Origin of the sequence: Streptomyces sp. WMMB 322 (genome assembly GCF_900090145.1) — a bacterium.
Lineage (GTDB): Bacteria > Actinomycetota > Actinomycetes > Streptomycetales > Streptomycetaceae > Streptomyces.
This window is the reverse complement of sequence record NZ_FMHI01000021.1, coordinates 58884-116554: the sequence shown is the minus strand read 5'-3', so window position 1 is coordinate 116554 and position 57671 is coordinate 58884. Positions and strand designations below refer to the sequence as shown.

The 57671-nt window shown below is 71.0% G+C and carries 43 protein-coding genes and 1 pseudogene (2 of these 44 cut by a window edge); 26 read left to right on the top strand and 18 right to left on the bottom strand.

What is annotated here, in order from left to right; translation table 11 throughout:
• Window positions 1–111 carry the 5' portion of a site-2 protease family protein gene (locus H180DRAFT_RS25880; RefSeq protein WP_055488563.1) on the bottom strand. Its footprint begins 693 nt before the window's first position, so 111 of the gene's 804 nt are visible here — the first part of the coding sequence; the start codon lies at window positions 109–111; its stop codon lies beyond the left edge, outside the window.
• 379 nt (window positions 112–490) lie between these two features.
• Window positions 491–1369 carry a 3-methyl-2-oxobutanoate hydroxymethyltransferase gene (gene panB / locus H180DRAFT_RS25875; RefSeq protein ID WP_055488562.1) on the bottom strand — a complete coding sequence of 293 codons (879 nt, stop codon included), beginning with the start codon at window positions 1367–1369 and terminating at the stop codon, window positions 491–493.
• Between the two features lie 277 nt (window positions 1370–1646).
• Between panB and H180DRAFT_RS25870 the strand changes: the two genes are divergently transcribed.
• The 4 genes from H180DRAFT_RS25870 to H180DRAFT_RS25855 all read left to right on the top strand — a co-directional run bounded on the left by H180DRAFT_RS25870 (window position 1647) and on the right by H180DRAFT_RS25855 (window position 6935).
• Window positions 1647–3242 (top strand): MFS transporter, encoded by a 1596-nt coding sequence (locus H180DRAFT_RS25870; RefSeq protein ID WP_055488561.1) that lies wholly within the window; start codon window positions 1647–1649, stop codon window positions 3240–3242.
• Between the two features lie 195 nt (window positions 3243–3437).
• A complete protein-coding gene (locus tag H180DRAFT_RS25865) occupies window positions 3438–4058 on the top strand; it encodes a TetR/AcrR family transcriptional regulator (protein WP_055488560.1) in 621 nt (206 codons plus the stop codon).
• Window positions 4059–4339: 281 nt separating this feature from the next.
• Window positions 4340–5380, top strand: coding sequence for an endonuclease/exonuclease/phosphatase family protein (locus H180DRAFT_RS25860; protein WP_055488559.1), 1041 nt, complete (start codon window positions 4340–4342; stop codon window positions 5378–5380).
• 331 nt (window positions 5381–5711) lie between these two features.
• Window positions 5712–6935: an MFS transporter gene (locus tag H180DRAFT_RS25855; protein ID WP_055488558.1), complete on the top strand. Its 1224-nt coding sequence runs from the start codon at window positions 5712–5714 to the stop codon at window positions 6933–6935.
• 203 nt (window positions 6936–7138) lie between these two features.
• Here H180DRAFT_RS25855 and H180DRAFT_RS25850 read toward each other — a convergent pair whose 3' ends face one another.
• Complete coding sequence (locus tag H180DRAFT_RS25850; RefSeq protein ID WP_055488601.1) at window positions 7139–8908, bottom strand: NAD+ synthase; 1770 nt, start codon at window positions 8906–8908, stop codon at window positions 7139–7141.
• Window positions 8909–9171: 263 nt separating this feature from the next.
• Between H180DRAFT_RS25850 and H180DRAFT_RS25845 the strand changes: the two genes are divergently transcribed.
• The 3 genes from H180DRAFT_RS25845 to H180DRAFT_RS25835 all read left to right on the top strand — a co-directional run bounded on the left by H180DRAFT_RS25845 (window position 9172) and on the right by H180DRAFT_RS25835 (window position 15635).
• On the top strand, window positions 9172–10236 hold the full coding sequence (locus H180DRAFT_RS25845; protein WP_055488557.1) for a helix-turn-helix domain-containing protein: 1065 nt from the start codon (window positions 9172–9174) through the stop codon (window positions 10234–10236).
• A 912-nt stretch (window positions 10237–11148) separates the two neighbouring features.
• Window positions 11149–12510, top strand: a complete 1362-nt coding sequence (locus H180DRAFT_RS25840; protein ID WP_055488556.1) for a glutamine synthetase family protein — start codon at window positions 11149–11151, stop codon at window positions 12508–12510.
• A 119-nt stretch (window positions 12511–12629) separates the two neighbouring features.
• Window positions 12630–15635 carry a bifunctional [glutamine synthetase] adenylyltransferase/[glutamine synthetase]-adenylyl-L-tyrosine phosphorylase gene (locus tag H180DRAFT_RS25835; RefSeq protein ID WP_055488600.1) on the top strand — a complete coding sequence of 1002 codons (3006 nt, stop codon included), beginning with the start codon at window positions 12630–12632 and terminating at the stop codon, window positions 15633–15635.
• A 141-nt stretch (window positions 15636–15776) separates the two neighbouring features.
• On the opposite strand, the gene H180DRAFT_RS25830 is transcribed toward H180DRAFT_RS25835, so the two are convergent.
• Window positions 15777–16649 (bottom strand): phosphatase PAP2 family protein, encoded by an 873-nt coding sequence (locus H180DRAFT_RS25830; protein ID WP_074466999.1) that lies wholly within the window; start codon window positions 16647–16649, stop codon window positions 15777–15779.
• A gap of 36 nt (window positions 16650–16685) precedes the next feature.
• Window positions 16686–17744 carry a LacI family DNA-binding transcriptional regulator gene (locus H180DRAFT_RS25825; protein WP_055488555.1) on the bottom strand — a complete coding sequence of 353 codons (1059 nt, stop codon included), beginning with the start codon at window positions 17742–17744 and terminating at the stop codon, window positions 16686–16688.
• A gap of 297 nt (window positions 17745–18041) precedes the next feature.
• Here H180DRAFT_RS25825 and H180DRAFT_RS25820 point away from each other — a divergent pair, with 297 nt between their 5' ends.
• From H180DRAFT_RS25820 to H180DRAFT_RS25800, 5 genes are all read left to right on the top strand, one after another.
• A complete protein-coding gene (locus tag H180DRAFT_RS25820) occupies window positions 18042–19313 on the top strand; it encodes an extracellular solute-binding protein (protein ID WP_055488554.1) in 1272 nt (423 codons plus the stop codon).
• A gap of 177 nt (window positions 19314–19490) precedes the next feature.
• A complete protein-coding gene (locus tag H180DRAFT_RS25815; protein WP_254666193.1) occupies window positions 19491–20369 on the top strand; it encodes a carbohydrate ABC transporter permease in 879 nt (292 codons plus the stop codon).
• A 1-nt stretch (window position 20370) separates the two neighbouring features.
• The gene (locus tag H180DRAFT_RS25810) at window positions 20371–21231 is read left to right on the top strand and encodes a sugar ABC transporter permease (RefSeq protein ID WP_175437829.1); all 861 of its coding nucleotides are present in this window, start codon (window positions 20371–20373) and stop codon (window positions 21229–21231) included.
• Window positions 21232–21301: 70 nt separating this feature from the next.
• Window positions 21302–22981 carry a glycoside hydrolase family 13 protein gene (locus H180DRAFT_RS25805; RefSeq protein WP_055488552.1) on the top strand — a complete coding sequence of 560 codons (1680 nt, stop codon included), beginning with the start codon at window positions 21302–21304 and terminating at the stop codon, window positions 22979–22981.
• On the top strand, window positions 22978–24042 hold the full coding sequence (locus H180DRAFT_RS25800) for a LacI family DNA-binding transcriptional regulator (RefSeq protein WP_055488551.1): 1065 nt from the start codon (window positions 22978–22980) through the stop codon (window positions 24040–24042). The genes H180DRAFT_RS25805 and H180DRAFT_RS25800 overlap by 4 nt, the downstream gene beginning before the upstream one ends.
• 190 nt (window positions 24043–24232) lie before the next feature.
• Here the strand turns inward: H180DRAFT_RS25800 and H180DRAFT_RS25795 are convergent, their stop codons facing one another.
• The 5 genes from H180DRAFT_RS25795 to H180DRAFT_RS25775 form a co-directional block, all read right to left on the bottom strand.
• Window positions 24233–26224: a hypothetical protein gene (locus tag H180DRAFT_RS25795; RefSeq protein WP_055488597.1), complete on the bottom strand. Its 1992-nt coding sequence runs from the start codon at window positions 26222–26224 to the stop codon at window positions 24233–24235.
• Window positions 26225–26319: 95 nt separating this feature from the next.
• Window positions 26320–29463: an alpha-N-acetylglucosaminidase gene (locus H180DRAFT_RS25790; RefSeq protein ID WP_055488550.1), complete on the bottom strand. Its 3144-nt coding sequence runs from the start codon at window positions 29461–29463 to the stop codon at window positions 26320–26322.
• Between the two features lie 83 nt (window positions 29464–29546).
• The gene (locus H180DRAFT_RS25785; RefSeq protein WP_055488549.1) at window positions 29547–30203 is read right to left on the bottom strand and encodes a LuxR C-terminal-related transcriptional regulator; all 657 of its coding nucleotides are present in this window, start codon (window positions 30201–30203) and stop codon (window positions 29547–29549) included.
• A gap of 224 nt (window positions 30204–30427) precedes the next feature.
• Window positions 30428–31315 (bottom strand): Gfo/Idh/MocA family protein, encoded by an 888-nt coding sequence (locus tag H180DRAFT_RS25780; RefSeq protein WP_055488548.1) that lies wholly within the window; start codon window positions 31313–31315, stop codon window positions 30428–30430.
• Complete coding sequence (locus H180DRAFT_RS25775) at window positions 31312–31683, bottom strand: 5-carboxymethyl-2-hydroxymuconate Delta-isomerase (RefSeq protein ID WP_055488547.1); 372 nt, start codon at window positions 31681–31683, stop codon at window positions 31312–31314. Before H180DRAFT_RS25775 ends, H180DRAFT_RS25780 begins: the two co-directional genes overlap by 4 nt.
• Before the next feature lie 640 nt (window positions 31684–32323).
• On the opposite strand from H180DRAFT_RS25775, the gene H180DRAFT_RS25770 reads away from it, so the two are divergent.
• The 3 genes from H180DRAFT_RS25770 to H180DRAFT_RS25760 all read left to right on the top strand — a co-directional run bounded on the left by H180DRAFT_RS25770 (window position 32324) and on the right by H180DRAFT_RS25760 (window position 34668).
• On the top strand, window positions 32324–33592 hold the full coding sequence (locus H180DRAFT_RS25770; protein WP_055488596.1) for a sensor histidine kinase: 1269 nt from the start codon (window positions 32324–32326) through the stop codon (window positions 33590–33592).
• On the top strand, window positions 33589–33996 hold the full coding sequence (locus H180DRAFT_RS25765; protein WP_254666190.1) for a GNAT family N-acetyltransferase: 408 nt from the start codon (window positions 33589–33591) through the stop codon (window positions 33994–33996). The genes H180DRAFT_RS25770 and H180DRAFT_RS25765 overlap by 4 nt, the downstream gene beginning before the upstream one ends.
• A 150-nt stretch (window positions 33997–34146) precedes the next feature.
• Window positions 34147–34668: a DinB family protein gene (locus H180DRAFT_RS25760; RefSeq protein WP_055488546.1), complete on the top strand. Its 522-nt coding sequence runs from the start codon at window positions 34147–34149 to the stop codon at window positions 34666–34668.
• Between the two features lie 273 nt (window positions 34669–34941).
• Here H180DRAFT_RS25760 and H180DRAFT_RS25755 read toward each other — a convergent pair whose 3' ends face one another.
• A complete protein-coding gene (locus H180DRAFT_RS25755) occupies window positions 34942–36687 on the bottom strand; it encodes an NsdA family TPR-like regulatory protein (RefSeq protein WP_254666189.1) in 1746 nt (581 codons plus the stop codon).
• 249 nt (window positions 36688–36936) lie between these two features.
• On the opposite strand from H180DRAFT_RS25755, the gene lipB reads away from it, so the two are divergent.
• From lipB to H180DRAFT_RS25730, 4 genes are all read left to right on the top strand, one after another.
• Entirely contained in the window at window positions 36937–37734 is a 798-nt protein-coding gene (lipB, locus tag H180DRAFT_RS25745) for a lipoyl(octanoyl) transferase LipB (protein WP_079100412.1), read from the top strand.
• A 182-nt stretch (window positions 37735–37916) separates the two neighbouring features.
• Window positions 37917–38855: a lipoyl synthase gene (gene lipA / locus H180DRAFT_RS25740; RefSeq protein ID WP_028434865.1), complete on the top strand. Its 939-nt coding sequence runs from the start codon at window positions 37917–37919 to the stop codon at window positions 38853–38855.
• A 186-nt stretch (window positions 38856–39041) separates the two neighbouring features.
• Window positions 39042–39221, top strand: a complete 180-nt coding sequence (locus tag H180DRAFT_RS25735) for a hypothetical protein (protein ID WP_055488545.1) — start codon at window positions 39042–39044, stop codon at window positions 39219–39221.
• Between the two features lie 10 nt (window positions 39222–39231).
• On the top strand, window positions 39232–39924 hold the full coding sequence (locus H180DRAFT_RS25730) for a DUF4191 domain-containing protein (protein ID WP_055488544.1): 693 nt from the start codon (window positions 39232–39234) through the stop codon (window positions 39922–39924).
• A gap of 260 nt (window positions 39925–40184) precedes the next feature.
• Here the strand turns inward: H180DRAFT_RS25730 and H180DRAFT_RS25725 are convergent, their stop codons facing one another.
• Window positions 40185–40655 carry an RDD family protein gene (locus tag H180DRAFT_RS25725; protein WP_055488543.1) on the bottom strand — a complete coding sequence of 157 codons (471 nt, stop codon included), beginning with the start codon at window positions 40653–40655 and terminating at the stop codon, window positions 40185–40187.
• Window positions 40656–40852: 197 nt separating this feature from the next.
• Between H180DRAFT_RS25725 and glnA the strand changes: the two genes are divergently transcribed.
• From glnA to H180DRAFT_RS25700, 6 genes and pseudogenes are all read left to right on the top strand, one after another.
• On the top strand, window positions 40853–42268 hold the full coding sequence (gene glnA / locus H180DRAFT_RS25720) for a type I glutamate--ammonia ligase (RefSeq protein ID WP_055488542.1): 1416 nt from the start codon (window positions 40853–40855) through the stop codon (window positions 42266–42268).
• A 374-nt stretch (window positions 42269–42642) separates the two neighbouring features.
• Entirely contained in the window at window positions 42643–42951 is a 309-nt protein-coding gene (locus tag H180DRAFT_RS25715) for a type VII secretion target (RefSeq protein ID WP_055488541.1), read from the top strand.
• The gene (locus H180DRAFT_RS25710; protein WP_055488540.1) at window positions 42951–43901 is read left to right on the top strand and encodes a WXG100 family type VII secretion target; all 951 of its coding nucleotides are present in this window, start codon (window positions 42951–42953) and stop codon (window positions 43899–43901) included. The genes H180DRAFT_RS25715 and H180DRAFT_RS25710 overlap by 1 nt, the downstream gene beginning before the upstream one ends.
• 21 nt (window positions 43902–43922) lie before the next feature.
• Complete coding sequence (locus H180DRAFT_RS29615) at window positions 43923–44522, top strand: hypothetical protein (RefSeq protein WP_139151445.1); 600 nt, start codon at window positions 43923–43925, stop codon at window positions 44520–44522.
• Window positions 44523–44673: 151 nt separating this feature from the next.
• A pseudogene (locus H180DRAFT_RS30635) lies at window positions 44674–44769 on the top strand (IS481 family transposase); the annotation flags it as partial.
• 427 nt (window positions 44770–45196) lie between these two features.
• On the top strand, window positions 45197–45394 hold the full coding sequence (locus H180DRAFT_RS25700) for a hypothetical protein (protein ID WP_055488538.1): 198 nt from the start codon (window positions 45197–45199) through the stop codon (window positions 45392–45394).
• A 250-nt stretch (window positions 45395–45644) separates the two neighbouring features.
• On the opposite strand, the gene H180DRAFT_RS25695 is transcribed toward H180DRAFT_RS25700, so the two are convergent.
• From H180DRAFT_RS25695 to H180DRAFT_RS25680, 4 genes are all read right to left on the bottom strand, one after another.
• On the bottom strand, window positions 45645–47141 hold the full coding sequence (locus H180DRAFT_RS25695) for an NAD-binding protein (RefSeq protein WP_254666188.1): 1497 nt from the start codon (window positions 47139–47141) through the stop codon (window positions 45645–45647).
• Window positions 47142–48380: 1239 nt separating this feature from the next.
• Entirely contained in the window at window positions 48381–48881 is a 501-nt protein-coding gene (locus H180DRAFT_RS25690; protein WP_055488537.1) for a hypothetical protein, read from the bottom strand.
• Window positions 48882–49054: 173 nt separating this feature from the next.
• Window positions 49055–49831: a helix-turn-helix transcriptional regulator gene (locus H180DRAFT_RS25685; RefSeq protein ID WP_055488536.1), complete on the bottom strand. Its 777-nt coding sequence runs from the start codon at window positions 49829–49831 to the stop codon at window positions 49055–49057.
• A 658-nt stretch (window positions 49832–50489) separates the two neighbouring features.
• Entirely contained in the window at window positions 50490–52019 is a 1530-nt protein-coding gene (locus tag H180DRAFT_RS25680; RefSeq protein WP_079100409.1) for an MFS transporter, read from the bottom strand.
• A gap of 338 nt (window positions 52020–52357) precedes the next feature.
• On the opposite strand from H180DRAFT_RS25680, the gene H180DRAFT_RS25675 reads away from it, so the two are divergent.
• On the top strand, window positions 52358–53191 hold the full coding sequence (locus tag H180DRAFT_RS25675; protein ID WP_159033608.1) for a cupin-like domain-containing protein: 834 nt from the start codon (window positions 52358–52360) through the stop codon (window positions 53189–53191).
• On the opposite strand, the gene H180DRAFT_RS25670 is transcribed toward H180DRAFT_RS25675, so the two are convergent.
• Complete coding sequence (locus tag H180DRAFT_RS25670) at window positions 53184–54173, bottom strand: hypothetical protein (protein ID WP_159033607.1); 990 nt, start codon at window positions 54171–54173, stop codon at window positions 53184–53186. The two genes, H180DRAFT_RS25675 and H180DRAFT_RS25670, sit on opposite strands and share 8 nt — an antisense overlap.
• Window positions 54174–54264: 91 nt before the next feature.
• Window positions 54265–57671, bottom strand: partial view of a non-ribosomal peptide synthetase gene (locus H180DRAFT_RS25665; RefSeq protein WP_055488532.1) — the 3' portion only. It continues 2860 nt past the right edge of the window; only the last 3407 of its 6267 coding nucleotides appear in the window; the start codon falls outside the window, past its right edge; its stop codon occupies window positions 54265–54267.

The following is a 57671-nucleotide window of genomic DNA, read 5'->3' as shown; positions in this document are numbered from 1 at the left end:
GTCGGCCAGCCCCGACCAGACGGCCCAGCCGGAGACGCCCATGACCGCGGCGAGTCCGAGGAAGACCGGGCTGATGCGGTGGTGGTCGGGGTGGGTGGAGACGCTGGTCATGGGGTCAGACCGTACCCGGAGCGTGACGGGGCGGGCCAACGGTCCCGTGCCTTGCGGGAGTTCGTCCCGATGACGACCGGAAGGTCCTGGAATGCACCTACGGCGCAGCGTCGTGCCGTACATCTGCGGACCCCGGCCGGCGCTCGTTCGTGAACGGGGCCGTCCGGCGCGGGATACGCACGGGACGGCCCGGCTCACGCAGCATGCGGCACGGTCACGGGCCGGGCGGCCCGTGACCGTGCCCCGGGCCCCGGCGCCCGCGGAACCCCGAGCTCCGAGCCCCGGGGCCCGGGGCCCGCGGAACCCCGAGCTCCGGGGCCCGGGGCCCTCGCGGAACCGGCGCCTTCGACCGGGGTGTCGGGCGCCCTCGAACCGGCCGTCAGGCGAAGCTGTGCCGCTCCTCGGGGAAGTCGCCCGCGATCACGTCCTGTGCGAACTCCTTCGCCGCGTCGCCGAGGGTTTGGCGCAGCTGTGCGTACTGCTTGACGAAGCTCGGCACGCGGCCGGCCGTCATCCCCGCCATGTCCGTCCACACCAGCACCTGGGCGTCGGTCTCCGCGCCGGCGCCGATGCCGATGGTCGGCACGTGCAGAGAGCGGGTGACCTCGGCGGCGAGTCCGGCCGGGACGGCTTCCAGCACGACCGCGAACGCGCCCGCGTCCTGCACCGACTTGGCGTCGCGCAGCAGCTGCTGCGCCGCCTCCTCGCCGCGGCCCTGCACCCGGTAGCCCATCGCGTGCACGGACTGCGGCGTGAGGCCGACATGGGCCATGACCGGGATGCCGGACTGCACCATCAGCTCGATCTGGTGCGCCGACCGCTCGCCGCCCTCCAGCTTCACCGCACCGGCTCCCGCCTCCTTGACGAGCCGGGTGGCGCTGCGCAACGCCTGTACGGGGCCTTCCTGGTACGTGCCGAAGGGGAGGTCCGCGACGATCAGGGCCCGTTCGGTCCCCCGTACGACGGCGGCGGTGAGCATGGTCATCTCGTCGAGGGTCACCGGCACGGTGGTCTCGTAGCCGAGGTGGCAGTTGCCCATGGAATCGCCGACGAGCAGGACGGGGATGCCCGCCTCGTCGAAGACGGAGGCCGTCATGGCGTCGTAGGCGGTGAGCATGGGCCACCGCTCGCCGCGGTCCTTCGCGGAACCGAGGTCGCGGACGGTGACGCGGCGGTTGCGTACGCCGCCGTAGAGGGCCGCGGGCTGCTTCTTGGACGGCCCTTCAGGGACGCGGTCCTGTTTCTGCGCATCAGACATGGCTGAACGCTCCTGTGTGTTGTCGTCTCGAGGCACCTGACGGCGTCCCCGGATACGTCCCCTAGGCGTTCGCCTGGGGAGACCCCAATGGCGTTCGCCTGGGGAGACCCCAATGGCGTTCGCCTGGGGAGACCCCAATGGCGTTCGCCCGGGGAGACCCCTCCATGCTGGCACGCGCCGTCGGGCGAAGGAAGAGAACGATGGACCGGGAGGAGCCGGGGCCACGCCCTATCCAATACGAGACGGCCTCGTATCGGAATACGGTAGAGTTCCGGCCATGAGTTCCCCCGTGCCCCAGAACGTGCACCGCCGACGCTGGGTGATCCTCGGCGTGCTGATGCTGAGCCTGCTGATAGTCGTCCTGGACAACTCGATCCTCAACGTGGCGATGAAGACCATCGCCCAGCCCGCGCCGACCGGACTCGGCGCGAGCCAGAGCGAGTTGGAGTGGGCGATCAACTCCTACACGCTCGTCTTCGCCGGGCTCCTCTTCACGGCGGGCCTGCTGGGCGACCGGCTGGGACGGCGCAGGGTGCTCCTCTTCGGGCTCGTCGTCTTCGGCCTGGGCTCCGTCCTCGCCGCCCTGGCCACCTCGCCGGGCCAGCTCATCGCGTTCCGTGCCGTGATGGGCTTCGGAGGCGCGTTCGTCATGCCCTCCACCCTCGCCATCCTCATGAACGTCTTCGAACGGGACGAGCAACCCAAGGCCATCGGCATCTGGGCGGGCGGCGTCGGGCTCGGCATCGCCGTCGGCCCCGTCACGGGCGGCGCGCTGCTGGAGCACTACTGGTGGGGCTCGGTCTTCCTGGTCAACGTGCCGATCGTCCTCGTGGCTCTCGCGGCGATGGTGCTGCTGGTCCCCGACTCCCGTGACCCGCGGCCCGGGCGGCTGGACCCGCTGGGCGTGCTGCTGTCCGTCGCCGGTCTGGTGCTGCTGGTCTACGGGATCATCAAGGGAGGCCAGCTCGCCGACTTCACCGACCCCGGGGTGCTGCTGCCCCTGGGCGGGGGAGTGGCCGTCCTGGCCGCCTTCGTCTTCCACGAGCGGCGCAGCGACCACCCCGCCATCGACGTCACGTACTTCCGCAATCCCGCGTTCTCCGCGGCCGTCACCGCCATCGCCCTGGTCTTCTTCGCGCTGATGGGCGTGACGTTCTTCGCGGTCTTCTACATGCAGAGCGTGCGCGGCTTCTCGGCGCTGGAGGCCGGGCTGCTGATGACTCCGCTCGCCCTCGCGCAGCTCGTCTTCGCGCCGCGTGCGCGGCTGGTCGTGGACCGCTTCGGCGCGAAGGCCGTCTGCGCGGGCGGGATGGTGCTGGTGGGGGCGGGTATGGCGGCGTTCGTGCTCTTCGGCCGTACGACGCCGGTGTGGGCGCTGGAGGTGGTCTTCTTCGTCCAGGGCACGGCGATGGCGCACATCATGCCGCCCGCCACGGTCTCGATCATGCAGTCGCTGCCGCGCGAGAAGGCGGGCTCGGGGTCGGCGGTCAACAACACCTTCCGGCAGGTCGGCGGCGCCATGGGGGTGGCCGTGCTCGGTTCGCTGCTCTCGGCGCGCTACCGGGAGGGCATCGAGGGCCGGCTGGCGCAGCTGCCGCTGCCGGAGGGCACGCGGCACGCCGCCGCCGAGTCGATCGAGGGGACACTGGCCGTGGCGTCCCGACTGGGGCCCGCGGGACGGGAGTTGGTGGGCCCGGCCAAGGACGCCTTCATCGACGCGATGCACGTGACGGTGCTCGGCTCGGCCGCCGTGGCGCTGCTGGGAGCGCTGGTCGTCGCCCTGTGGCTGCCGGGCAAACCGCAGGCGCGGACGGGCGAGGCCGGAGAGCCGGAGCAGGACGAGACCAACACGCCGGTCGGCGCCGGGCGTTGACGGGAACGCGCGCGGTTGCCGGAGGGGCGCAGGGGCCGGGCCGTGACAGAATCGTGCGACCCCGCCGGCAGTTGCGAAGCGGCCTCCGGCGGCGTCCGCCGGCCCGGCACCGCGACCGCTGCCGCGGCCCGCGACGCAAGCGGCCCGAAGCCCGCGAAGGACCGGGCGGAAGCCCGTGACCGAAGGAGCACCACGATGAATCCGACGCCGTCGGCGTCCGGCGCCGCGCCCGTGCGGCGGGGCCGCCCGCGAAGCGAGGCGGCGGAGCGCGCCATCATCGAGGGAGTGCTGCGGCTGCTGGAGGAGGGCACGTCGATCGACGCCCTGTCCATCGAGGGCGTCGCACGGGTCGCGGGAGTCGGGAAGGCGACCGTCTACCGGCGCTGGCCCGGCGGCAAGGACGAACTGCTGCTGGCCGTCGTCGACGCGCTGGAGGAGCCTCCGGCCGCACCGCGGGGCGAGTCCGTACGGGACGACCTCGTCGCGCTCCTCGAGTGGTACCGGCGGGTGGGGATGGCCAAGCGCCAGTCCGCCGTCCTGCGCACCATGACGAGCCACGTCAAGAGCCACCCGAAGCTGTGGCAGCAGTACCACGACAGCGTCATCAAGGCCCGCCGCGAGACCCTGCACGGCGTGCTGCGGCGCGGCGTCTCCTGCGGCGAACTGCGCGACGACATCGACCTGGGCCTGCTCGGAGAGCTCTTCACCGGGCCGATGCTCACCCGTACGGTCCTGCACGAGGGAAAGGATCTCCCCGAGGGGCTCGCCGAGCAGATCGTCGACTCCGTGCTGGACGGGGTGCGCCCCGGCGGGTGAGCGCGGACGCTCCCGCCTGTCCGGTCGCTCGCTGCGCGTTGGGCGGCGGGCGCGGAGGAGCGGGGTCCTCCGGGGGCGTGTGCGTGATCCGTCACAGCTCCCGCGGACCGGCCCCGGGCAGGAACCTCACCTGGCCGGGAGTTCGTCCTGCACCACACATGGGGATTCCCCCAACCCGCCGTGGCGGGCAGGGGCGTTGTGCGGGACATTCGCCGGACAGGAACTACCCGTTCCGCATCACCTATGGTTCGACAACGACGGCAAGCGAGTGAGGACAGCGGATGGCACGCGCGTACATGGCGGAGGCCTCGAAGACTTCCGGCGAGCGGCACGGGGCCGGGGCCCGGTCCCGCCGGTACGGGAGTTCCGCGCCCAGGGTGTTCGCCGGCTGGGGCGGGCCGGGCGCCTGGCGTCGCGGCTGGATCCTCGCCGCGCTCGCCCTGCTGCTCGGACTCGCCCTCTTCCTGCACTCCGAGGTGCCCAACACCATCGGCAACCTGGGCTCGCTGTGGGAGACCTTCCTTCCCTGGGGCGGCGCTCTCGTGCCCGTACTGGCGCTGCTGGCTCTGCTGCGCCGGTCCGTGATCGCGCTGGTGGCGCTCGTGCTGCCCGCCCTCGTGTGGCTGAACCTCTTCGGCGGGCAGTTCACGCCCAAGTCCGGCACCGGCGGCGATCTCACCGTCGTCACGCACAACGTCAACGCAAGCAACCCCGACCCGGCGCGCACTGCGCGTGAACTCTCCGGCTCCGGAGCCGACATCGTCGCCCTGGAGGAGGTCGCGGGAGCCCAGGCAGAGCAGTACGACAAGGAGCTGGCCGGCGCGTACCGCCATCACAAGCGCGTGGGCACGGTCGGTGTGTGGAGCAAGTACCCGATGCGGGACGCGCGGACCGTCGACATCAAGATGGGCTGGCCCCGGGCGATGCGCGCCACGGTGGCCACGCCGAAGGGCGATGTCGCCGTGTACGCGGCCCATCTGCCGTCCGTGCGGCTGGAGTTCGCCTCCGGTTTCACCGCCGGGCAGCGGGACGACAGTGCCGAGGCGCTCGGCAGGGCCATAGCGCAGGACGCCACGGGCAGGAAGGTGCTGCTCGGGGACCTCAACGGCACCATGAACGACCGTGCCCTCGCGCCCGTCACGTCCCAGATGCGCTCGACGCAGGGTGCGGCGGGAGACGGCCCGGGCTTCAGCTGGCCGGCCTCGTTCCCGACGACGCGGATCGACCAGATCATGGTGAAGGGGCTGGAGCCGGTCGCCTCCTGGTCGCTGCCCACCACTGGCAGCGACCACCTTCCGGTGGCGGCCTCCGTCGACTTCTGACGCGGGTGGTGGCGCTCTTCACACGCGCCCGCACATCACGCACGCAATGCACGGCACCGGGCGCACAAGCGCCGGTCAACGGGCCGCCAGGACAGCAGTTCCTGGCGGCCCGTGGTGTGAATCACGCCTGTTCCGGCGGGTTGTTGCTGTCCTGAGACACAGATGGTGGCCACGGCGGCGCGACGTCTGAGAGACTTTGTTCAGTGTGAGAACATAAGAAGCTGTGCCAGGGCGGCAGACGCCCGAAGGCGCCCTCGGTGCGCACGCCGAGCACACACATCCCTGAACTTCCCGAGCTCTGCTCGACCCTGCCCTGAAAGGTTTCCCGCCCATGCCTCTGGCCTTGCTCGCCCTTGCGATCAGCGCCTTCGGAATTGGCACGACCGAGTTCGTGATGATGGGGCTGCTTCCCAACGTCGCGGATGACATGGGGACTTCCGTGCCCACCGCCGGCCATCTCGTCTCCGCCTACGCCATCGGCGTCGTCATAGGTGCGCCGATCCTCACCGCCGTCGGTTCCCGCGTCCCGCGCAAGCGGATGCTGGTGCTGCTCATGGGCCTCTTCACCGTCGGCAACCTCGCCTCCGCGCTGGCGCCCGGCTACGGCTGGCTGCTTGCCGGCCGTGTGCTGGCGGGCCTGCCGCACGGGGCCTTCTTCGGCGTCGGCGCCGTCGTCGCCGCACGCCTCGTGACGGAGGACCGCCGGGCACGCGCCGTCGCGACGATGTTCCTGGGGCTGACCGTCGCCAACATCGTCGGCGTACCGGCCGGCACCGCCGTCGGACAGGCGCTCGGCTGGCGGTCGACGTTCCTCGTCGTCAGCGCCATCGGTGTGCTCGCCATGGTGAGCCTCGCCGCGCTCGTACCGCACCTGCCGCTGGAGCACCAGCGGGGCGTGGGCCACGAGGTCCGCGCTCTCGGCCACCGGCAGGTCGTACTCGGCCTGCTGACCGCGGTCTTCGGCTTCGGCGGAGTCTTCGCGGTCTACAGCTACCTCGCCTCGATCATGACGGAGGTCACCGGACTCGCCTCCTCCTCGATGACGATCGTGCTCGCGCTCTTCGGCATCGGGATGACGCTGGGTGCCCTGGCCGCCGGTCCGCTCACCGACCGCGCCCTGCGGCCCACGCTCTACGGGGGCCTCGGCGCACTCGCAGCCGCGATGCTCGTCTTCCACTCGGTCGTCGACATCAAGTGGGCCGCGATGACGATGGTCGTGGTGCTCGGCGGGCTCGGCTTCATGACCACCACACCGCTGCAGATGCTGATCATGCAGAACGCGCGGCACGCGCCGACGCTGGCCTCCGCCGGAAACCAGTCCGCGTTCAACCTGGCCAACGCGGGCGGAGCCTGGCTCGGCGGCGTCGCCATCGCGGCGGGCTGGGGCTGGCGTTCGCCCATGCTCGTGGGCGTGGTGCTGGCGCTGAGCGGCCTCGGCATCGCCGTGCTGGCGGGGGTGCTGGACCGCGGCACGACCGCCTCGCGCTCGCGCATCGTCGCCCGCGGCGTTCCGCGCCTGCGCCGGGTACGCCCGGCGGAGAGCGTCTCCGGGTGACCTGCCGGGCGGCGGCGCGTGTTCGCCGGCCGCCGCCCCTCCGGTACGGGCCCGTGCTCCGGCACGGGCCCGTTGCCGTGGGTGGGGCGGCTGCGCGGTCGCCGGGCGCGGCGCCGCCATCGGGGCGGGGGCTGTGGGCGTACGCCCCCTCCGGTCGATGAACGCACGGCGACGCGGACTGAGATGCGGGCGGTCGCCGCGTCTCAGTCCGCGTCGCCGTCCGCCTTCTCCCGCCAGCGGTTGGTGATGGGAAGCCGGCGGTCCTTGCCGAAGCCCTTCGCGGAGATCTTCGTGCCCGGCGGGTACTGGCGGCGCTTGTACTCGGCGGCGTCCGTCATGCGCAGCACCCGTCCGACGACTTCCGGGTCGAAGCCGCGCGCGACGATCCCCTCGAGGCCCACGTCGCCGTCCACGTACAGCTTCAGGATGCGGTCCAGCACGTCGTAGTCGGGAAGGGAGTCGGTGTCGACCTGGCCGGGGCGCAGCTCCGCGCTCGGCGGCTTGGCGATGCTGTTCTCCGGGATGGGCGGTGTCTCGCCGCGCTCGGCGGCCGCGCGGTTGCGCCACTTCGCCAGGCGGAAGACGTTCGTCTTGTAGACGTCCTTGATCGGCCCGTAGGCGCCGACGGAGTCGCCGTAGAGCGTCGAATACCCGCATGCGAGCTCGGACTTGTTGCCCGGCGCGAGCACGATGTGGCCCTCCTGGTTGGAGATGCCCATCAGCGTGACGCCGCGCAGCCGGGACTGGAGGTTCTCCTCGGCGACGCCGGTCAGCTCCAGGTTCTTCATGAAGGCGTCGAACATCGGGCCGATCGGCACCGTGCGGAAGGACAGGCCGGTTCGCCGTGCCAGTTCGGCGGCGTCGTCCTTCGAGTGCTGCGAGGAGTAACGCGAGGGCATCGAGACGGCGTTGACGTTCCCGGGCCCGAGGGCGTCGCAGGCGATCACGGCGCACAGCGCGGAGTCGATGCCGCCCGAGAGGCCGAGCACCACGGAGCGGAAGCCGTTCTTGGCCGCGTACGCGCGAAGGCCCACGACGAGCGCCGTGTAGATCTCCTCGTCGTCCTCCATGCGGGGTGCCTCGGTGCCCGCCGCCTCCGGCTCGTACGGGGGCAGGGGGTCCCCGGAGAGGACGACGTGCTCGACGGTCAGCCCGTCGTCGACGGTGCCGGAGGGCGGCTCGGCCGCGGCGGCCGGCAGCTCCAGGTCCACAACGACGCAGCACTCCTCGAACTGCGGGGCGCGTGCGACGACTTCGCCGTCGGCGCCGACGACGATCGAGTCGCCGTCGAAGACCAGCTCGTCCTGCCCGCCCGTCATCGCCAGATACGCCGTGGTGCAGCCGGCCTCCTGGGCCCGCCTGCGCACCAGGTCCAGGCGGGTGTCGTCCTTGTCGCGCTCGTACGGGGAGGCGTTGACGGAGAGCAGCAGTCCGGCCCCCGCGTCACGGGCGGCGGGCACCCGGCCGCCGCTCTGCCACAGGTCCTCGCAGATCGCGAGCGCGACGTCGACCCCGTGCACGCGGACGACGGGCAGGGAGCGTCCCGGCACGAAGTAGCGGAACTCGTCGAATACGCCGTAGTTGGGCAGATGGTGCTTGGCGAAGGTCAGCACGACCTCGCCTCCGTGCAGCACGGCCGCGGCGTTCTGTGGTGCGCCCGCCGGGCTGCCCAGCGTCGCCCGCACGTGCTCGGCGCGGTCGAGATAACCCACGACGACGGGCACGTCGCCCAGGTCCTCGTCGGCCAGCCTCCGCGCGAGCGTGCGCAGTGCGGCGCGGCTGGCGTCGACGAACGAGCCGCGCAGCGCCAGGTCCTCCACGGGGTACCCGGTGAGCATCATCTCGGGGAACGCCACGAGGTGCGCCCCTTGCCCGGCCGAGTGCCGGGTCCACCTCAGGACGGCCTCGGCATTGCCCTCGAGGTCGCCGACGGTCGAGTCGATCTGGTTCAGTGCGAGACGTAGTTGAGGCACGAAGCCCACTGTAATCGTCTCTCTGACGCGATGCGGAGGGCCGTTCGTTACCGGTGGTCACGGGGCTGCGCCTGCGTTTGCGGGTGATTTGTGCCGCCGTCCCTCACGAGGCATTCACGCAAGCTTCACAACCGTATCCACTCTGTGGCTACCCCTCTGCGAGGGTATCCGCAGGATTTCGATACCTGGTGTACTGGATTCGGTGCCCGTCTGGCGGGCATCGGTCAGTGACGTGAACTCGCCACACCTCAGGGGGAATCGACATGCTGGAGTCGCTCGGGCTCGAAGCCGTCCAGCAGCAGGCGTACGAAGCGCTCGTCGACGGGGCGGTCACCGTCGCCGAACTGCGCGCGACGCTGGGTCTGAGCGCCGGGAGAGTACGTGAAACCCTCGCCGCACTCGAGAAGTTGGGCCTGGTGGGCCGGTACCCGGGCGAGCGGCGCGGAGAGGAGCGGTTCCTGCCGGTCGCGCCCGACGTCGCGTTCGAATCGCTGCTGCTGGCCCGTGAGGAGGCCATCCACCGCACCCGCAGGCACATCCAGCTGCTGGCCACCCGGTTCCGCGCCAACGCCACGGCTCGCGACCCCGTCGACCTGGTCGAGATCGTGACCGGGCGGGCCGCCGTCATCCAGCAGGTCGACCAACTGCAGCACAGCGCCACCAGCGAGATACGCGGCATCGACCGGCCCCCCTACGCCAACAGCGACCCGGACCGTCTCGACCCCAAGACCGGGATGATGCCGGTGCAGGCCAAGACGATGCGGCGCGGCATCGGTTACCGCGTCATATACGACACCCACGGCCTGGAGACCTTCCACCGCATCAACACGGACATCGAGGCGTGCGCGGAGCTGGGCGAAGAGGCCCGGGTCATGGCCGACACCCCCACGAAACTGCTGGTCGCGGACGACCGGGTGGCACTCATCCCGCTGCGTTCCGCGCCGCACGAGATGGCCAGCAGCGTGGTCGTGCACCCCTCGGGGCTGCTGGACGCCCTCTGCGAGTTCTTCGAGGTGCTGTGGGCGCGTGCCCTGCCGCTGTCGGCCTATCTCGCCGGACGTCCGAACGGTGCCGGTGACGCTCCGACGCCGGACGAGGCGCGGCTGCTCGCGCTGCTGACGACAGGGCTGACGGACCAGGTCATGGCCCGTCAACTCGGCGTCAGCTACCGCACCTTCCAGCGCCGGCTGAGCGGTCTGATGGAGCGGCTGGGCGCCGGCACCCGCTTCCAGCTCGGCATGCGTGCCGCGAGCCTCGGCTGGGTGTCGCAGCCGGCGGACGCGGCTGTGCGGGTCGGGACGGGAGCCGGCGCCGAAGAGCCCGCCTGAGGGGCTTTCAAGGGGTGTCCGACCCGCGAAGTACGCACCACAAGATGTCGATTGGCACACTCGCCGGTAACTCTTGTTCTGCCCTTCGCCGTGTGCGAGCTTCGATGCGTGACGTCGCCGGGCAGGACGGCTCACGACTCACTGCCACACGGCCGGCCGCCTCCCGCGGCGGACCGGCCTGCACCACCCAGCCGCGGTCCGGTATCCCCCACTGCCGGACCGCGGCTTTCAACTTCCTCGGCGGATTCTCCGGCCGTTCTCCCGGGGTCTTCCGGCGGACCGACGTCGGGCCCCGGCGGCCTCCCTTCACTCCGGGCTCACCTTCACTCCGGGCTCGCGCTCACTCCCGCCCGCCCTCCCTTCGGGCCCGCCCTCACTCCGGAGGCCACGGAGCCCTCACCCCTGTGGTCCGGGGAAGGGCCCACCGGGCCCGGCTCCGGCTCCGCGCACGCCTCGCGTCCGGCTCCGCGCACGCCTCGCGTCCGGCTCCGCGTCCGGCTCCGCGTCCGGCTCCGCGTCCGGCTCGGCACACGCCTCGCGCCCGCTCCCGCAGTCGTCCTCGCGCGGGCCCCCGCTCCCGCTCCCACCCGGGCCCGCCGGGGGGCCGATGCCCGCCCCGCGTCCTCACCCACGTCTCGGAGGGCATCCGCCGGACGCGTCCCGGGCCCCGCGCGACCCCGCGGCGCTGCCTTTCCCGGCTCGCGTCCGTGCACCCCTCACGTGGTCTACTGGGAGCGGCGTGAGGAGACGGAGCGCGGCGCAGGCAACGCTCCGGAAACCTTGAGGTGGGATGCTCGTCCGGCCCGTCCCGGAATCCGGGCGGCCGGCCCGTGAGCCGGGCCCTGCGGGCCGACCGGCCCAGGGGGCCCGCCGGGTGCGAGGAGCCACCCCGACCAGCGAGGATGGGTGACTATGGATAAGCAGCAGGAATTCGTGCTCCGCACGCTCGAGGAGCGCGACATCCGGTTCGTAAGGCTGTGGTTCACCGACGTCCTCGGTTTCCTCAAGTCCGTCGCCGTCGCGCCCGCCGAGCTCGAGCAGGCCTTCGACGAAGGCATGGGCTTCGACGGGTCGGCGATCGAGGGCTTCGCCCGTGTCTACGAGTCCGACATGATCGCCAAGCCGGACCCGAGCACCTTCCAGATACTGCCGTGGCGGGCCGAGGCCCCCGGCACGGCCCGGATGTTCTGCGACATCCTCATGCCGGACGGTTCACCCTCGTACGCCGATCCGCGTTACGTGCTCAAGCGCAGCCTCGCCAAGGCCTCCGATCTCGGCTTCACCTTCTACACCCATCCCGAGATCGAGTTCTTCCTGCTGAAGGACCGTCCCGTGGACGGCACGAGGCCGGTGCCCGCGGACTCCTCCGGGTACTTCGACCACACGCCGCAGCACGTGGGCATGGACTTCCGGCGGCAGGCGATCACGATGCTGGAGTCGATGGGCATCTCGGTGGAGTTCTCCCACCACGAGGGCGGCCCCGGCCAGCAGGAGATCGACCTGCGCTACGCCGACGCGCTGTCCACCGCGGACAACATCATGACGTTCCGGCTCGTGATGAAGCAGGTGGCGCTGGAGCAGGGCGTCCAGGCCACGTTCATGCCCAAGCCCTTCTCCGAGCACCCGGGCTCCGGGATGCACACGCACCTGTCGCTCTTCGAGGGCGACCGCAACGCCTTCTACGAGTCCGGCTCCGAATACCAGCTCTCCAAGGTCGGCCGCTCCTTCATCGCCGGGCTGCTCACCCATGCGGGCGAGATCTCCGCCGTCACGAACCAGTGGGTCAACTCCTACAAGCGCATCTGGGGAGGTGCCAACCGCACGGCCGGCGAGGGCGGCGAGTCCCCCTCGTACATCTGCTGGGGGCACAACAACCGCAGCGCGCTGATCCGCGTGCCCATGTACAAGCCGGGGAAGATGGGCTCCACCCGCATCGAGGTGCGCTCCCTCGACTCCGGCGCCAACCCCTACCTCGCCTACGCCACCCTTCTGGCTGCCGGGCTCAAGGGCATCGAGGAGAGCTACGAACTGCCGCCCGGCGCCGACGACGACGTGTGGGCCCTCTCCGACGCGGAGCGCCGGGCGATGGGCATCGAGCCGCTGCCGCAGAACCTGGGCGAGGCGATCACGCTGATGGAACGCAGCGAACTCGTCGCGGAGACGCTGGGCGAGCACGTGTACGACTTCTTCCTGCGCAACAAGAAGCAGGAGTGGGAGGAGTACCGCAGCGAGGTCACCGCCTTCGAACTGCGCAAGAGCCTGCCGGTGTTGTGAGGTCCGGCCGCATCCGGGGGCCCACCCCCAGGGGCAGCCCGGGCGGTACCCCCACTCCAGGGGGAGGCGGGGTGTCCGGGCACCAGGAACCCGGAAGCGAGACGACGGAGGACGGTCAGGTGCAGGGCGGGCGCCGGGGCAGCCGGTACGGACAACTGATCAGGCGCGGGTTCACCGAACCCGCCGCCGCCGAAGGGCTGCTCGCCATGGCCGGCCTGGAGGAGGTGCGGGCCGACACGGGTCTGCTGGACGCGTTCGCCGCGACCGCGGACCCGGATCTCGCGCTGCGCGGGCTCGTACGGCTCATCGAGGCGCAGAAGGACCCGCAGCCGCTCGTGGGCACGCTGCTGACGAGCAAGCCCCTGCGCGACCGGCTGCTCGGCGTGCTCGGCGTCTCCGAGGCGCTGGGCGACCATCTGGCCTCCCACCCCGACGACTGGCAGGCCCTCGTGACGTACGAGTCGGCCGATCTGCACCCCGGCGTCGAGGAGTTCGAGGCCCGCGTCCGCCCGGCGAGCGGACCGGACGACCTGCGGCACCGCTACCGCAGCAGCCTGCTGTCCGTGGCGGCCCGCGACGTGTGCGGCACCAGCGATCTGGCCCGCACGGCGGCCGAGTTGGCGGATCTGGCCACCGCGACGCTGCGGGCCGCGCTCACCATCGCGCAGTCCGAGGGGCCCGAGGACGCCGCCAAGTGCAGGCTCGCGGTGATCGGCATGGGCAAGTGCGGGGGCCACGAGCTGAACTACGTCTCGGACGTGGACGTCATCTTCGTGGCGGAACCGGTCGAAGGCACCGACGAATCACATGCGCTGCAGGCCGCGGGCCGCCTCGCCTCCCGCATGATGCGCGTCTGCTCCGACACCACGGCGGAGGGCACCATCTGGCCCGTCGACGCCAACCTGCGTCCCGAGGGCCGCAACGGCCCCCTGGTGCGCACGCTCTACTCCCACCTCGCCTACCTCAACCGCTGGGCGAAGACGTGGGAGTTCCAGGCGCTGCTGAAGGCACGTCCGGTCGCCGGCGACGCCGCACTCGGCGAGGCGTACGTGGAGGCGGTGGCGCCGCTGGTCTGGCAGGCCGCGGAGCGGGAGAACTTCGTTCCCGACGTACAGCAGATGCGCCGCCGCGTCGTCGCGGCGATCCCGGCCGCCCAGGTGGAACGCGAGCTGAAGCTGGGCCCGGGCGGTCTCCGGGACGTCGAATTCGCCGTACAGCTCCTGCAGTTGGTGCACGGCCGCTCCGACGTGACGCTGCGCAGCCCCAATACGCTCGACGCGCTCGACGCCCTCGCCGTCGGCGGCTACGTCGGACGCCAGGACGCGGCCGCGCTGGATTCCGCGTACCGGTTCCTGCGCACCATGGAGCACCACATCCAGCTGCACAAGATGCGCCGTACGCACCTGATGCCGGAGAGCGAGGAGGACCAGCGGCGCCTGGGCCGCTCGCTCGGCTACCGCAGCGAACCCGTCACCGAGCTGCACCGGGCGTGGCGGCGGCACGCCGCGGCAGTGCGGCGGCTGCACGAGAAGCTCTTCTACCGTCCGCTGCTGGACGCCGTGGCCCAGCTGGAGGTCGGCGAGGCGCGGCTGTCGCCGAGCGCGGCGCGGCAGCGGCTGGAAGCGCTCGGCTACGCCGACCCGGCCGGGGCGCTGCGGCACCTGGAGGCCCTGGCCAGCGGCGTGAGCCGCAAGTCCGCCATCCAGCGGACGCTGCTTCCGGTGCTGCTCGGCTGGTTCGCGGACTCCTCCGACCCCGACGCGGGGCTGCTGGGCTTCCGCAAGGTCTCCGACGCCCTGGGGAACACCCCGTGGTATCTGCGCCTGCTGCGGGACGAGGGAGCCGCGGCGGAGAATCTCGCGAGGGTCCTCTCCGCCGGCCGCTTCGCCCCCGACCTGCTGCTGCGCGCCCCCGAAGCTGTCGCGCTGCTCGGCGACGAGCACGGGCTGCTGCCGCGTTCACGCGAGTCGCTCACCCAGGAGGTCCTGGCCGCCGTCGGCCGGGCCGAGGACGCCGAGTCGGGCGTGGCGGCGGCCCGCGGTGTGCGGCGGCGGGAACTGTTCCGCACGGCCGCGGGCGACGTCATCGGGGCCTACGGGACCGAGGAGTTGCCCTCGGAGGACCCGGCGGCGGCGGTCGACCGCGTAGGAACGGCCCTCACGGACATCAACTCGGCCACCCTCGCCGGCGCGCTGCGTGCCGCCGTCCGCGGCAGGTGGGGCGACGAGTTGCCCACGCGCTTCGCGGTCATCGGCATGGGACGCTTCGGCGGCGCCGAACTGGGCTACGGCTCCGACGCGGACGTGCTGTTCGTGCACGAGGCACGGGAGGGCGTCAGCGATGAGGAGGCGAACAAGGCCGCGTACGCCGTGGCGACCGAGTTGCGCAGGCTGCTCCAGCTGCCCACGACCGACCCGCCGCTGCTCGTCGACGCGGACCTTCGGCCCGAGGGCAAGTCCGGGCCGCTGGTGCGCTCCCTCGACTCCTACGCCACGTACTACCGCCGCTGGTCCTCGGCCTGGGAGAGCCAGGCGCTGCTGCGTGCCGCGCCCGTCGCCGGGGACGAGGAGCTGGGCCGCCGCTTCACCGAGCTCATCGACCCTCTCCGGTATCCGGCCGACGGCCTGAGCGAGGAGTCGCTGCGCGAGATCCGGCGTCTGAAGGCCCGCATGGAGGCGGAGCGGGTGCCGCGCGGCGCGGACTCCACCACGCACGCCAAGATGGGCCGCGGCGGCCTCGCCGACGTCGAGTGGACGGTGCAGCTCTGCCAGCTGCGGCACGCCGCATCCGTGCCGGCCCTGCGCACCACCCGTACACGGGAGGCGCTGGCCGCCGCCCGCGAGGCGGAACTGATCGGCGAGGAGGACGCCCGCATCCTCGATGAGGCGTGGCTGATGGCGACGCGTGTGCGCAACGCGGTGATGCTCGTACGGGGGCGTGCGGGCGACACATTCCCCTCCGAGGCACGGGAGTTGGGCGCCGTCGGACGCTACCTCGGATACGAGGCCGCCGGGCCGGGGCCGAGGCCCACGGAGGCCGGCGGAAGCGGCGAGATGCTGGACGACTACCGCCGCGTCACGCGGCGGGCGAGGGGCGTCGCCGAACGGCTCTTCTACGAAGGCTGACGCTTCCCCGGGGCCCGGCCCGGTTCCTGCACGGAGGCTGACGCCTTCACGAGGTGTGGCGCCGCTGCGAGGCCGGAGTGAGGGGCGGTCCCGGCCCACCCGCAGCTCCACACGCCCGGGCGGTGGTTCCGCCCCGCTGCCCTACGCGGGTGCCGGCGTCGCGGCCAGTCTCGGCAGCCGGTAGGCCACACCGCCGTACCAGCCCCAGGAGAGCGCGAAACCGAAGGCCAGACAGATGACGCCGCCCACCGCGTCCAGCCAGAAGTGGTTGGCCGTGCACACGATGACGGTGAGGGTCACCAGCGGGTAGAGCGCGCCGAGCACACGCACCCAAAGAGGCTTCGCGAGCGCGGCGATGGTGATGCCGCACCACACCGACCAGCCGATGTGCATCGACGGCATCGCCGCGTACTGGTTCGACATGTCGGCGAGGTTGCCGGACGCCATCGAGCCCCAAGTCTGGTGCACCTGAACGGTGTCGATGAACTCGTCGCCGCGCATCAGCCGGGGCGGCGCGAGCGGAAAGAGGTAGTACCCGAGCAGGGCGATGGCGGTGGTGGCGAAGACGACGAGCCGAGTGGCGGCGTAGCGGCCCGGGTGCGAGTGGTACAGCCAGGCCAGCACCACGACGGTGACCACGAAGTGCAGCGTCGCATAGTAGTAGTTCATCGTGAGGATGAGCCAGGTGACGCTGTCCGCCGCGTGGTTGATGGTGTCTTCGACGGCGATGCCGAGGAGATGCTCCGTCCTCCACACCCAGTCGGCGTTGTTGAGGGCCTGGACGCGCTGTTCGGGCACGGCGTTCCGGATGGCGGAGTAGACCGCGTAGAAGACCAGGACGAGGACGATCTCGAACCAGATGCTGGGCCGCCGCGCGGCACGCAACGGCTCGGCCTCGGACCCTCTGTCGCTCTCGTCGGCGTCCTCGGCTCTGCCGGCCCCGCGGTGGTCGGTCTGCGGCTTCGCGGTGGCTGTCCCGTTTGCCCGTTCGGTCCTCGTTGTGGATGCCCCCATGAGGGGACAGTCTGCCAGAAGGGGACACCGCTCCGATCATCCTGCGGTCGGGTATCCGGCCCTTTCCGTCCTCCCTGGGACCGAGGGGACGGACGCCGTCGAGCCCCGTACGACCAACTCGGGCAGGAAGACGAATTCGCTGTGCGGAGCGGGCGTGCCGCCGATCTCCTCGAGCAGCGCACGGACGGCCGCCTGCCCCATGGAGGGCACCGGCTGACGGATCGTCGTCAACGGGGGGTCGGTGAAGGCGATCAGCGGTGAGTCGTCGAAACCGATCACCGAGATGTCGCCCGGGACTTCCAGTCCCCGCTGCCGGGCGGCACGGATCGCGCCGAGCGCCATCATGTCGCTGGCGCACACCACGGCCGTGCAGTCACGGTCCAACAGTGCACTCGCGGCGGCCTGTCCGCCCTCCAGGGTGAACAGGGAGTGCTGCACGAAGCCGCGTGCCTGGCTCTCCGTCAGTTCCAGCTGCTCGTGCACGGCGCGGAGAAAACCCTCGATCTTCCGCTGCACGGGCACGAAGCGCTCCGGTCCGAGGGCCAGTCCGATGCGCCGGTGGCCGAGGGCGGCGAGGTGGGTGACGGCCAGTCGCATCGCCGCACGGTCGTCGGGGGAGACGAACGGGGCGCGGACCTTGTCCGAGTAGCCGTTGATGAGGACGAACGGCACGCCCTGCCCGCGCAGCCGCTCGTAGCGCTGCATGTCGGCGGTGGTGTCGGCGTGCAGTCCGGAGACGAAGACGATCCCGGCGACGCCGCGGTCGACGAGCATCTCCGTCAGCTCGTCCTCGGTCGATCCGCCGGGGGTCTGCGTGGCCAGCACCGGTGTGTATCCCTGCCGGGTGAGGCCCTGGGCGATCACCTGCGCGAACGCGGGGAAGATCGGGTTCTCCAGCTCGGGGGTGATCAGCCCCACGAGGCCCGCGCTGCGGTGCCGCAGCTTGAGGGGCCGCTCGTACCCGAGCACGTCGAGGGCGGCGAGGACGGATTCCCGGGTGGCCGCGGCGACGCCCTGCTTGCCGTTGAGGACACGGCTGACCGTCGCTTCGCTGACCCCCGCCTGTGCTGCGATGTCAGCTAGCCGTGCGGTCACAGGGCTGGACTGTACCGGGCGCGGCAATCACTGCACACCGCGCCCGGAGCCGGGAGGCCGGAAAGCAGCTCTGAAAATTGCTGCAAGTTTGCTGCAAGGTCTTGCGCAAACTCATTCGATCCCGTTACGTTCCTCCGCAGTCCGGCGCCGTCCAGGCGCACGAGGCCGGTTCTCCGGCCCGGAGGCCGCGGGTGGGGCCCCCGGACCGGAGGACGGGATCCGGGTTCCACCGGAGCGAGGCCGAGGGCGGGGTCCACCCGGACCGCGGGTCCGGGGGAAGACATGGGAGGGAATGACATGCGGCGTGGCACAGCAGTCACCGCGGCGGTAGCGGTGCTCGCACTGACGGCGACGGCATGCGGTGGGGACGGCGGGAGCAGCGACAGCGCCGCCAAGGGCGAGATCGCCGGCACCGTCACGTACTGGGACACCTCGAACGACGCCGAGAAGGGCACGTACAAGAAGATCGCCGAGGACTTCGAGAAGAAGCACCCGAAGGTCGACGTCAAGTACGTGCACGTCAACTTCGGTGACGCGAACCAGAAGTTCAAGAACGCGGCGGGCGGCAACTCCGGCGCCCCGGACGTGATGCGCACCGAGGTCGCCTGGGTCGCCGACTTCGCGAACCTCGGCTATCTGGCCCCGCTGGACGGCACCCCGGCGCTCGACGACACCGGCGACTACATCAAGACGGCGGCGGGCAGCACGCGCTTCAAGGGCAAGACCTACGCCGTGCCGCAGGTCACCGACACCCTCGGTCTCTTCTACAACAAGAAGATGCTCAAGAAGGCGGGCGTCGGCGTGCCCGAGTCCTTCGACGAGCTGAAGAAGTCCGCCGAGAAGATCAAGAGCAGGACCGGCGGGACCGCGCTCTACCTGCGCGGCGACGACCCCTACTGGTTCCTGCCCTACCTCTACGGGGAGGGCGGCGACCTCGTCGATCCCACCGCGAAGAAGATCACCGTGGACGACGGGCCCGGCGCGAAGGCGTTCGCGAGGATGAAGGACCTCGTGGACTCCAAGGCGGCGGTCACTGACAGCAGCGACGGCCAGGAGAACGGCCTCAAGGCGTTCCAGGACGGCGACGTCGCCATGATCATCGACGGCCCGTGGGACATCGCCGGAGCCCAGCAGGGCAAGGAGTTCAAGGACGACAAGGACAACCTCGGCGTCGCGCCCGTACCGGCGGGGAGCAAGGGGAGCGGCTCGCCCCAGGGCGGCTGGAACCTCTCGGTGTACGCCGGCACCAAGAACATGCGCACCGCCCAGGAGTTCGCCAAGTACATGAGCTCCGCCGAGGTGCAGCAGCGCACCACCGAGGAACTGAGCCTGCTGCCCACGCGCAAGTCCGTGTACGAGAAGCCCTCGGTCCGCGAGAACAAGATGGTCGAGTTCTTCAAGCCCGCCGTCGACAAGGCCGTTCAGCGTCCGTGGATCGCCGAGGGCAACTCCCTCTTCGAGCCGATCCGGGGGCAGATGGACGCCGTGCTCACCGGCAGCCGGGGCCCGAAGGACGCCGCGGACAAGATCGGTGAGGGCTTCCGCAAGGTGCTCAAGGACTACAAGTAGGCCACCGAGGAAGAGGGGACGGCCCGGGAGATGGCTGTGGAGACCACCAGCCGGCCGGCCCGCGCGGACGCGGACGCCGAAGGCGGCGCCCGCGTCCGCCGGCGGGGGAGCGGCGGACGAAGCGGGGAAGCCGGAAGGCTGCGCAGGGCAGCGGAGAAGCACTGGTACGCGTGGGCCATGGTCGCCCCCGTCGTCGTGGTGATCGGCGTCATCATCGGCTATCCGCTGCTGCGCGGCTTCTATCTGTCGCTCACCGACGCCGACGAGGCGAACGTCGAGCGCACCATCGGCGTCAACCACCTGCCCGCGACGTACCGCTTCACGGGGCTCGACAACTACACGGCGATCCTCGGCGACAGCGTCTTCTGGGACCGCCTCGGCTGGACGGTGGTGTGGACCGCGGGCTGTGTCGGCGTCACATTCGCTCTCGGTCTGACGCTGGCCGTGATGCTCAACAGGCAGGTGCGCGGCCGCTCCTTCTACCGCATCGGGATGATCGTGCCGTGGGGCATCCCGGCCTTCGTCTCCGTCTTCGCCTGGAAGATGCTCTTCAACGAGAAGAACGGCCTGCTGAACAAGGTGCTCGACGGGGGCGGCATCGACGCGGTGCCGTGGCTGGGCGATCCGCTGTGGGCCAAGGCCGCGGTCATCGCCGTCAACGTCTGGCTCGGCGTCCCCTTCATGATCGTCGCGATGCTCGGTGCGCTTCAGGGCATACCCGGAGAGCTGTACGAGGCGGCCGAGATGGACGGCGCCGGGCCCTGGCAGCGGTTCCGCAACATCACGCTGCCCGGCGTGCGCTCGGTCAGCAGCACCGTCGTGCTGCTCAGCACCATCTGGACCTTCAACATGTTCCCCGTGATCTACCTGCTCACCAGGGGCGGCCCGGAGGACTCCACGGAGATCCTCGTGACGTACGCGTTCCGGCTGTCCTTCATCAACAGCCCGCGGGACTTCGCCACTTCGGCCGCCTGGGGTGTGCTGATACTGGTGCTGCTCTCGCTCTTCACGGTCGTCTACAGGCGGTCGCTGCGCCGCCAGGGAGAGGTGTGGTGACGTGACCGCCACGAAGACGATCCCCGTTCCGGGAAGGCGCGGCGAGCGAGGCCCCCTGGCCGCGTTCGGACTGCACGCCGGGCTTCTGGCGGCGACGGCCGTCGCGCTGTTCCCGCCGCTGTGGCTGCTGGTGACGTCCTTCAAGCCGAAGAGCGAATCGTTCTCCACCGCGCTGGTGCGCGACTTCACGCTCGACAACTACACGCATGTCGTCGCCGACACCCACTTCCTGACGTGGCTGGGCAACTCGCTGCTCGTCGTCCTCGGCACGACCCTGATCGGCGTCTTCATCGCCGCGACGACCGGCTACGCCATCAGCCGGTTCCGCTTCCCCGGGATGCGGCCGCTGATGTGGGTACTGCTGATCACGCAGATGTTCCCCATGGCGGTGCTCATCGTGCCGCTGTACAACACCATGGCCAACCTCGGCCTGCTCAACCAGCCCGTCGGTCTGATCATCACCTATCTGACGATCGCCGTGCCGTTCTGCGCCTGGATGATGAAGGGCTTCTTCGACACCATCCCCGTCGACATCGACGAGTCGGGGCGTGTCGACGGACTGACGCCCTTCGGCACCTTCTGGCGGCTCGTGCTGCCCCTGGCGAGACCCGGCCTGGCCGTCACCGGCTTCTACAGCTTCGTGACCGCCTGGGCCGAAGTCGCCTACGCCACGGCCTTCATGACCGGCGAGGAGAACCTCACGCTCGCCGGCGGACTGCAGACCTTCGTCAACCGCTACGGCTCCGACTGGGGTTCGATGACCGCCGCGGCCGTCATCATCGCCGTGCCCGCCGCGGTCGTCTTCGGATTCGCGCAGCGCCATCTCGTGGCCGGGCTCACCGCCGGTGCCACGAAGTCCTGACCCCGGCCACGTCACGGCCCCCGCTGCGACGGCACGGACCCGCACCACACCTCCAACTCTCAGGGATGACATGACCCAGCATCTCGGACCCGCCGGCGCAGCCGCCCCGGCCGGCGAGCAGGGAACGCGACCGGAGCGCACGGGCTGGTGGCGCGACGCCGTCATCTACCAGGTCTATCCGCGTTCCTTCGCCGACGGCGACGGTGACGGCATGGGCGACCTCCAGGGCGTACGGTCCCGGCTGCCGTACCTCGCGGACCTCGGTGTGGACGCGGTGTGGCTCAGCCCGTTCTACGCTTCGCCGCAGGCCGACGGCGGCTACGACGTGACCGACTACCGCGCCGTCGACCCCCGCTTCGGCGACCTGGCGGACGCAGCCGCGCTGATCAAGGACGCTCACGCGCTGGGACTGCGCGTCATCGTCGACGTCGTGCCCAATCACTCCTCGGACCGCCACGTGTGGTTCCAGCAGGCCCTGGAGGAGGGACCGGGATCACCGGCCCGCGCGCGCTACCACTTCCGGCCCGGCAGGGGAGAGGAAGGCCAACTGCCGCCCAACGACTGGGAGTCGGTCTTCGGCGGCCCCGCCTGGACGCGGGTGAAGGAGGCGGACGGCACCCCCGGCGAGTGGTACCTGCACCTCTTCGCCCCGGAGCAGCCCGACTTCAACTGGGAACACCCCGCCGTGCACGACGAGTTCCGCACGGTGCTGCGCTTCTGGCTCGACCTGGGCGTCGACGGCTTCCGCATCGACGTCGCCCACGGCCTCGTCAAGGCACCGGGTCTGCCCGACACGGGGCAGAGCGGCCAGCTGCGGCTGCTGGGCAACGCCCGCCTGCCCTTCTTCGACCAGGACGGCGTGCACGAGATCTACCGCGACTGGCGGCGCGTACTGGAGGAGTACCCGGGCGAACGCATCGGCGTCGCCGAGGCCTGGACGCCCGACTCGCAGCGTACGGCCCTCTACGTGCGCGAGGACGAGCTGCACCAGGCGTTCAACTTCCACTATCTGCAGACCGATTGGGACGCCGAGGCGCTGCGGGCCGTCGTCGCCGAGTCCCTGGAGGCCATGTTGCCCGTCGCCGCGCCCGCGACGTGGGTGCTCTCCAACCACGACGTCGTACGCCACCGCACCCGCCTCGGCGGCGGCCTGCCCCGCGCCCGCGCCGCCGCGCTGCTGATGCTGGCGCTGCCGGGCTCCGCGTACGTCTACCAGGGGGAGGAACTGGGTCTGCCCGAGGTCACCGAACTCCCCGACGAGGCACGCCAGGACCCCTCCTTCTTCCGCGACAACGGGCAGGAGGGGCTGCGCGACGGATGCCGCGTTCCGCTGCCGTGGGAGCGGACGGGCAGCTCCTTCGGCTTCGGCGGCGGCACGAGCTGGCTGCCGCAGCCCGAAGGCTGGGGCGAGATGTCGGTGGCGGCACAGGCCGGCGAGCCCGGCTCCACGCTGGAGCTGTACCGCACGGCGCTGCGGCTGCGCCGCGACCACCCCGGCCTGGGCGCGGGGGACTCGGTCGAGTGGCTGTCCGCACCGCACGGCGTGCTCGCCTTCCGCCGCGGCGACTTCGTGTGCACCGCCAACACCGGCGAGGAGCCCGCCGAACTGGAGGAAACCCCGGGACAGTTGCTCCTGGCGAGCGGCCCGTACGACGGCCGCGGTCCCCTCCCGGCCGACACCACCGCCTGGTGGAGCGTCGCAGGGGTGGCCGGAGCCGCCACCACGCCGGCCCCCGGGAGCGGCGCATGACGGCTGCGGCCTCGGCGCTCCCCGCCACGCGGCTCGCCGACGTCGCCGGGCAGGCACGTGTCAGCGAAGCCACCGTCAGCCGGGTCCTCAACGGCAAGGCGGGCGTGGCCGATTCGACGAGGCAGCGGGTGCTGGCCGCGCTCGACGTCCTCGGGTACGAGCGGCCCGTACGCCTGCGCTCGCGCAGCGCGGGACTAGTCGGCCTCGTCATCCCCGAGCTGACCAACCCGATCTTCCCGGCCTTCGCCCAGGTGATCGAGCAGTCCCTGACCGGCTACGGCTACACGCCCGTACTCGGCACGCAGATGCCCGGCGGAGCCACCGAGGACGAACTGGTCGCCCAGCTCGTCGACCGCGGCGTCACCGGCATCATCTTCCTCTCCGGGCTGCACGCCGACCTGACGGCCGAGCCCGCGCGCTATGCGCGGCTGGCGGCCCGCGGCGTGCCGTACGTCCTCGTCAACGGCTACAACGAGCGGATCGCCGCGCCCTTCGTCTCACCGGACGACCACGCCGCCGCCCGCATCGCCGTACGGCACCTGCGCGAGCTGGGCCACGAGCGGATCGGCCTGGCAGTCGGCCCGGACCGGTTCGTGCCGGTGCGCCGCAAGGCACAGGGATTCGCGGAGGAACTCGCCGAGGACGGGCCGGGCCCGGCGTCGGGCGTCGTGCGGCACACCCTGTTCACGGTGGAGGGCGGCCACGCCGCGGCGGGCGGTCTCCTCGACGCGGGCTGCACCGGCATCGTGTGCGGCAGCGACCTGATGGCGCTGGGCGTCGTGCGGGCCGCACGCCAGCGGGGCCTCGACGTGCCCCGGGACGTCTCCGTCGTCGGCTACGACGACTCGGAGCTGAACGCCTTCACCGACCCTCCGCTGACGACCGTCCGGCAGCCGGTGCGGGCCATGTCGAACGCGGCGGTGCACACGCTGCTGGAGGAGATCCGCGGAAACCCCGTGCCGCACAGTGAGTTCGTCTTCCAGCCCGAGCTCGTCGTACGAGGCTCCACGGGGCAGGCCCCGGCTCACGCGGGGGACAGGTCCCGGGCACGGAACGGGTGAGCGTCCCGGCAGCACGCCTCCCGGTGCGCTGCACGCGTTCGCCCGGCGCCACTCTCCGGTCCGGCCGGCCGGCGGCCCGCCACGCGCGGTCCGCACGCGCCCGGCCGGTCGGGCCGGTCCTCACCGCACCGCCCTGCGGCCGGGCGGGAGGAGGGGTTCGCCCCGGCCTCCCGCCGGCCCGGTCGGTGGGTCAGTGACCCGGCTCCAGCTTCTCGCCGTTCGCCAGCCGGGCGCTGATCTTCGCCTCGGCGCCCTTCTTCGCGAGCAGAGCCAGCTTCCGCCCCGGTGAACTGCCGCTCGGACCGCCGGACTTGCCCGTCGCACGGATACCCGCCACCTTGCGGCTGCCTGCGGCGAGCACGTACCAGTTGCCGGCGTCGCTCTTCCACAGGGCGCCGCTCACCGCGTGCGGCCGGCGCGGGCCGCACGCCGGGGTGTCCGAGGCGCGTGAGGTGAACACGGCCTGCTCGCCGCGCTTCAGACCCGAACGCCGGAAACTGGTGAAGATGCGGGCTCCGTTGCCCCGCCACGTCTCGCCCCGCGTGCACAGCCAGGTCGCCGACCTCATTCCGCCCGGCAGCAGTTGCGTCGCGAACTTCCAGGTGTTGACCGAGCGCACGCCGCCGCCCACCATCGAGCGGAACCCGCAGGCCGTGTGCGCCAGCCGTCCCCTCGCCGTCGCGCTCGTCGCGTCGCGCGGCTTCTTCGTGGGGCTTCCGGAGGTGAGCCGTGCCGGCGTCAACTCGCCCAGATCGGTGTAGAGATGACGTTTCGACTTGCCGCGCGTGGACAGCAGCAGCCCCGGCCAGCGGTTGCACTCGCGCGGGTCGCGGCCCGGTCCGGTCAGCGACACGAGGACTCCGTCGTCCTCGCGGTTGAGGCTGCGGCCCTCGTCGTCGGACTGCAGCAGATCCACCTCTGCCGCCTTGGAGACCCAGGGCGCCGTCAGATAGCGGACGTTGGAGTCGCTCCGGGAGATGACCAGCGCACCGGACTCCGCGGTGTCCGCACCGTCCGTGCGGGCGACGTCCAGGACCGCTCCGCCGCTGTCCGCTCCCTCGGGTTCGGCGTACCGCGCCGCCCGCAGCCCGTCGTGCAGCAGGACGACTTTCGCGCCGTCCACCCGCCCCGCGTACAGCAGTTGGGGCGGCCCGGAGGGCGGCCCGGGGGACGTCCCCTGCGTCACCGACAGCCGGACCTTTCCACCGGGGCGCGCCCAGACGGCCAGCGCCCGGCGCAGCAGCCCGTCGTCGTCGGTGAGGTCTCCGCGCGCCGGCCAGGCGGAGAAGTCCGTGCGCGAGGCGTCCTTCCAGGCCCCGGCGGCGACGCGGGTCAACGATGCCGGTTCCAGGGCCTTTTCGGCGGCCGGGTTGCGCGCGTAGAGGGGCGCGGCTGCACCGTCCGGACCCCAGGAGTCGCCGGGCAGCCCCAGAAGCCCGCCGCACACCACGACCGCGGCCACCGCCGAGAGAGCCGCGCGCAGATGCTGACGGCGGCGCAGCAGATCCGTGGGGCGTGCCTGGAGCGAGCACGGGTCGAACTCCGAAGGACCCAGCACCGGCTTGTCGTTGCTTCCCGCAGGAAGTCGGATGCCGGACGCGGCGGCAAGCGCCTCGGCGGGCTCCTGCACCCCCGCGGCCTCGAGCACACGGCACACCTCTGCGTCCGTCATGCCCTCCCAGCCGCGCAGCGCGCACGCCGCCCGCGCCGCGCCCGACACCTCCGACAGGGCCTTTTCCAGGGCGAGTTCGTACGCGCCGCCGGAACGCGGGAAGAGCTGGAGCCCCAGGACCAGGGGGAAGAGACCGGGCCGCACCGGCAGCCGCCACGGCGCCAGGCGCGGCCGCCGCTCACCGGAGAGCGCCGCCCGCAGCACGCGCGTCGTCAGGAACTCATAGACGTCCGCGCCGGTCGCGTCGCCGCCTGCCGGGCCGTGGCCGCCGCGCCGCTGCGCCGGCAGCACCTTGACCTCGGCGCTGCCGCGGCCACGGGGAAGCGTCCGCTGTACGAGCGAATGCGCCGTCAGCACCCGTCGGTGCCGCGCGAGGGAGGGCGGCAGCACCAGATAGGCCAGCCGTACCAGCCGCGGGTAGTGCTCGACGAGCGCCGCCTGGGCCTGCTCCACATCGACGGAGCCGGACGGTGTGCGCGAATGCTGCGAAGTCGTTTCCGAAAGTGCCACGCTCACGAAAACGAACGACCGGTGGCTTGGTCACCTGGTCCCCCGGGCACCCCGCCGCTCCGCCGTGCCCCCGGGGAGCGCCGTGGCGCCGGAGGTCAGCTCACGTCCCAGTCCCGGAACTCCACGGTGCCGCGGGCTGCCGTGCCGCCGTTCGTCGCCGACATGAACATCCCCACGTCCTGCCGGGAGGAGACCCCCGGCACGGTGACGGTGCCCACCGTGTGCCAGTTCGCTTCGTCGTCCGTGGACAGTTCGCCCCGGAAGGAGCGTCCGTCGCGGGTGAGGCGCAGCGCGACGGGCGCGGTGACGCCGGTGACGCGTACGTATCGGTTGAGGGTGCCGTCGCCGTCGGAGTCGTAGGAGAGCACCACCCCGTTGTCCGGCGTCACCGACAGGTTCACGAAGCCCTGCGACGCGGTGCCGGGCAGCTGGTTGCGGGCCACGATGCCGGCGCGCGCCCACGGACCCGTCACTTCCTGAGAGGTGACGCGGACCGTCGCCGAGACCCCGTCCCGCAGGGCTCCCTCGCGGTAGATCGCACCGAAGTGCGAGGTGCCCTTCCACATGTCGTCGCCGGCGCCTTCGATCGCGAAGCGGTCGCCGAGCTGGCCGAAGACGGCGTCGTTGGTGCTGACGGTCGACAGCTCCCGGTCCAGCGGTCCCGCGACGTAGAGCTTGCCGGACTGCGGCATCCGCACGCGGCGCTCGCCCTCGGGCCCGTACTCCACCGTCAGTTCGTAGGCGAGCGGCTTCAGCGGATCCTTCAGCTCGTCCTTCGGAGCCCGGACACGCCACTTGACGCCGGCGCTGCTGCCCTGTTCGACCCGCAGTACGGAGGTGGAGCCCTGCGGCTCGGCGTTCTGCAGGCCGGTCAGGGAGAAGTCGACGACTCCCGTCGCGCGCAGTCCGCTCTCGTTGCGGAAGACGGCCTCGAACGTGCCGGAAGCGCCCGGGGTCAGCGTGACCGGGTCCGACTTCGCGGTCACGCTGCCCTGGAACGGCGCCTTGGCCAGGGCGGCGTGCACCCGCTGCGCGGTGCGGTAGGGATCTCCCGAAGGGCGCTGCGCGTACGACTTGGTCTCCCGCGCCCAGGCTGCCTCCAGCTCGTACCAGTCGAAGCTCTTGGGGGTCCGGTCCTCCGCGAGGGCGTCCTCGACCTCCTCCAGGTAGGCGCGCCACTGGGGCTGGTGGAAGTCCCCGATGAGGCCCTGCCAGTCGCGGTTGGCGTAGTTGGCGAGCCTGCCCTTGTCGGCGGCCGGACGGTCCGCCCACGCGGTGAGCAGCGTGCGTGCGGTGAGTTCGAGCTTGTCCCGCTCGGACTCGCTGCCTCCCATCCGCCGCGCGTCGGCGAGCCACGGTCCGAGCAGGAAGGACTGGTGGGTGCCGGCGATCTCGTCGCTGAGCTTCATCAGCGACAGCCACAGATTGCTCAGCTTGCGGAAGGCCGCCGTGTCCTGCTGCTGGTACGCGGACTTCAGCTTGCCGATGAGCAGCCACGAGCGGTTGGCGAGGGCCTGGCGCGTGACGTCGGCGAGGTCGTAGCGGTAGGCGTCGCTGCCGCGGAGCGATTCGCGGACGCCGAGCAGGGCCGTCAGTGCCGCGTCGAAGTCGGCGAGGTCGAAGGCCGGGGTGTGCGTGGCGTAGTGGGCGCCGGAGCGGGCGTCGAGGCTGGGCCGTGCCGCGAAGATGCTGTCGTGGGGGCGGCCGTCCGTGCTGCTGATCTCGTAGGCGGTGCCGCGCAGGGCGGCGAGCGCGGCGCGGGCCTTCTCGTCGTCCCCGCCGTAGCGCAGCCGCGCGTAGTCGGCGAACCACTGCTTGCGTTCGACCGGTTCCTCCCGCCAGGCGAGTTCACTGAAGAGTTCGAAGGCGAGCGGGTCGCGGTGCGAGGACTCCGGCATGTACGCGGTGCCCACAAGCTTGCTGCCCGACTTGTCGCGCCACTTTGTGAACCGCTCCGTCCACATCTGCGTCTTGGCGCCCATCGTCGTGCGGCCGCCGAAGTTGGGGATGGTGCCGAACGCGTACGGGACCCCGCCCCAGTCCGACTCGCGGCTGGTGATCCTCTCCAGGTCGGACAGGCCGTCCACGACGAGCGCGCGGTTCTTGTGCTTCAGCGCGTCGAGCAGTTCGAGGCGCGGGTTCTTCTGCCAGCCGAGGATCACCCAGGTCGCGCCGGGCAGCGCCGCCTGGAGCGCCTTCTCCACGGCCTGCGCCGCCTCGGCGACGGGCACGTCGCCGGCCTTGCCGCCTTCGTGCAGCAGATCCATCTTGACGTGGCGGATCTCGCCGAAGACGTCCTTCTGGTGCTTGTAGTACGCGGCGGCGACCTTGCGGAAGACGGACGTGCGCGGGTCGAGCCACGCGGGCCTGGTCAGGCCGTTCCAGTCGCCCTGGGGCACGGTCCTTCCGCCGGGGTTGCGGTCCGAGAAGTCGTCGGGGACCGTGCCGAAGTAGCCGGGCAGCACGGCGTGCATGCCCAGTTCCCGCAGCCGTGTCACGATGCGGCGGCCCAGGTCCTCACGCTTCTTCAGCAGTCCCGAGGAGACGGGGCCTCCGTACTCGGAGAGGTTCTGCAGCAGCCACCAGGGCTGGTGCGAGGGCGCGGGGATCCACGTGCGGGCCTCGTCGTCGGAGTAGCCGAAGTCCGTCAGCAGGCGGTGGTAGACGGCCTCGGAACCGGTCGTCACCAGCACCTCGTTGCAGCCGTGCAGCGCCATCACGTCGATGAAGCGCTCCCAGTGCTTCCAGTCCGCGTACGGGGCGGTGTAGCCGTCGTGCGTGTCGTTGAGCATGAAGCGGTGCGGCACGGTGGCGCTGCGCTCGTACTTGCTGCCCGGTGCGGGGAGCTCCTCGGGCAGGTCGGTCTGGCTGCCCGCCCACGAGATGTGGCAGGCGCAGGTGTACTTCAAGTACCAGTGCAGCCCGGTGAGGGCCACGGCCGGGGAGGTTCCGGCGATCTCCACGGCGCCTGCGCGTCCGGAGACCTTGAAGCGTTCCTTGCCGCCGGTGAGCGCGGTGAAGGAGATCTGGTCGTGGTGGTCGGGGAGCAGACGCCGCACGGCCGCCGCGGCGTGTTCCATGTCGGGCGCCGCGGTGTGGAAGCCGGGGACGGCCGGTGTCTGGGCGGCCGCCGGGTTGGTGCTGGGGCCAAGTGCCACACCGGCGCCGAGCGCTCCGGCCGTACCCAGAAGCGTGCGTCTGTTGATGTCCTCCACGGCGTGCTCCACTTCTCGCAACATCCGGTCACCGCTGACACATGTGATGCGCACGCTAATGGAGTTTTATGTGCTTATACGAGAGGGCGCGGCACGGGTTGTACTGGTCAGCCCCGGTCGGCCCCGTCCAGATAAGCCAGCACCGCGAGCACCCGACGGTTGTCGTCGTCGGAGGGCGGAAGGCCCAACTTCCCGAAAATATTTGACGTGTGCTTGGCGACGGCCCGCTCCGTCACGACGAGCTGTGTGGCGATGGCGGTGTTGGACCGGCCCTGCGCCATGAGTTCCATCACTTCCCGCTCCCGGGCCGTCAGCCTCGCCATGGGCGCCTCCTGCGAACGCCGGGAGAGCAACTGCTGGATCACCTGCGGGTCCATCGCCGTACCGCCCGCCGCGACGCGTCGCACCGCGTCGACGAACTGCTCCGCGTCGAAGACCCGGTCCTTGAGCAGATAGCCGACGCCGCCCGTGCCGTCCGCGAGCAGCTCACGCGCATACAGCTGCTCGACGTGCTGGGAGAGGACCAGGACCGGCAGCCCGGGGCGTCTGCGCCGCGCCTCCAGCGCGCACTGCAGCCCCTCGTCGCTGAACGACGGCGGCAGACGCACGTCGACGACGGCGACCTCGGGCTCCAGTTCCTTCAGCGCCCTGGTCAGCTCGGGCCCGTTGTCGACGGCGGCCGCGATCTCGAATCCGAACGCCTCCAGCAGGCGGACCAGGCCGTCACGCAGGAGGAAGAGGTCTTCGGCGATGACGACGCGCACAAGGTCTCCACGGTGGCCGGAAAGCTGGGTCGCTCCCGGAATCTACCGGCTCGGAGCACAGCCGGGGCGAGGCCCGGCAGACCCCGGGCCCGGGGAGGACGGTCGCGCGCGGCCCGGACGGGGCCCCTCGCCCGAGCCGTCCGGGGCGCCCGCGGCGTGCCTGCTGCCCCCCGAACGCATCCCGCTCCGCGCGGGGACGGGATGCGTTCCCGCTCCACGGACGGCTACTGACCGAGGGCCGCCTCAGCGCTCGAGAGGATCTCCGTGACCCGCTGCGCGAACCGGACGTCACAGGCGTGGCCCGAACCCGTGCGCACCGACTCGGCCAGCGCGTCCACGGCCCTCGCGAACGCGTCCACCGGAGCCTCGTCCCGCTGGGGCAGAGCCGCCGTACCGGCGGCACCCCTGACCTCTGCGGTGACCCCGGCGGCCGCCGGCGGCACGGAATGGCTGAGCGTGCAGGTGCTGGACGCCCCGTCCGCGTGCCGCAGGACCATGTGGACGGTGTCGCCGACGCCGCGCCCCGCGCGGACCGAACCGAGGTCGGTCACATCGCCCAGTACGGGCAGCAGCACGGACAGCGCGTGCGGACCGACGTCCCACAGGGCTCCTTTCTCCCTGCGCCACGGCGAGGCCGTGTAGGGGGAGTCGGCGCCGCCGAAGACGGGGGAGAGCCAGTCGGCCCGGCCCGTCAGCCATCCCTCCGTGGCGGCCTGTTCGCCGATCCACGTGGCGGTCGGCTCGCTGAAGCGCAAGGTGAAGAAGACGACGGACGCCACGCCCGCGGCGTCCACCGCGTCGGTGACCTGCCGCACGGACTCGGGCGTCGTGGCGACGGGCTTGTCCAGCAGCAGATGGCAGCCGGCCTCCGCGGCCCGCACCGCCAGCGGCGCCTGCACGTCGGGGGGAAGCGCAACGGCCACGGCGTCGCAGTCGGTCAGCAGAGCGTCGACGTCGTCGTAGGCGCGGGTGCCGAGTTCGCCGGCGAGTTCCCTGGCCGCCTCGGAGCGGCGGCCCCACACGCCCGTCAACTCCACGTCCTTGTGCGCCGCGAGAGCGGGCCCGTGCGTGCTGGATGCCCACGGCCCGGTGCCGAGCAGTCCGAATCTCATACGTGGTCCTCTTCCGTGTGACTTGCGAAGCTGCGGCGGGAGAGGTCGCAGACATCGACGGAGGTGTGCAGTGTGACGCCCGGCGTCGGCTTGACGTGGTCGCGGGCGAGCCCGAGCACGGCCCTGGAGAGTTCGGCCTTCGCCTCGGGGGTGCGCCCGGACAGCAGCGCCACTTCGACGTGGAGCATCGCGACCTCGTCCGTCCCGTCCGCGATCACGCACTCGTCGATCTGCCGGAACCTGGTCTTGCAGCCCGAGACGGAACCGACCACGGTGCGGGCGAGCAGCGGGTGCAGGGCCAGCCCGAAGCCGCGGCGGTCGAACGTCTCGGCGAGGGCATCGGAGTAGTCGACAGTGATGTGCGGCATGGGGGCAGCGTACGGGCTGAAGGTGCGGCTCATGAGGGAAGCCCGCCGATCGAGCCAGGTGCCGTGACACCTGCTCAAGTCGGCTCCCCAGCCGCTCTGACCTGCGTCAGAACGGCCTCCGGCCGTGGCGTGGCCGGGGCTTCGCCCCGCGGTCGCCGCACGGGGAAGGTGCCCCGGCCCCGCGGCGGGTGGCGCGGGGCCGGGAGACGTCCCGGTTCCGTCCGGCCGGCCGTCTCAGCGGGAGGGGGCGCCGGACCGGGCGGGCTCCGCCGCGCCGGGCGGGCCGAGCGGGACGGGACGTCCGCCGCGCCCCCGTTCCGGGCGCGGCCGAGACCCGTGCCGGGGCCCTGTGCGACAGGCCGGGACAGCCCGCGCGCAGGCACGGCAGGTACCGGTTGCGCTGCGCCGAGCAGCATGTGCCGGGGGTGTAGCCGGCCACACCGTCGAAGGGGGGCTGGTCCCCCTGCCCGCGGGGCCCCGCGCGGCGCAGACTGGAGCAGTGCCCGGCGCACGGAGCGCCGCAGCTGTCCGACGGGGGAGCGGCGGGGGCCAGGAAGAAGGGGCGGCAGCGGTGAACCAAGGAGCAACGGCGGAGGGGAGCGTCGCCGGCGTCCCACGGACGGCGCCGGGCCCACCGGCGCTGCGCGGGCGTGTCCGCGACGCGCTGACGGCGGCGGCGCGGGGACTGGCACTGTGCGTGCTCTCGCTCGGCGTCTCGCTGGCGCTGTTCATCGCGAGTGTGCTGTCCATCGCCTTCATCGTGCTCGGCGTCGGCCTCTTCACGACACCCGCGGTGACCCACCTGGTGCGCATGCACGCCAACCAGCGGCGCCAACTCGCCCGCGACTGGGCGGGTATCACCGTCCGGCCGCCCTACCGCGCGCTCCCGCCGGCCGACAGCGTCGGCGGCACAGTCGCACGCTGCACGAAGCTGCTGCGCGACCCCGCCACGTGGCGGGACCTGGCCTGGCTGCCGGCGGACGCCGTCCTCGGCTTCGTCACCGCGCTCCTCCCCGCCGCGCTCATCGCGTACGGCGTCGAGGGCTTCGTCATCTTCGCCGGGGTCTGGCGGGCCGTTCAGCACAACTACTGGTACGCCTTCATCCCCGTCGAGGGCTTCGGCACGGCCACCCTGTGCGCGGGCCTCGGCGCGCTGCTGATCGCGCTGGCTGCGAGTGTGAACCCGTACTTCGTCAAGGGGCACTTCCTCATCGTCAAAGGCATGATCTCGCCCAGCCGGGGAGCGCAGCTGGCACAGCGCGTCGAGCGGCTCTACGAGACGCGTCACGACGCCGTCGACTCCTCCGCTGCCGAACTGCGCCGCATCGAACGCGACTTGCACGACGGTGCGCAGGCGCGCCTGGTGTCCATGGGCATGAGCCTCGGCACGATCGAAGCCCTCGTCGAGAAGGACCCGGCGCAGGCGAAGAAGCTGCTCGCGCAGGCACGGGAGAACTCCGCCGAGGCGCTGACCGAACTGCGCGACCTCGTACGCGGAATCCACCCGCCGGTCCTCGCGGAACGAGGCCTCGGCGACGCGGCGAGAGCACTGGCACTCCGCATGCAGGTCCCGGTCGAGGCGGACGTCGAACTGGAGGGGCGCTTCGCGGAACCGGTCGAGTCCGCGGCGTACTTCGCGATCAGCGAGGTCCTCACCAACGCCGCGAAGCACGCGCAGGCCGGACGCGTTTGGCTCGATGTCCACTACAGCGAGACCGCAGCCGGGGGCATGCTGCGGATCGCCGTCACCGACGACGGACGGGGAGGCGCCGACCCCCGGAAGGGCTCCGGAATGGCGGGCATCGAGCGGCGCCTGGGCCAGTTCGACGGCATCCTCGCGGTCAGCAGCCCGCCCGGCGGCCCGACGATGGTGACCATGGAGATCCCCTGCGATCCGGTCGGCCGGTGACCGGGCCCGCCGCGACGCCGGTGCGGCTGCGGGTGCGGCCGCCGCTGAGCGACGCCGAACTGAACGCCCTCTTCGCCGCGTCCTGGCCGGCGCACGAACACACCGACTTCGGCGCCCGGCTGGAGCGCAGCCTGCTGTGGGTCGCCGCGTACCGCGGGGACGAACTCGTGGGCTATGTGAACGTCGTCGGCGACGGGGGTGTGCACGCCTTCGTGCTCGACACGACAGTGCACCCGGCCGTGCGGCGGCAGGGGGTGGGGGTGCGGCTCGTACGGCGTGCCGCGGACGAGGCACGGATGGCCGGAGCGCGGTGGCTGCACGTCGACTACGAGGAGCACCTGACGGGGTTCTACGCACGCTGCGGCTTCGGCCCGACCGCGGCCGGACTCCGCCGGCTGGGCTGAGGGAGGGGCGGGACGGGACCGGGAAAGGACCCGGAAGGGACCTGTAAGGCACCTGTAAGGGACCGGGAAGGGACCGGGAAGGCGCGGCCCGCACCCGACGGACGCTGCCGGCCGGGCGCCGTTGTCGGTGGTGCGCCTTAGCGTGAGCGCATGACCTGGACGACTCCCGAGGTGAAGCGCCCCGAGCGCGTGTACGCGGGCGACGAGAGAAACGTGCTGGAGTCCGCGCTGGACCACGGGCGGGCGACGTTCCTGTACAAGTGCGGCGGCCTGACCGGCGAGCAGCTCGCTCGGCGGCCCGTCGGCCGCTCCACGCTGTCCCTGCTGGGCCTGGCCCGGCACCTGGCCGGAGTCGAACGCTGGTGGTTCCGCAACCACCTCGCCGGCGAGAGTGCTCTGCCGTGGATCTTCTTCACGGAGGACAACATGGAGGGGGATTTCGAGGACGGCACCGCCGAGAGCGCTCCCGGCGACTTCGAGATCTACCACCGGGAGGTGGCCGCGGCCCGCGCAGCCGCAGCGGATCGCCCGCTGGACGCTTCCTTCTGCCGCCCGAATGGTCAACTCATGGACCTGCGCGCCCTGTTCGTCTACATGACGGACGAGTACGCGCGGCACAACGGCCACGCCGACCTCATACGGGAGCACATCGACGGACGCACCGGCGAATGACAATCGACGGACGCACCGGCGAATGACAGGGGCGGCCGAAGGAGCGGAGCAGGGCCCCGGCCGCGTCCGTCCGCCGCGCCCCCGGCTCCCGTGCCTCCGTATCAGCCCGGCGGGACTCCCGTGCCGGTCCCGTTTCCGCCGGTGTCCCGGCTGGTCGGGAAACGGCGCGAGGGAATTCCCGGACGGGACTTCCGGACACCGACTCCCGGACGGGACTTCCGGACGCCGACTCCCGCACGCGACTCCCGGACGCCGACTCCCGCGCGGGTCCGGTCAGTTGAGCGCCGCAACCCGCTCGCGGTACCCCCGTACCGGCGCCGCGTCCCGGTAGGGCTCCAGCCGCCGCTCGAAGTCCCGTACGTACTCGTGCGCACGCACCGACCGCATGTCCGCCGCCTGCTGTGCCGCCTCCGCCGCCAGAGCACACGCCTGCTCGACCTCGCCGAGCCCCAGCCGCGCCGTCGCCAGCACCATCCGGCAGAACAGACGGCTGCGCGCGAATCCCGTGCCGCGCAGCTGGAGCGAGCGCTCCGCGTGCTGCGCCGCCGCCCTGTACTGCTGGAGGTCGCGGTGGCAGTGCCCGCTCTCGTCCGCCAGCTGTGCCTCGTCGAAGACGCGCGCCCACGGGGGCACCTCCTCCCCGGACTTGGCCGCCTCCAGCGCCCGTTCGGCCCGCGCCAGTGAGGACGTGCAGGCACGCACCTCGCCCAGCACGGCGTGACCGCGGGCCTCCGCCGCGTGCAGCAGCGCCTGCACCAGCGGCGGGGCGGCGCTCCCGACGCCCTGCTGCGCGACCCTCGCCAGCTGTACCGCCTCCCGGCCGTGCCCCAGATACACCGCCTGCCTGCTCATCGTCACCAGCACATAGCTGCCGTAGGCGCGGTCGCCCGCCGCCTGCGCCAGCCGCAGCGCCTGAACGAAGTAGCGCTGGGCCAGGCCGTGCGCCGCGATGTCGTACGACGTCCAGCCCGCGAGACGCGTCAGGTCGGCGGCGGCGCCGAAGAGCCGCCGCCCCAGCTGCTCCCCGTACACGCCGCGCAGCATCGGCTCCGCCTCGTGCTCCAGGTACCGCACCAGGGCCTGCCGCGCGTGACCGCCGCCGTAGGCGTGGTCGAGGGCGCGGAAGAGTTCGCCGACCGAGCGCAGCGCGTTGACGTCTCCGACGGACACGCGCTGGCCGGGGCCCCGCTCCGTCCGGTCGGGCCGCTCGGCCCGCGCCGCACCGGCGACGGCCGCCGCGCGTGCCGCCGCGCCCGCAGCCGCGGCGGCACCCGCGGCCGGGCGGGGCCCGCCCGGCGCGGCCGCGGTCCCGCGGGGCGAGGGCACGCGCGTGGCGCCGACGCCCTGCCGTGCCGCGACGCCCGCAGCATGGGGCCGGCCGAGCAGACCGCCCGCCCCGTCCGCTCCCGGCCCGGCGTCGGGGTCCACGCCCCTGGCCACCCGCTCGTCGGGGCGCCCGATGAGCCAGTCACGGCTGGGGACGACCAGCCCGGCCGGTGTGAAAGCGATCTTGCGCAGTTCCGCGTGGCTTCCCGAGTCCTTGCGCCACAGCCCGCTGACGATGTCCACGGCCTCGGAGGGCGTCGCCGCGAACTCCAGCCCCGCGTAGACCGGGGCGCAGGCGTCCAGGCCCAGGTCCTGCGCGGTCAGCCTTCTGCCGAGTCGGCGGGTGAAGACCTCCGCGATCAGCGCGGGCGTCGTCCCGCGGGGCTGCTGGCCGCGCAGCCACCGCGTCACGGAGGTCTTGTCGTAACGCAGGTCGAGGCCGTGCTCCAGCCCCAACTGGTCCACGCGCCGGGCCAGTCCGGCATTGGAGAAGCCGGCCTCCGCGATGAGCGCGGCGAGCTGGCGGTTGGGGACGCGCTGCGCCGAGGACTGCCCCTGGGACTGCGCCGACGACGACGGCTGCGACGACGGCTGCGACGACGGCGGAGAGGACGACGACGAGGAGAAGGCGGAGGCGGAAGGGGAGGAGGGGGAGGACTGGGCGGAGGAGTCCACGGAACGTTCGGTGGTCATCAGCTTTACGGGCTCCTGAGCTACGGCTTGCTGCAGGCGCCGTGGCACCCTGCGGAACGGCGCGAACTTAGCCGTCCTGCGGGCGCCTCTCGCACCCTTCGCTGTCCTTTTCATCCATACGTGTGAGGAGGTTCCCGGCTGCCGCAGAGGGCCGCCGCACCCGTAGAGTTTTCCGTGGGACCGGGCTCCACGGCCCGCCCCGCACGGACCGGCCGACCGGGCACGGGCCGGCACGACATTGGAGGAGCCGTGAACGAGCTGCGCTTTGTCCGTCTCGGGTTCGGCGCCGAGGCCGTGGACTACGAAGAGGCATGGCAGGAGCAGCGCCGCGTGCACGCGGCGCGTTTCGCGGAGGAGATTCCCGACACCTGCCTGCTCCTCGAGCACACTCCGGTCTTCACGGCGGGCCGGCGCACGGAGCCCGGCGAGCGGCCCGTCGACGGCACTCCCGTCGTCGACGTCGACCGCGGCGGGAAGATCACCTGGCACGGCCCGGGGCAGCTCGTCGGCTACCCCATCCTGAAGCTGCCCCGCCCGGTGGACGTGATCGCGCACGTACGCCGGCTGGAAGAGGCCATGATCCGCACCTGTGCCGACTTCGGCCTGGAGACCACGCGGATCGAGGGCCGCAGCGGCGCGTGGGTGCTCGGGGACACCTCCGGCGCGGCCGGCCGCTCCGGTGACGAACTCGGCGGTCTCGCCCTCGACTTCGACCCCGAGCCCGGTGACGACGACGAGTACGACCCACGGCTGCGCGGCCCCGAGTACGCGCCCTCCAACGCGGGCCAGCGCGGCGAGGACCGCAAGATCGGCGCGATCGGAGTCCGCGTCGCGAAGGGCGTGACCATGCACGGCTTCGCGCTCAACTGCGACCCCGACAACACCTGGTTCGACCGCATCGTCCCCTGCGGCATCCGCGACGCGGGCGTGACGTCGCTCTCGGACGAACTGGGCCGCGACGTTCCCGTGGCGGATGTGCTGCCCGTCATGGAGAAGCACCTGAGCGAGGTCCTGGAGTCGTCGGAGCCGCTGCCCCGCGCCGTGTGAGCCCGCTGCCGCACCCGTCTCTCCGGCACCCGGCCGGCGCCCCGCCCGCCCCTCGGCACCTGTCGCTGCCGCCGCCGTGACCCCGCCCTGCGTCTGTGAGGCCACCCGGCGGTGGGAGACACCGGAGCGATGGGCGTACCCTGAAGTTCGCCGAGGAATCGAAAGTACGTAGGGAGCCGGACGTGTCCGCTGTCGCACCCGACGGTCGCAAAATGCTCCGCCTTGAAGTCCGCAACAGCCAGACCCCCATCGAGCGCAAGCCCGAGTGGATCAAGACCCGGGCCAAGATGGGGCCCGAGTACAACGCTCTGCAGGACCTGGTCAAGCGCGAGGGCCTGCACACGGTGTGCCAGGAGGCCGGCTGCCCCAACATCTTCGAATGCTGGGAGGACCGGGAGGCCACCTTCCTCATCGGCGGCGAACAGTGCACGCGCCGCTGCGACTTCTGCCAGATCGACACCGGCAGGCCGGCGGAGCTCGACCGGGACGAGCCGCGCCGCGTCGCCGAGTCCGTCCAGCAGATGGAACTGCGCTACGCCACGATCACCGGCGTCGCCCGCGACGACCTCGACGACGGCGGTGCCTGGCTCTACGCCGAAACGGTGCGCCAGATCCACGAGTTGATGCCCGACACCGGCGTCGAGCTGCTCATCCCCGACTTCAACGCGGTACCGGAGCAGCTCGCGGAGGTCTTCTCCTCGCGTCCCGAGGTGCTCGCGCACAACGTCGAGACCGTGCCCCGCATCTTCAAGCGCATCCGCCCCGCCTTCCGCTACGAGCGCTCCCTGGAGGTGATCACCCGCGCCCGCGAGGACGGTCTGGTCACCAAGTCCAACCTCATCCTCGGCATGGGCGAGACGCGCGAGGAGGTCAGCGAGGCGCTGCGCGACCTGCACGGAGCCGGTTGCGAACTCATCACGATCACCCAGTACCTGAGGCCCTCCGCACGTCACCACCCCGTCGAGCGCTGGGTGAAGCCGCAGGAGTTCGTCGAACTCCAGCAGGAGGCCGAGGAGATCGGCTTCGCGGGCGTCATGTCCGGGCCGCTGGTGCGCTCCTCGTACCGTGCGGGCCGCCTGTACAAGCAGGCCGTCGAGGCACGCGACGCGCGGGCTGCGTGACGGGGATGACGGGGACACCGCCCGCAGATCCGTACCGGCGCACGAACCGCCCGACGGCGGCGTGACGTTGGCCGCATCGGCGTTCACAGCCTTTGACCCGCTGGTCATCCGCTGGTAACACCTAACGGTGACGATGGCTGTACTTACAGTTCACGGCAGCTACGTGAGATCACGGAGGGAACCGCCTTGCGGACCACACTGCGCGCGCTGGAGAGCGTCGAGAACCTGCTGATGCGCAGGGGCCATGCGACTGCGCGCCGGAACGCCTGGGCGGCGGTCCTGGAGAACCGCCGCCGGGCCGTCGCGCGTACCGAGGCCGAACGGGTACTGGAGGCCGCGGCCGACCGGAGGCCGGCCGCCACGTAAACTTCCCCGCATGGCGAGGAAGGAAGACTCCGAGAACAACCCTGGGCGGCTCAAGCAGATCGCTCTGACGTACAAGATGACCCGGCGTGCCGACCGGAAGATCGGCCTGATTCTTGCCGGTGTGGGGCTTGTCACCTTCGGTGTACTCCTCGCCGTCGGCTTCCTGATCGGGCACCCGGTCTACGCGGGCATCCTGGGCGTGATGCTGGCCCTGCTCGCGATGGCGATCATCTTCGGGCGCCGGGCCGAGCGGGCGGCCTTCGGCCAGATGGAAGGACAGCCGGGTGCCGCGGCGGCCGTGCTGGAGAACATCGGGCGCGGCTGGACCGTCACGCCGGCCGTCGCGATGAACCGCAGCCAGGACGTCGTCCACCGGGCCGTGGGCCGTGCGGGCATCGTCCTCGTGGGCGAGGGCAACCCGAACCGGCTCCGCTCGTTGCTGGCGTCCGAGAAGAAGCGCATGGCCCGCGTCGTCTCCGACGTTCCCGTGCACGACTTCGTCGTCGGCGAGGCCGAGGGCCAGGTGGAGCTGAAGAAGCTGCGCACCAAGCTGCTGAAGCTGCCGCGGGTGCTCACCGGCCCCCAGACCACGCAGGTCAACGACCGGCTGCGCGCGATGGGCGACCTCATGAGCAACATGCCGATCCCGAAGGGCCCGATGCCGAAGGGCATGCGGATGCCGCGGGGCCAGGGCGGCCGCTGAGCCCTCGGCGGCGCGTCCGCCGGTACGTTCGCCCATCGCTTACGCACAGGTCCGGCCCGGGAACGATCTCCCGGGCCGGACCTTCTGACGTGTGCGGCGCTTCCGTCGTGTACGTGCCCGGCCTCGGCGGGTGCGTCGACGACCTGGAGCGTCCGTGCCGACGGGCAGGTGGAGTCTGTGCCGACGGGCACGTGAAGCGGAGCCGGGTGCCCGGTGCCGGGCGTGACCGCCCGTACCCGGACTGCTCCGGAGAGCCCGTCCTACACCCGTACCTGAACCGCGCCGGAAAGCCTGTCGTGCAGGCCGCGCCCGTCCCTGTCCCAGATCAGCGCCGGCACGGCCAGACCCAGCAGAGCCGTACGGACCGCCACCCGCCACAGGACCAGCCGTCCCAGCCCGTCCACGGACACCACGCGCAGCCTCAGGAGCCGCTTGCCGGGGGTGCTGCCGACGGTTCCGACCGTCAGCAGGCTCAGCACGAGGAACACCGCCAGTGCCCAGTTGTTCGCGCGGTGCAGCTCGCCGCCCGCGAACAGCCCGTAGGCGATCAGCACGGAGAGCGCCCAGTCGATGAACAGCGCGCCCACCCGGCGCCCGACCGGCGCGACGGAACGCGGCCCCTCGGCAGGCAGACCCAGCCGCTCACCACGGTGCCCGAAGTCCGCGCCCATGTCCTCGGCGGCGGCACGAGGGCCCGAGAGCCATGAGCCGATCGCGTCCCTGTTGTTCACACGGCAACCGTACCGTGAGGGGTGAAGGACCTCGTGCGCAGGTCATCGGGTATCGGCAGGGCTGTGGTTAACATCAGCGAAACAGACGGGTCATGCTTGAGAAATGGCGTCTGCCTATGGTCGGGCCCAGCGCGTGCCACCGCACTGGCCTGCGTACCAGCAATTCCCGTCCCTCCGCGGCGGGACTAGGAGGATGGATGTTCCAGAACGCCGCCGAGGCCAAGAAATACATCGCCGACAACGACGTGGAGTTCATCGACGTCCGGTTCTGCGACCTGCCTGGCATCATGCAGCACTTCACGGTTCCGGCCGAGTCCTTCGACCCGGACGAGAACCTGATGTTCGACGGTTCCTCGATCCGCGGCTTCCAGGCCATCCACGAGTCGGACATGGCTCTCGTCCCCGACCTGAGCACCGCCCGGGTGGACCCCTTCCGCGAGCAGAAGCACCTCAACATCAACTTCTTCATCCACGACCCGATCACCGGCGAGCAGTACAGCCGTGACCCAAGGAACGTGGCGAAGAAGGCCGAGGCCTACCTCGCCTCCTCCGGCATCGCCGACACCGCCTTCTTCGGCCCCGAGGCGGAGTTCTACGTCTTCGACGAGGTCCGCTTCGAGACCAAGGCCAACGCCGGCTATTACCACATCGACTCCGAGGCCGGCGCCTGGAACACCGGCACCATCGAGGACGGCGGCAACCGCGGCTACAAGGTCCGCTACAAGGGCGGCTACTTCCCGGCCCCGCCCGTCGACCACTTCGCCGACCTGCGCGCCGAGATCAGCAGCGAGCTGAACAAGGCCGGCCTCAAGGTCGAGCGCCAGCACCACGAGGTGGGCACCGCCGGACAGGCCGAGATCAACTACAAGTTCAACACGCTGCTCGCCGCCGCCGACGACCTGATGCTCTTCAAGTACATCGTGAAGAACACCGCCTGGCGCAACGGCAAGACCGCCACGTTCATGCCCAAGCCGATCTTCGGTGACAACGGCTCCGGCATGCACGTGCACCAGTCGCTGTGGTCCGACGGTTCGCCGCTCTTCTACGACGAGCAGGGCTACGCGGGCCTGTCCGACACGGCCCGCTACTACATCGGCGGCATTCTCAAGCACGCCCCGTCGCTGCTGGCGTTCACCAACCCGACGGTGAACTCCTACCACCGCCTCGTCCCGGGCTTCGAGGCGCCGGTCAACCTGGTCTACTCGCAGCGCAACCGCTCCGCCGCGATGCGCATCCCGATCACGGGCTCCAACCCGAAGGCCAAGCGTGTCGAGTTCCGCGCGCCCGACCCGTCCTCGAACCCGTACCTGGCCTTCTCGGCGCTGCTGATGGCGGGCCTCGACGGCGTCAAGAACAAGATCGAGCCGGCCGAGCCGATCGACAAGGACCTCTACGAGCTCGCCCCCGAGGAGCACGCGGGCGTCGCGCAGGTCCCCACCTCCCTGCCCGCGGTCCTCGACGCCCTGGAGGCGGACAACGAGTACCTGCAGGCGGGCGGCGTCTTCACGGCCGACCTGATCGACACGTGGATCGAGTACAAGCGCGAGAACGAGATCGCCCCGATGCAACTGCGGCCGCACCCGCACGAGTTCGAGCTGTACTTCGACATCTAGAAACGACGCAGGTCGGAGCGCCCGTTCGCTCTCCTGGGCCGTACACGGGCCGTGGGCCGTGTCTTTCACTCTCGGAAGGCACGGCCCACGGTTCGTTCCAGAGGCACGGCGGGGAAGCCCCTTGATGGGCGAGGTGTCCGCTGTGCCCGTCAAGGAATTCTCGGAGTTCTCAACTGACTGCCCAGGCGGCACCCGAGAAGTCGTACACGGCGAAGTCGGCAAGGACCTGAACCAGAAACCCCTCAGGCCGCGGTGTGATCCTTTGTCACCCACGGCGTGGAAGTCCTGTGTGGGGGCCGGAGCCGAAAATGACGACGGGGAACGTCAATTACCGTGGGGCGACAGCTGCGAGTCGAGGCGATGGGGGAGCGACGTTGTCTGCACAGTTCGAGGTGGATCCGCAGGCTCTGCGGACGTATGCGAAGAACGTCAACAAGGAAGTGGAGCGCATCCGGCGCGTCCGTAACAAGATCGACCAGGTGACGTTGTCGCCCGGTGCGTTCGGGAAGCTTCCCCAGTCGGACGAACTGGCGAAAGACTACGAGAAGCAACGCAACGACTCGTTGGATGACCTCAAGGACGCGGCCGGCACCCTGGAAGACATCGTGGACTCGGTGAGGGACACGGCGAAGGCGTACGACCAGACCGAGGACGACACCAACGTGAGCTTCGGGGGCCAGTGATGGACATCCTGGGCAAGCTCGGCATCAGCATATCCGGGCCGTTCTCCGACACCCTCGACGAGGCTGTGCGCGGGATCATCAAGCAGTTCGGCCTCGATGACGACCTGGAGAAGGTCTCCGGCGACAACGAACGTCTCAGGGATGTCGCCGGAACGTACCGGGAGGCGGCCCGGGACCTGCGCGGTGTTGTGGAGGACCTCAAGTTCGAACGGAAGCGCCTCGACAACGCCTGGGCCGGGGAGGCTGCGGACGCGTTCCACAAGGAGATGTCCGCCTTTGAGAAGGGTCTTCAGGGCGAGGCCGCGGACATGGACCAGATCGCCGAGCTGCTGGAGACCGCAGCCGACGCATGTGCCGAGGCCGAGCAGCTGATGATCGACCTGCTCGTGGAGATCGTTCAGGCTGCGCTGGCCGCGGCCGCGACATCTGCGATCTTGTCCCTCGTCACGGCCGGTGCAGCTGCCGTGATCGGACCACTGATCGCCGCTGCCGGAATCGCACACAAGGCCGCGAAGGCCGTGAAGATCACGGCGAAGCTGGCCGACACCCTCGCCGACCTGGCGAAGCGGATGCAGGCCATGCGCAAGTTGGCGAAGCTGCGCACGACGCTGCGGAGATTCAACGACAAGAAGAACGACTTGAGCCATCGCAACGCGCTCAAGCGGTACCGCGGGAAGATCGAAGGCATCGAGGGCGGTTCAAGGGACGACCTTAAGGCAGCCGGTGAATACTGGATGGCCAAGCGCTCGGTGAAGAAGGAGGTCCTGTACCCGATGCTCGGCGTCGAGGCCGGCGACGAGGTCAAGCAGGGCTACGAGAACTACGGACCCGAGGGTGCCCCAGGCGTTGCGCCGAAGGATCCCCTTCCGCAGGATGCCTCCCGCAGTTTCGAGGACCGCATGAACGACGGTCTCTCGGCCAAGGAGAAGATCAAGAGCGACTTCGGCTGACCGGATGGGGTAGCGAGCGTGATGAGCAACAAGGCAGAGCAGGTAGCGCAGGAGGTACAGGGCCAGGTCGCGGCGGCGCTGGCCGGCGTGGATCAGCCAGAGATGTTCGGACCGAGCCAGGGCACGGGGCGTGCGAAGACGCCGCCGCGTCGAAGGTGGCCGAATCCTGCTGTGGTCCAAAAGCCGAAGAAGGGCTTGCTGGACGGGTTGTTCCGGTTTGTCATCGCCCCCGTCTACTACGTGACCGATCCGATTGGGAACTTCTTCGACTGGGTGCTGGACAAGATTTCCTTCCGCCGTAAGAGGCGTGCATTGCACGGGGGTTGGGGGAGTGTTGCTGGCTCACTGCTTGCGGCTCACCACACATCCGCACGGCGTTTTCTGGTATCTGGTCGTACCGGACTCCACCTTGTGTACATCGGCGAGCTGGGTTCCGAGGTGGGCTGGTCCCTGCCGAGGGAACAGGTCCGCAGCATCAAGCATCTCGAGAGGGCCGGCGGCATGCCGCACAAGGCCACTCTCCGGTTCCACTTCTCGGACGGCTCCTGGGGTGACCTGGTGGTCGTCGGCCAGACCTGGCAGCAGTTGCTGTCCCAGTTTCCGGCGGCTCCGAGTCAGTAATCCGACGAGAGCGGTCGTCCCGGTCCGATTGGGTCCCTGGGCGTCGAATGCTGTGCAGGGAGGCGGAAGCTGGGCCCGGCCGGCATCGGCCCGATCTTTGGTTGCCTGCCTCGACTGTGCAATGAATCTTGACCCGTCAAGCCTGCACCGGCTGGCCTAGCTGGACCGGCCCGCTGAAGAACCCGTCGGCCGCTACGATCGATCCTGGCCCGGTGAACTCATACACGTGGACATCAAGAAGCTGGGCAATTCCCGAGGAGGCGGGTGGCGGACGGTCGCGGACCGGAGGCGCGGTGACCGGCAAGTCACCACCACAGTGCGGAAGAACTGCAGGCCGGTGATCGGTTGTAGTGTCCGCAAGGCTGGCTGGACGTAAGCAGGCGTAGGCCAGAAGTCGGCTGCCCACGGTGTGCACCCGATGTGCACCGACCCGCCGAACGTCCTGCTTCTGTGCAGGTCAAGGCTCCTTCGTAGCTGTACTTCGACATCTAAAAGGGGCATCTGAGCTGCGAAAACGCAGTTCGAGCTCTTGTCGTCGGTGCAGGTCAGCGGCTCGCTGGCCTGCACCGACGGTTTCGTACCAGCGCTGCGGTCCCCCTCGATCCGCCCTGGTGTGCACCGGGATCGAACTCGGGACGAGAGAGGATGGCCCCGCTGCCGACCGTGGGGAGGGTTTGGCTCCGACCTTCACCTCGCGCCGGGCCCCGTGCCGCTGGGCCAGGCCGCCCTGCTCATCATCGGGGAGCAGCGACCTGGCACACGCCGTTGAGAAGGCCGAGCTGAAGGCCCGGAAACACGTCGCCAAGGAACTCGACGTCAGCGCGAAGGATCTCGACGAGGCCGTACGAAAGGCCACCGCCGAAGTCGGCTGACCCGGGAACGGCTTCTTGCTGGTGCAGCAAGCCTCCTGCGCCACCACAGCGATCAACCCGCCGTCGGAGGTGGAGAGACGAGGCCGCCACGGCCATGAAGCGATCAAGTGGTGTACCAACCCCATGAGATGAGACAGGTGGTGGGCCGGCTCACCCGGACCTGTGTGGCGTCGAGGGTTTCACTCTGTCCGCTCGTACCCGAGGTGGGCGATGACCTGGACAGGGGGCGCCTGACCTGCGGTGAGGGATTTCATCGGGCGGGGGAGGCGGCGGTTTCCCGGGAGGGGGTGTGGTCCGGGTCCTGGGGATGGGTGCAGCGGTCGGAGTGGGGCCAGGGAGCGAAGGTGCCGTCCGGGCGCTCCAGCAAGAGCTGCCTGCCGTGTGCCAGCACGGTGCGTGGACGCAGGCCGCTGAGGGTTGCGGTGGTGTACGCGGCGCTGAGGGTGTTGAGGTCGTGGACCGGGCCGATCCTGAAGAGGGAGCGGGTTTCAGCGATCGCATCATGGTCGCCCGCGCGCATGACCAGGCGCAGTTCGGGGGCGACGGCGAGGGATGCGATGGAGACGGCGATGTTGTCGCGGTCGTCCGAGGCAACCGCCGCCATGGCCTGAGCCTGGTGGAGGCCGAGTCGGCGCAGAACGAATCGGTCGGTTGCGTCGGCCACGACCACCGGCACGCCGAGTGCCTTGGCCAGACGGAGATTCGGGGCAGCTGGATCGCGCTCGACCGCGATGACCCCGACGCCCAGACCCTGCAGTTCGGTGCACAGCCGCAGACCCACCTGCCCGAGCCCGACCACGACCACATGGCCGCCCCTGGGGAGAGCCCGGGGGCCCAGGATGCCCACTGAGCGCGGGGCCAGCAGGCGGTCGACCATGCCTGCGGTGAAGACCGCGGTGAAGACGACGGTCACGAGCATCGCGAGAGCGGAGAACACCAGATATGCGTCCGAACCGTGGGTGCCTGCCGGGCCGACGGTGGCGACCGTTCGAGCGGCCTCGAACAGCGCCTCCACGGGGGCACGGTGGCGAAGCGCCACGGACCAGGTCCAGTCGGCCAGCAGCACCGCGAGAATCCCGGCCAGGCCGGTCAGCATGATCCGTGAGCTGCCGTCGTGCGGTCGCAGTTGTCCGCGGATCTTGCCGAACCATGCACGGGCTCGAAGCGATCGTGGTGCCCGGTACGGTTCGAGCCGCACGGTGTCACCCTCGGCGCGGGCGCCGAGGTGGCACGGGGCGGGATCCGAATCCGAATCCGGTGCCGGGCGCGAGTAGGCCGGGATGAGCGCCAGCAGGTCGGGTTGGAGGCAGGCGGCCAGCAGAACGGGAGCGGCGACTTCGGCGGGGGAGGTGACCCGGCAGTTCGGGACCACGCGGCTGAGTTGTTCGGCGACGGTTCTGTCGAAGACCGTTACCACCAATGGGACGTTGGGCCGAATGTGCTCGGTCGTCAGCGCGTAGCGCAGGGACTCGACGTCGTCGTCGAGCAGGATCGCGACTCCCGCGACTTCTCCGTCCAGCGCGGCGCGCAGTTCCTGGTCCGTGGGCCGGCCGAGGTGGCACACACGGTGTCCGGCCGACTGCAGCGAACCGCACACCCTGCGCGCCATATCGGTGCCGATCACCACGAAGTACCGTCCGGCTGCCCCGTGTTCGCCACGGCCGTCGTCATCCCGGTCGCGGGGTCCGTCGTCGACGAGCGCGCTGCCGCGCTCGTCTTCACGGCGCCGCTCAGAGAGCGAAGACACAGTCATCGGACCGGTAGGGGTCGCAGTTGAGGCAACGGAAGTCGCTGCAGCCACCGCATCTGATCAGCAACTGGCCGCAGTGGCAACGGAGATGGAGCGGACGCGGCGAAGGGAGCGGCTCAGGCGGCGTTGCGCCGCCGGAGCTCTCGATGCTCATGGTGTCCCTTTCGTGAAGGATCGTCGGAGAACCCCGGTGTGCGGTCGGTCCGGCACGGCCGAGCCACCACCGGGGGCGGGGGAGGGAAGGTTTGATTTCGAGGCGTACCCCGGGCAGTCCGCCCGATGGGGCGGCCCTTCAAGGGGTATCCGCGTACAGCCACCCACTCCGGTGACAGCGCCCGCTGGGCACGCCGCCCGCACATGTGGGAAGCGGGCGCCGGGGATTACCCGGCGACAAAAAGCACGTGCCAGACGTTAGGAGCGCCTCCGGTTCAGCACCATGAACAGATGTCACACCCCCCGGGCCGGTGTTCATACAAGTGCTCAACACCGGAAAATCGGTCACTATGACCCACGGGCGGGCGCACAGCCGGAACGAGTCCGTCGCCGCTGCAGCCGAAACGGGCTGAAACTCCGTCCGGGGGACGGGCATTCGGATCGTTCCGCCGGGGGATGCAGGCCGCCTCCCAGCTCCCTCCTCCACCACGGCCGATGACATCAGGGCCAATTCACCGAGGAGTGGGGGTGTACGACCTCGAACTCCCGCCCTACCGTCTGGGACTTGCGGGGTGTCCGGACCGCCGCACCACGGCCCGCCGGACGTCCTCACGCTGGAACAGCCCGATGTCTTGTTGCCGCGTGCGTCCTGAGGGCCTCGTGTTCATGACCGGGCTGAGCGTCGGCACGCGCTGATCACTCACACGCTTCGGCTGGGCAGTCCGCTGAACGGCTGGGAGCTCCCGGCGCCCACTCTCGAACTGGCCCCGGTGGCGGCCGGGGTGAGCGTGGTGGCGGAAGGCGGAGGCCCGTCGCTTCACTTCACCGCCGAGTCCGTCCGCGTCGGGGGTGTGCGGACATCGCTGGTGTCCGGGACCGCTGGGTGAGCGAGCCGCAGACTCGGGCCATGTCTCGGAGGCGAATCGGTTGAGGGCGCCGAACATGGTGCGGGTCTGTCGTTGCCCAAGTGGCCCGCGAGCACGGGAGTCGGAGCGTGCCTTGGTGACCTGAGTGAGGTGGTTGGCGCCGACGCGGGGGAGCCCCGCGGCCGGTAGCCGTCACCGAGCCGCGGCCGGCCGCCCGTCACCTGGTCGTGGCCGAGTCGCGCCGCCCGGTCGCCGTGGCCCTCGCCCCCGCTGTCGCCGGGCCGGCACGTCGCAGCCGGGCCCGCAGCGCGCGTCTGCTTGCCCAGATGTGTACGAGGGCGCCGGCCAGCAGCATGGTGCTGGTGGCCGCGTGCGCCGTGTGCTCGGGTGGCATGCCCGCCCAGCGCATCACGCCGGACGCCGTCATCAGGATCGCTGCGAGCAGGAACAGCCCGTACGCCAGCCGCCTGCCCCAACGGCCCCTTCTGGTACGGCGGTCGCCCCGGAACAGTCCGGCGACCAGCCCGCGCCGGGTCCACAGGTGAAGCAGGATCAGGGCGACGAGGGCGAACCCTGTCGCCAGGTGCGCCCACGCCACCGGCACCAGCATCCAGCAGGCCACCAGCATCACCAGCACCGGGATGTCGGTGGTCAGCGCCGGCGGAAGACGGCGGGCCCCGGTGGCGGCCCGTGGGAGGCCGCGATCGGTCTCATGCATGCGTCGGAAAGCCTCACAAACCCCTGAGTTGACACTTGACGCGACTCCGCCGACGAGCGCACCGGCGACGGGACCGTACGCCTGCAGCGGATGCGCGGCCCCGCGCAGGGCCTCGTCAAGTCCTCTGCCCCAGCGTCCCCTTGAGAATTTCGGGAGCGGGCGGAGCGCACCGTTCAGATTCCTTCGTCGTCCGAGTCCTCGATGAGGCCCTCACGCAGGGCGAGGGCCACCGCCAGGGTCCGGTTGGGGCAGTTGAGCTTGGCGATGACGTTGGCGACGTGACGCTTCGCTCCGTGCTGCGAGATGTGCAGCGATCTCGCGATCTGCTTGTTGCTCAGACCCTTCGACAGCAGGTGCAGTGTCTCGCTCTCACGGGGCGTCAGCGAGTAGGAGCGCTCCGCCCGGTGCGGCGCCCCCTCCCTCAACTGTCCCAGCAGCCAGCGGGAGAGCGATGCCGGAAGCGGCATCTCACCGCTCGTCAGCCGTGTCAGCGACTCACCGAGCGACTCGACCGTCAGGTCCGCGGCGAGCAGGAAGCCGTCGGCCGGAACTTCGGATGCCAGGGCGAGTTGCTGCTCCTCCGGGCCCTCCAGAAGCGACAGCAGCTTGGTCCCCTGCTCCTGGCAGCTCAGCGCCAGATCCCGTACGTCGTCGGTGGCGGAGCCCCGGCAGATGAGCACATCGGGGTGCGCGAGCCCCAGCCTCCGCCGCGCGGTCTCGACGTCGGCGAAGACGCGTACGTGCTCCACGAGGGCCAGCTCGCTCATCATGGTTTCGAGCCCGCATCTGACCATCTGGTGCGGATGTACGACGAAGACGCGAAGGCCGCCCCGGTCGAGGGCGCTCCGCTCCACCGTCTCGTCGTGCGGGTGGAGGCCGGCGGTTCTCAGCCGCGGTCTGGCCGGTCGAGAGGTCGTGTGCGTGTAACTCTGCTTGCCGGTGTCGGGCATTCGGACTCCCCAGGATTCCGTTCCAGGTGAACGTGTCGCGGGTCAACAGGTTCCGAACGCGACTTCGTGCAGCGGGATCTGCCTGTTCCTGGCGTGGCATGGAATTTTGCCGTCCGAAGCCGACCTCGTTCGAGGTTCATCTTAGGGCAGTCGAGTACGCGAGGGTATTGTTTTCACAAGCAAATTTTAGGGTCTATGATTTCCCACGTTGTAGTGTTTGTGCGAAGTGGGGAGATACGCGTAATTTCAGCGACCGACTGCAAGGGGGTGCGGGCAAGGATCTGGCAAAATCCTGTCAACTTGGCGTGCTTTACGGTTCGTTCGCGTCGTGTGGCGACTGCACCGCCATTGGCCGGATCGCGGCAGTGAACGTGTCGGCAGGGTTTTCATGCCTGTCCTGCAACGATGAAGACTTCCCGGGGTAAACTCCCCTAGACATTTTGCAAAGATAACGGCAAGACGACCTTGAGGGAAATGTCGAATTATGTGCACGTCATTCCGAGCGGCTCTGCGAAAGTATATACCTGGAGGTGGCTGCAATGCGAATTCCGTGGCCCGTGAACACGCACAGAATTCATGATCCTGCATTTGAGCTGCTCAGCGTCCGGGTCGCTCGTGATGGAATTCGTCGGCCACGGCGGCCGCGCGCGTGCGGCCCTCAGCTCCCGGCGAGCGCCGCCTCGGACGGCTGCGGCTCCGTGCGCTCACGAACGAACACGAGGGTCAGCGCGGCGCCGAAGAGATAGGCGGAGCCGCTGACCACCAGCCCGCGGCCTATTCCGTCGGCGAAGGCCCTGTCGATCGTCTCTTCCTGACGGCCGTGCTCCGAGTGCCCGGCGCCGAGACTGCTTCCGACCGCGGCGTCCACCAGCCTCTCCGTGGCCTTCGGGGACATCTCGAGCCGAGCGGCCCGTTCAGTCAGCGACGCGGAGAAGCCCATGGTGACCACGGCGCCGACGACCGCAATGCCGAGCACATTGCCCACCTGCTGACTCGCGATGGACGTGGCGGAGGCGATTCCCGCCTTGGCCTGCTCGACGCTCGCCATCAGGGCGGCGTTGGTCGGCGTCACCGTCATCCCGACGCCCGCGCCCAGCGGCAGCAGCACCGGCCACCACCGGGCGTAAGGGGTGGCGGCGTCCGCTGCGGACAGCGCCAGCAACGCACCGCCCGCCATCATCAGCCCGCAGGTCATCGGCAGTACGGGGCCGTACCGCCCCGCCAGCCGGCCGGCCACCGGGGCCGCCGCGGCGGCCGGCAGCAGCAGCGGCAGCATGCGCACCCCGGCCTCCGCCGGGGTGTACCCCTGCACCTGCTGCAGGAAGAGCGAGAGGAAGAGAAATGAGCTGAGCAGGCCGAAGGCCACGGCGAAAAGCACGCCGTTGCAGGCGGCGAAGCGCCTGTGGCGGAACAGTCCGAGGGGGACCATGGGCTGCGCGGCGCGCTTCTCCGCGACGAGGAACAGCGCCAGCGCCGCCAGCGCCAGAGCGAGCAGCACCGCGATGCGGGGCGAGCCCCAGCCCTCCTGCTCCGCCTCGATCAGCGCGTAGGTCACGCCCCCGAGCCAGCAGATCCCGAGCACCTGACCCGGCAGGTCCAGCGGTCTCCGCGTCACCGGCGTCTCCGGCAGCGCCCGGTACGAGACCGCCAGCGCGGCGAGGCCGACCGGCCCGTTGACGAGGAACACGCTCGGCCAGCCGAAGCCGTCCACCAGGAGGCCGCCGAGAAGCGGACCGAGTGGCAGGGCCAGGGCCGAGACGCCTGCCCAGACGCCGATGGCGCGGGCCCGTTCCTTCGCCTCGGGGAAGAGATGGGTGAGTACGGCCAGCGTGGTCGGCACGAACAGTGCCGCGCCGAGGCCCTGAACAACCCTTCCCAGCACCAGAGTCGGCAGGGACTGCGCCGCCGCGCACAGCAGGGAGCCGCCGGTGAAGACCGTCAGGCCCGACAGGAACATCCGCTTGCGGCCGTACCGGTCGCCGAGCGAGCCGCCGGTCAGCAGCAGGCAGGCGAACGCCAGCACATATGCCCCGACGACCCACTGGAGCCCCGACACACCGGCGTCGAGGTCCCTGCGGATGCTCTGCATCGCGAGGTTGACCACCGTGCTGTCGAGCATCGACATGAACTGGGCCGCACAGAGGGCGGCGAGCGCCCACGTGCGTGCGGTGCCGCGCGGCTGTCCCAATGTCTCTCCGTAGCGTGAGGACGAGGCGGTCGAGGCCGGTGGCCGTGATGCACCAACGACCGTACTCAGCACAGGACTTGAGGACAGTCACAAAAGAGCGACCGAACCGGGTGCCCGATCGGTCACGCCGTCCGGGGACCTCGGACCTCGCACTGTGGTCAAGAAGAAGAGGCGCCCTCGGCGGCTACGGGACAGTGCGGTTTCGCGCCGTAGATTCTCACGCACGGGGTGACGTGCCGCAGCCGGTGCGTGCAACAGCCCCCGGGCCAGGGCCGGTTCCGCCGGAGACCGCCGGACAGGCCCTCGGGCCTCGGCCAAGAAGACGTACGGAGGCGCGCATGCCATGCTCTCACGTGGTCGACTCGCTCACTGCGGCGGACTTTCTCGACAACCATCTGCGGCCCGGCAGGCCCGTGGTGGTCAGGGGAACCCTCAACGGCTGGAAAACGCCGCCGCCCTGGGAGATCGAGTCGCTCAAGGAGCGCTTCGGCGACTACGAAGTGCCGCTGTTCGACACGCTCTTCGAGCTCGAGGAACTGGTCACCTTCGCCGACTACGTCGACACCCACACCGGGCACGACGACCCCGCCCCCATACCGCCGTATCTGCGCTGGTTCACCCGGCAGCGCGAGGACCAGATGATCACGGCCGACGACGCGTTCGAGGAGCTGGCCGACGACTGGGCCGTGCCGTCGTGGCTGCCCGAGGGCGACTACATCTTCCCGCGCGCAGCCGGGCGGCTCGACGCCACCCGTGACCCGTTCCCCGCCAGGGGCCTTTTCGTGTGCGGCAAGGGCGGACGCACCCGGCTGCACGTCGACCCGTGGGCGAGCGACGCGTGCCTGTGCCAGGTGACGGGGGAGAAGCGCTTCATCATGTATCCGCCGGAGGCAGGCGAGCTGCTCACCGACGGCGAGGGCGGCACGGTGGACGTCGACGAGCCGGACGAGGCCCGGTTCCCCAGCTGGCGGGAGGCCGCCCCGGTGCTCGACGAGGTCCTGTCGCCCGGCGACGCGATCTTCATCCCGCAGGGCTGGTACCACACGGCCGTCGCGCTCCAGGACAGCGTCTCCCTCACCTGGAACTTCACCCACCGGGTGCACGAGGAGCGGTTCTCGGCGTACCTGCGCTCCGGCGGCGACACCGACCCCGTCGTGTCCTACTTCATCTGACGGGGCGAGCAGGCGCAGGCAACCCGCCCTGTACGCAGACGACTTGCTTCCGCCGGGCGTCCCGCTGCACGAAGAAGGGGCGGCGCGCGGCGGACGCGCCGAGCAGCGTGCGGACCGTGCGCCGGTCCAGCAGGCCGTCGCTGGCGACGAATCTGCGCACCGAGGAGAAAGGCATCGTCGGCGCGGACGCCAACGGCGCCCACGACGCGAGGACTTCGGCCGGCGCCTCCAGCGAGACCGGCCGGTGGTCGCGCAGGAACACCTCCAGCGCGGGCGGCTCGGTGCGGGTCAGCGCGAGGAACGGCACCTCGTGCAGCAGGCTGCCGAGGACCGTCGCACACGCGTCGGGGGTGCAGAAGTCGAAGTGCGCCGCGTCGGCACCCGGTCCCTGAGCCCGGCGCCCGCTCGTCAACTGGTGTGCGAGTGTGTGCAGTTCACTGCCGAGGAGCAACCGCAGGCCGCTGGTGGCGATGTCGTACGTGACGATCTCGTCCGGACCGGAACCGGGGCCGGGGCCGAAACCGGAACTGGTGCCGGGGCGTTCCGGTGTGCTGCCGTGCTGCGTCTCCTCCCCACCGTGCGGAAGGGGCGGAGCCCACCACTGCGTCGACTCGTCCACCGACGAGAGCGTGAAGACCCTGCCGCAGCGGCTGCGCACCGCTTCCTCCGCGCCGTCCAGCCGCACCACGCCCCCGACGTCCAGGAGGAGGTGCGGACGGTCCAACGCCCCCAGGCAGTCCAGCAGTTCGTCCCGGCCGAGCCGCAGAGGCAGCAGCGCGGGCACGGCCCCGACGCGCAGCGCGGCATAGAGCAGTGCCTGCAGATCGGCATGGTTGCGCCTGATCACTGCCACCACGCTCCCGGGCCGTACGCCCGCCACGCGAAGCCTGCGGGCATGCAGGGCGACGGCCACGGCGAAGCCCGCCACCGAGTCGACGAAGGCCCGCCCCGCTCTCCAGCGGACGTCGCAGCCGAAAGGCACACCCCCATGGGACTGCGCGGCGAGGTCCGGCACCCGGCTCAGCGGCACGCCGCGACGCGGACGCGCCGCCGCCCCCGGCGCATGGTGCGGCTCACTCATGCCGCCCCGACGGGCGCCGGCCACGGGACCTGCGGCGTGCGCGGGCGAACGCCTCGTCCACGGTGTCCTGTTGGGGCCCCGCCCCGGACAGGAAATCCGCGAGGCGCCGGATCGTGGAGTGCTCGAACATGGTCATCAGGGGGAACTCACGGCCCAACTCCGCCTGGAGCGTCCGGTGCACGCGCACGAGAGACACGGAGTCGGCACCCATGTCGAAGAACCGGTCGCGGACCGTGACCGCGGCCCTCGGGCCCAGTTCGGCACGGAAGACGGAGAGGACCGACGCCTCCGTCTCGTTCTCGGCGCCGCCGTCCCCCTCGGCGCCCGCTGCCGCTTCGGCGTGCGCACCGCCCGCCTCCTCGGCGAGCCGCCGCAGCGCGGCACGGTCCAGCTTGCCCCGTGGCGTCAGCGGGAGTTCGGGCACCTCGACACAGGTGGCCGGCACCATGTAGCCGGGCAGCGACGTGGCGAGGTAGCCGGGCAGCTCGTCCGCCAGCCGCCCGGGGAGAGCGGCCGCCAGGCCCGACCCGCCCTGAGCCGCGGCGGTGCCGGCACTGCCGCCGCCGCTCCCGTCCTCCTCGATGAGAACACCTCCGAGAAGCCCGTGGACGACATCCGCCGACGGCCCCAACTCCAGCGCCGCGTGCAGCGCTTCGGTGTCGTGGAAGTAGCCGGCCTGGCAGAGTCCGATGCCGTTCTCCGGTGCCGCGTCGTCCAGAAGCTGGGTCATCAGGCCCGCTTCGAGCACGCTGAAGTCCCGGGCCCGCTTTCCGTACAGGGGACCGATGGCGTCGAGTTGAGCCACGAGGAAGAGCGCGAAAGCGGCATTGCGGTGCGTCTCCTGGTTGTCGGGCGCGTGGATGCCCGCGTCGAGCAGCGCTCCGGGCCGCACCTCCACCAGCCGGTGACCGTCGGGGTCGTGGTAGTAGGTGCCTCCGGCCAGTCCCGCGACGCGGCCCTCGGCGACGTAGAGATAGGTCTGTACGGGGTAGAGGGCGCCGGCGGAGGCGTAGCGGCGGCGCGGCAGCATTCCCCCGGGGTCGGGCTCGGTGCGCAGGGGTTCCAGCAGCCGTCCGAGAGCGGCCAGGGGCAACTGGCCCGCGCCGTAGGTGCGCCGGCTCCTGCGGGGCGGCACGCCGGGTCGCCTCTCGTGCTCCGAGGGCGGGGCGGCGGGCAGCGGGTGTGCGCCTCCTTCGAGATCCGTACGCAGACCCGGGCGGCGCGCCTTGAATTCGAGCCGCTTCATCGGGTCGGTCACGACGTCGCCCAGCGCCTCGTCGTAGACGTCGTGCGCGGCGGGCCCGGACCCGCCGTCCGCACGGGCACGGGCCTCGTCCGCCACCGCGGCCGCGCGGGAGCCTTCGGCGACGAACACCGCCGCGAGCCGGGCGCTCTCATGGCTGTCGCCGACGGGTGTGACCGCGGCCGTACGGATGTCGTCGTGACGCAGCAACGCCGCCTCGATCTCGCCGAGTTCGATGCGGTGACCGCGGATCTTCACCTGGAAGTCCTCACGGCCGAGGATCTCGATCTCACCGTTCGGGAGCCGGCGTCCCAGGTCGCCCGACCGGTACAGGCGGCGGCCCGAGGCGGGGTCGGTCACGAAGGACTGCGCGGTGCGTTCCGGGTCCCGCCAGTAGCCGTCGGCCAGGCCGCCGCCGCCGATGTACATCTCTCCGGGAACCCACACGGGGCACGGCTGCATGCGGTCGTTGAGGACGTCGATGGTGTGGTTGCGCATCGGACGGCCGTAGGGGATGGACACGCGGCCGGCGTCGTCGTCGGTCACCTCGTGGGCGACGCACCAGATCGCGGTCTCGGTCGGGCCGCCGGAGGCCACCACTCGTGCGTGCGGTGCGATCGACCGCACGCGGCCCGGCAGGTCGACGGGGATCCAGTCGCCGGAGAACCACACGACGCGCAGTGCGTCGAGGCCGGGGTGCGCGGCGCCGTTCCACACCGCCGGGATTCCGACGTGCTCGACGAGCATCCGCATCAGCGCGGGTACGGAGTTCCACACGGTGACGCGGTGCTCGGCCATCAACTCCAGCCAGCGGCCGGGCTCCTTGAGGGCTTCGGGTTCCGGCAGTACCAGGGCGCCGCCGCTGCGCAGCGTGGCGAAGAGGTCGCCCACGGACAGGTCGAAGCTGAGCGCGGACAGGCCCAGTGCGCGGTCGTCGGCGGTGAGCGCGCAGCGGTCGGCGAAGTCCGCGACCGTGTTGAGCACCGAACGGTGGGACTGTGCCACGCCCTTGGGCTCGCCGGTGGAGCCGGAGGTGTAGAGGACGTAGGCGAGATCGTCCGGGTGCTGCACGGTGGGGAGCGGCGAGTCGTCGCCGGTGCCGTCGAGATCGACGGGCACCTCGGTGACGTCCCCGGGACGGTCGAGGCCCGAGCCGCCGGCGGGGGTGAGCACGAGCCGGGCGCCGGAGTGTGCCAGCAGCCTGGCCCGGCGTTCCTCCGGCAGGTCCGGGTCGAGTGGCGTGTAGGCGGCGCCGGAGAGATGCACGGCGAGCACGGCGGCGACCTGCTCCACGCACTTGGGCAGCGACACCGCGACCAACTCCCCGGGTGCCGCTCCGAGTTCACGGAGGCGCCGCCCCAGGCGGCAGGCGTGCCGGTACAGCTCGCCGTAGGTGAGCTGTCGTCCGGAGGCGATCACGGCGGTACGGTCGGGGTGCCGGACGGCCTGTTCCACGAAGGCGGTGCACAGCAGCTCGTCGGGCGACTCGCCCGCGGTGTCGTTGGCCTCGTCCGCCAACTGCCGCTGCGCGGACGGAAGAAGGTCCGTGCCGTGCGGTCCCCATGCGTCCTCGTCGTCGGCGAGCGCGTGCATGAGCCGGTCGTAGGCGCCGAACATCTCGTCCATGACGCCGGGCGGGAACATGGCCTCGACGGCGTCCCACTTGTACGACAGCGCACCCCGCTGCTCGTAGACCTGGTGGTCGAGGAGGACCTGCGGCGTCTGGGAGACCGCGTGGACGGTCTCGCCCAGCCAGTCCGCGCCGAGTTCGCCCTGCTGGAAGTCCTGGTCACGGCCCTGTTCACGGGCGCTGGCGAAGACGATCCCGGCGTAGGAGCCGACGGGGACGCCGCGGCTGCGGGTGATCTCGCGCATCACCTCGACTCCGCTGAAGAACCGGTGGTCCAGGTCCCGCCAGAGCTGCTGCTGGATGCGCCGGGCGAGGGCGAGGAAGCCGCCGCCGGGACGCAGATCGACCTCCAGCAGCGTCACCGACGTGAAGTCGCCGATGATCCGGTCGATGTCGGGATGCAGCGGGTGCCGGTTGAAGAGGGGTACGTCGATGGTGAAGTGGCCGCTGCGGCTCCAGGTCCCCAGCACGGCCGCGTAGGCGGCGAGCTGGACGGCGGACGGGGTGATGCCGTGCGCGGCGGCGC

What these genes read in the sequence shown, in the direction of transcription:
- panB (WP_055488562.1), bottom strand. Translation starts at nt 1,369, where the DNA reads ATGTCTGATGCGCAGAAACAGGACCGCGTCCCTGAAGGGCCGTCCAAG.
- H180DRAFT_RS25870 (WP_055488561.1), top strand. Translation starts at nt 1,647, where the DNA reads ATGAGTTCCCCCGTGCCCCAGAACGTGCACCGCCGACGCTGGGTGATC.
- H180DRAFT_RS25865 (WP_055488560.1), top strand. Translation starts at nt 3,438, where the DNA reads ATGAATCCGACGCCGTCGGCGTCCGGCGCCGCGCCCGTGCGGCGGGGC.
- H180DRAFT_RS25860 (WP_055488559.1), top strand. Translation starts at nt 4,340, where the DNA reads ATGGCACGCGCGTACATGGCGGAGGCCTCGAAGACTTCCGGCGAGCGG.
- H180DRAFT_RS25855 (WP_055488558.1), top strand. Translation starts at nt 5,712, where the DNA reads ATGCCTCTGGCCTTGCTCGCCCTTGCGATCAGCGCCTTCGGAATTGGC.
- H180DRAFT_RS25845 (WP_055488557.1), top strand. Translation starts at nt 9,172, where the DNA reads ATGCTGGAGTCGCTCGGGCTCGAAGCCGTCCAGCAGCAGGCGTACGAA.
- H180DRAFT_RS25840 (WP_055488556.1), top strand. Translation starts at nt 11,149, where the DNA reads ATGGATAAGCAGCAGGAATTCGTGCTCCGCACGCTCGAGGAGCGCGAC.
- H180DRAFT_RS25830 (WP_074466999.1), bottom strand. Translation starts at nt 16,649, where the DNA reads ATGGGGGCATCCACAACGAGGACCGAACGGGCAAACGGGACAGCCACC.
- H180DRAFT_RS25820 (WP_055488554.1), top strand. Translation starts at nt 18,042, where the DNA reads ATGCGGCGTGGCACAGCAGTCACCGCGGCGGTAGCGGTGCTCGCACTG.
- H180DRAFT_RS25815 (WP_254666193.1), top strand. Translation starts at nt 19,491, where the DNA reads ATGGTCGCCCCCGTCGTCGTGGTGATCGGCGTCATCATCGGCTATCCG.
- H180DRAFT_RS25805 (WP_055488552.1), top strand. Translation starts at nt 21,302, where the DNA reads ATGACCCAGCATCTCGGACCCGCCGGCGCAGCCGCCCCGGCCGGCGAG.
- H180DRAFT_RS25800 (WP_055488551.1), top strand. Translation starts at nt 22,978, where the DNA reads ATGACGGCTGCGGCCTCGGCGCTCCCCGCCACGCGGCTCGCCGACGTC.
- H180DRAFT_RS25790 (WP_055488550.1), bottom strand. Translation starts at nt 29,463, where the DNA reads ATGTTGCGAGAAGTGGAGCACGCCGTGGAGGACATCAACAGACGCACG.
- H180DRAFT_RS25780 (WP_055488548.1), bottom strand. Translation starts at nt 31,315, where the DNA reads ATGAGATTCGGACTGCTCGGCACCGGGCCGTGGGCATCCAGCACGCAC.
- H180DRAFT_RS25775 (WP_055488547.1), bottom strand. Translation starts at nt 31,683, where the DNA reads ATGCCGCACATCACTGTCGACTACTCCGATGCCCTCGCCGAGACGTTC.
- H180DRAFT_RS25760 (WP_055488546.1), top strand. Translation starts at nt 34,147, where the DNA reads ATGACCTGGACGACTCCCGAGGTGAAGCGCCCCGAGCGCGTGTACGCG.
- H180DRAFT_RS25755 (WP_254666189.1), bottom strand. Translation starts at nt 36,687, where the DNA reads ATGACCACCGAACGTTCCGTGGACTCCTCCGCCCAGTCCTCCCCCTCC.
- H180DRAFT_RS25730 (WP_055488544.1), top strand. Translation starts at nt 39,232, where the DNA reads ATGGCGAGGAAGGAAGACTCCGAGAACAACCCTGGGCGGCTCAAGCAG.
- glnA (WP_055488542.1), top strand. Translation starts at nt 40,853, where the DNA reads ATGTTCCAGAACGCCGCCGAGGCCAAGAAATACATCGCCGACAACGAC.
- H180DRAFT_RS25710 (WP_055488540.1), top strand. Translation starts at nt 42,951, where the DNA reads ATGGACATCCTGGGCAAGCTCGGCATCAGCATATCCGGGCCGTTCTCC.
- H180DRAFT_RS29615 (WP_139151445.1), top strand. Translation starts at nt 43,923, where the DNA reads ATGAGCAACAAGGCAGAGCAGGTAGCGCAGGAGGTACAGGGCCAGGTC.
- H180DRAFT_RS25690 (WP_055488537.1), bottom strand. Translation starts at nt 48,881, where the DNA reads ATGCATGAGACCGATCGCGGCCTCCCACGGGCCGCCACCGGGGCCCGC.
- H180DRAFT_RS25685 (WP_055488536.1), bottom strand. Translation starts at nt 49,831, where the DNA reads ATGCCCGACACCGGCAAGCAGAGTTACACGCACACGACCTCTCGACCG.
- H180DRAFT_RS25675 (WP_159033608.1), top strand. Translation starts at nt 52,358, where the DNA reads ATGCCATGCTCTCACGTGGTCGACTCGCTCACTGCGGCGGACTTTCTC.